This window comes from Roseateles sp. (assembly GCF_046300915.1).
Taxonomy (GTDB): domain Bacteria; phylum Pseudomonadota; class Gammaproteobacteria; order Burkholderiales; family Burkholderiaceae_C; genus Kinneretia.
Genome location: NZ_JBKCLH010000130.1, coordinates 1 through 42,829, shown reverse-complemented (window position 1 = coordinate 42,829; position 42,829 = coordinate 1). Strand labels below are relative to the sequence as shown.

The 42,829-nt window shown below is 65.5% G+C and carries 39 protein-coding genes and 1 pseudogene; 33 read left to right on the top strand and 7 right to left on the bottom strand.

Annotated features, from left to right (window positions below; all coding sequences use genetic code 11):
• From ACK5F2_RS09670 to ACK5F2_RS09655, 4 genes and pseudogenes are all read left to right on the top strand, one after another.
• A pseudogene (locus tag ACK5F2_RS09670) lies at window positions 1-188 on the top strand (amidohydrolase); the annotation flags it as partial.
• A 7-nt stretch (window positions 189-195) separates the two neighbouring features.
• Window positions 196-1,137 (top strand): ABC transporter permease, encoded by a 942-nt coding sequence (locus ACK5F2_RS09665; RefSeq protein ID WP_409864343.1) that lies wholly within the window; start codon window positions 196-198, stop codon window positions 1,135-1,137.
• 12 nt (window positions 1,138-1,149) lie between these two features.
• Window positions 1,150-2,136, top strand: coding sequence for an ABC transporter ATP-binding protein (locus ACK5F2_RS09660; protein WP_409864341.1), 987 nt, complete (start codon window positions 1,150-1,152; stop codon window positions 2,134-2,136).
• A complete protein-coding gene (locus ACK5F2_RS09655) occupies window positions 2,133-3,128 on the top strand; it encodes an ABC transporter ATP-binding protein (RefSeq protein WP_409864340.1) in 996 nt (331 codons plus the stop codon). The genes ACK5F2_RS09660 and ACK5F2_RS09655 overlap by 4 nt, the downstream gene beginning before the upstream one ends.
• 25 nt (window positions 3,129-3,153) lie before the next feature.
• Here ACK5F2_RS09655 and lptM read toward each other — a convergent pair whose 3' ends face one another.
• The gene (gene lptM, locus ACK5F2_RS09650) at window positions 3,154-3,327 is read right to left on the bottom strand and encodes an LPS translocon maturation chaperone LptM (RefSeq protein ID WP_409864339.1); all 174 of its coding nucleotides are present in this window, start codon (window positions 3,325-3,327) and stop codon (window positions 3,154-3,156) included.
• A gap of 12 nt (window positions 3,328-3,339) precedes the next feature.
• Between lptM and cyaY the strand changes: the two genes are divergently transcribed.
• Window positions 3,340-3,693, top strand: a complete 354-nt coding sequence (gene cyaY, locus ACK5F2_RS09645) for an iron donor protein CyaY (RefSeq protein WP_409864337.1) — start codon at window positions 3,340-3,342, stop codon at window positions 3,691-3,693.
• Between the two features lie 68 nt (window positions 3,694-3,761).
• On the opposite strand, the gene ACK5F2_RS09640 is transcribed toward cyaY, so the two are convergent.
• On the bottom strand, window positions 3,762-6,149 hold the full coding sequence (locus ACK5F2_RS09640; RefSeq protein ID WP_409864336.1) for a penicillin-binding protein 1A: 2,388 nt from the start codon (window positions 6,147-6,149) through the stop codon (window positions 3,762-3,764).
• A gap of 287 nt (window positions 6,150-6,436) precedes the next feature.
• Here ACK5F2_RS09640 and ACK5F2_RS09635 point away from each other — a divergent pair, with 287 nt between their 5' ends.
• The 25 genes from ACK5F2_RS09635 (at window position 6,437) to ACK5F2_RS09515 (ending at window position 35,645) form a co-directional block, all read left to right on the top strand.
• Window positions 6,437-7,516: a pilus assembly protein PilM gene (locus ACK5F2_RS09635; protein WP_133603942.1), complete on the top strand. Its 1,080-nt coding sequence runs from the start codon at window positions 6,437-6,439 to the stop codon at window positions 7,514-7,516.
• Window positions 7,513-8,121: a PilN domain-containing protein gene (locus ACK5F2_RS09630; RefSeq protein ID WP_409864335.1), complete on the top strand. Its 609-nt coding sequence runs from the start codon at window positions 7,513-7,515 to the stop codon at window positions 8,119-8,121. The genes ACK5F2_RS09635 and ACK5F2_RS09630 overlap by 4 nt, the downstream gene beginning before the upstream one ends.
• 12 nt (window positions 8,122-8,133) lie before the next feature.
• Window positions 8,134-8,832 carry a type 4a pilus biogenesis protein PilO gene (locus ACK5F2_RS09625; RefSeq protein WP_409847869.1) on the top strand — a complete coding sequence of 233 codons (699 nt, stop codon included), beginning with the start codon at window positions 8,134-8,136 and terminating at the stop codon, window positions 8,830-8,832.
• Window positions 8,829-9,374 carry a pilus assembly protein PilP gene (locus ACK5F2_RS09620; RefSeq protein ID WP_409864334.1) on the top strand — a complete coding sequence of 182 codons (546 nt, stop codon included), beginning with the start codon at window positions 8,829-8,831 and terminating at the stop codon, window positions 9,372-9,374. The genes ACK5F2_RS09625 and ACK5F2_RS09620 overlap by 4 nt, the downstream gene beginning before the upstream one ends.
• Window positions 9,374-11,563: a type IV pilus secretin PilQ gene (pilQ, locus tag ACK5F2_RS09615; RefSeq protein ID WP_409864333.1), complete on the top strand. Its 2,190-nt coding sequence runs from the start codon at window positions 9,374-9,376 to the stop codon at window positions 11,561-11,563. Before ACK5F2_RS09620 ends, pilQ begins: the two co-directional genes overlap by 1 nt.
• A gap of 143 nt (window positions 11,564-11,706) precedes the next feature.
• Complete coding sequence (locus tag ACK5F2_RS09610; protein WP_409864332.1) at window positions 11,707-13,701, top strand: hypothetical protein; 1,995 nt, start codon at window positions 11,707-11,709, stop codon at window positions 13,699-13,701.
• Entirely contained in the window at window positions 13,701-14,300 is a 600-nt protein-coding gene (locus ACK5F2_RS09605) for a shikimate kinase (RefSeq protein ID WP_409864331.1), read from the top strand. Before ACK5F2_RS09610 ends, ACK5F2_RS09605 begins: the two co-directional genes overlap by 1 nt.
• Entirely contained in the window at window positions 14,297-15,415 is a 1,119-nt protein-coding gene (gene aroB / locus ACK5F2_RS09600) for a 3-dehydroquinate synthase (RefSeq protein WP_409864330.1), read from the top strand. The genes ACK5F2_RS09605 and aroB overlap by 4 nt, the downstream gene beginning before the upstream one ends.
• A 19-nt stretch (window positions 15,416-15,434) precedes the next feature.
• Window positions 15,435-16,568 carry a deoxyguanosinetriphosphate triphosphohydrolase gene (locus ACK5F2_RS09595; protein ID WP_409864329.1) on the top strand — a complete coding sequence of 378 codons (1,134 nt, stop codon included), beginning with the start codon at window positions 15,435-15,437 and terminating at the stop codon, window positions 16,566-16,568.
• 69 nt (window positions 16,569-16,637) lie between these two features.
• On the top strand, window positions 16,638-17,327 hold the full coding sequence (locus ACK5F2_RS09590; protein WP_409864328.1) for a transposase: 690 nt from the start codon (window positions 16,638-16,640) through the stop codon (window positions 17,325-17,327).
• 144 nt (window positions 17,328-17,471) lie between these two features.
• On the top strand, window positions 17,472-22,250 hold the full coding sequence (locus ACK5F2_RS09585) for a glutamate synthase-related protein (protein ID WP_409864327.1): 4,779 nt from the start codon (window positions 17,472-17,474) through the stop codon (window positions 22,248-22,250).
• Window positions 22,251-22,276: 26 nt separating this feature from the next.
• Entirely contained in the window at window positions 22,277-23,752 is a 1,476-nt protein-coding gene (locus ACK5F2_RS09580) for a glutamate synthase subunit beta (RefSeq protein ID WP_409864326.1), read from the top strand.
• A gap of 282 nt (window positions 23,753-24,034) precedes the next feature.
• A complete protein-coding gene (locus ACK5F2_RS09575) occupies window positions 24,035-24,505 on the top strand; it encodes a type IV pilin protein (RefSeq protein WP_409864325.1) in 471 nt (156 codons plus the stop codon).
• Window positions 24,506-24,575: 70 nt separating this feature from the next.
• Entirely contained in the window at window positions 24,576-25,151 is a 576-nt protein-coding gene (locus ACK5F2_RS09570) for a GspH/FimT family pseudopilin (RefSeq protein ID WP_409864324.1), read from the top strand.
• A gap of 25 nt (window positions 25,152-25,176) precedes the next feature.
• On the top strand, window positions 25,177-25,584 hold the full coding sequence (locus ACK5F2_RS09565; RefSeq protein ID WP_133603953.1) for a pilus assembly protein PilV: 408 nt from the start codon (window positions 25,177-25,179) through the stop codon (window positions 25,582-25,584).
• 2 nt (window positions 25,585-25,586) lie between these two features.
• Window positions 25,587-26,726, top strand: coding sequence for a PilW family protein (locus ACK5F2_RS09560; protein ID WP_409864323.1), 1,140 nt, complete (start codon window positions 25,587-25,589; stop codon window positions 26,724-26,726).
• A 49-nt stretch (window positions 26,727-26,775) separates the two neighbouring features.
• The gene (locus ACK5F2_RS09555) at window positions 26,776-27,372 is read left to right on the top strand and encodes a pilus assembly protein PilX (RefSeq protein ID WP_409864322.1); all 597 of its coding nucleotides are present in this window, start codon (window positions 26,776-26,778) and stop codon (window positions 27,370-27,372) included.
• Between the two features lie 30 nt (window positions 27,373-27,402).
• On the top strand, window positions 27,403-30,921 hold the full coding sequence (locus ACK5F2_RS09550) for a pilus assembly protein (protein WP_409864321.1): 3,519 nt from the start codon (window positions 27,403-27,405) through the stop codon (window positions 30,919-30,921).
• A gap of 314 nt (window positions 30,922-31,235) precedes the next feature.
• Window positions 31,236-31,586 (top strand): energy transducer TonB, encoded by a 351-nt coding sequence (locus ACK5F2_RS09545; RefSeq protein WP_409864320.1) that lies wholly within the window; start codon window positions 31,236-31,238, stop codon window positions 31,584-31,586.
• Window positions 31,587-31,677: 91 nt separating this feature from the next.
• Window positions 31,678-32,544, top strand: a complete 867-nt coding sequence (locus ACK5F2_RS09540) for an ABC transporter ATP-binding protein (RefSeq protein WP_409864319.1) — start codon at window positions 31,678-31,680, stop codon at window positions 32,542-32,544.
• Window positions 32,541-33,323, top strand: coding sequence for a lipid asymmetry maintenance ABC transporter permease subunit MlaE (gene mlaE, locus ACK5F2_RS09535; RefSeq protein ID WP_409864318.1), 783 nt, complete (start codon window positions 32,541-32,543; stop codon window positions 33,321-33,323). Before ACK5F2_RS09540 ends, mlaE begins: the two co-directional genes overlap by 4 nt.
• Before the next feature lie 13 nt (window positions 33,324-33,336).
• Window positions 33,337-33,813, top strand: coding sequence for an outer membrane lipid asymmetry maintenance protein MlaD (gene mlaD / locus ACK5F2_RS09530; protein ID WP_409864317.1), 477 nt, complete (start codon window positions 33,337-33,339; stop codon window positions 33,811-33,813).
• Window positions 33,810-34,586 carry a VacJ family lipoprotein gene (locus ACK5F2_RS09525; RefSeq protein WP_409864315.1) on the top strand — a complete coding sequence of 259 codons (777 nt, stop codon included), beginning with the start codon at window positions 33,810-33,812 and terminating at the stop codon, window positions 34,584-34,586. Before mlaD ends, ACK5F2_RS09525 begins: the two co-directional genes overlap by 4 nt.
• A 77-nt stretch (window positions 34,587-34,663) precedes the next feature.
• Window positions 34,664-35,308, top strand: a complete 645-nt coding sequence (locus ACK5F2_RS09520) for a phospholipid-binding protein MlaC (RefSeq protein WP_409864314.1) — start codon at window positions 34,664-34,666, stop codon at window positions 35,306-35,308.
• 25 nt (window positions 35,309-35,333) lie between these two features.
• Window positions 35,334-35,645, top strand: coding sequence for a lipid asymmetry maintenance protein MlaB (locus tag ACK5F2_RS09515; protein WP_409864312.1), 312 nt, complete (start codon window positions 35,334-35,336; stop codon window positions 35,643-35,645).
• A 22-nt stretch (window positions 35,646-35,667) separates the two neighbouring features.
• Here the strand turns inward: ACK5F2_RS09515 and ACK5F2_RS09510 are convergent, their stop codons facing one another.
• Window positions 35,668-36,531 (bottom strand): MurR/RpiR family transcriptional regulator, encoded by an 864-nt coding sequence (locus ACK5F2_RS09510; protein ID WP_409864344.1) that lies wholly within the window; start codon window positions 36,529-36,531, stop codon window positions 35,668-35,670.
• Window positions 36,532-36,536: 5 nt separating this feature from the next.
• Entirely contained in the window at window positions 36,537-37,982 is a 1,446-nt protein-coding gene (gene zwf / locus ACK5F2_RS09505; RefSeq protein ID WP_409864311.1) for a glucose-6-phosphate dehydrogenase, read from the bottom strand.
• A gap of 142 nt (window positions 37,983-38,124) precedes the next feature.
• Between zwf and tal the strand changes: the two genes are divergently transcribed.
• From tal to ACK5F2_RS09490, 3 genes are read left to right on the top strand one after another with little or no spacing between them, the layout of a single operon-like run.
• Entirely contained in the window at window positions 38,125-39,075 is a 951-nt protein-coding gene (tal, locus tag ACK5F2_RS09500; protein WP_409864310.1) for a transaldolase, read from the top strand.
• On the top strand, window positions 39,075-40,700 hold the full coding sequence (gene pgi / locus ACK5F2_RS09495; protein ID WP_409864308.1) for a glucose-6-phosphate isomerase: 1,626 nt from the start codon (window positions 39,075-39,077) through the stop codon (window positions 40,698-40,700). The genes tal and pgi overlap by 1 nt, the downstream gene beginning before the upstream one ends.
• A 19-nt stretch (window positions 40,701-40,719) precedes the next feature.
• Window positions 40,720-41,340, top strand: coding sequence for an HAD family hydrolase (locus tag ACK5F2_RS09490; RefSeq protein ID WP_409864306.1), 621 nt, complete (start codon window positions 40,720-40,722; stop codon window positions 41,338-41,340).
• On the opposite strand, the gene ACK5F2_RS09485 is transcribed toward ACK5F2_RS09490, so the two are convergent.
• From ACK5F2_RS09485 to coaE, 3 genes are all read right to left on the bottom strand, one after another.
• On the bottom strand, window positions 41,329-41,544 hold the full coding sequence (locus tag ACK5F2_RS09485) for a DNA gyrase inhibitor YacG (RefSeq protein ID WP_409864304.1): 216 nt from the start codon (window positions 41,542-41,544) through the stop codon (window positions 41,329-41,331). The genes ACK5F2_RS09490 and ACK5F2_RS09485 overlap by 12 nt on opposite strands.
• Window positions 41,541-42,296, bottom strand: coding sequence for a cell division protein ZapD (zapD, locus tag ACK5F2_RS09480; RefSeq protein WP_409864302.1), 756 nt, complete (start codon window positions 42,294-42,296; stop codon window positions 41,541-41,543). Before zapD ends, ACK5F2_RS09485 begins: the two co-directional genes overlap by 4 nt.
• A 93-nt stretch (window positions 42,297-42,389) precedes the next feature.
• Window positions 42,390-42,829 (bottom strand): dephospho-CoA kinase (gene coaE / locus ACK5F2_RS09475; protein WP_409864301.1); only part of this gene is annotated, 440 nt, incomplete at its 5' end.

The following is a 42,829-nucleotide window of genomic DNA, read 5'->3' as shown; positions in this document are numbered from 1 at the left end:
CCTTCATGCTGCAGGTCAAGCCCGGTGCCTATCTGCGCATTGGCCAGGCCGCGGCCGATGGCAGCGGTGCCTGCAGCCTGCACAACCCCCGCTACGACTTCAATGACGAGATCCTGCCCCTGGGCGGCGCGCTACTCGCTGCCCTCGTGGAGCAGGGTCTGCCCCTGACTTCTTCGCTTTCGGAGTGAACCACCCATGAGCAGTTCTCCCGCCCCGGCCGGTGCCGCGCCAGGCGCCCTCAAGCGCTTCTTTGACGGCGATGTCTGGCACTCGTTCTGCAATTCGCCCACCGCCATCATCGCGGCGGTGATCGCCTTCATCTGCATTTTCTGCGCGCTCTTTGCCGAGTTCGTGGCCCCCCACAATCCCTTCGATCTGGCCTCGCTGGAGCTGATGGATGCCCGCCTGCCCCCGGCCTGGATGGACGAGGGCAATGCCAAGTACCTGCTGGGCACCGATGACCAGGGGCGCGACATTCTCTCGGCCCTGATGTATGGCGCCCGCATCTCGCTCTTCGTGGGCCTGGCATCGGTGGCCTTGTCGGTGCTGATCGGTGTGGGCCTGGGCCTGCTGGCCGGCTTTGTGGGCGGCAAGGTGGATGCCTTCATCATGCGCGTCTGCGATGTGATGCTGTCCTTCCCCTCCATCCTGATCGCACTGCTGATCGACGGTGTGGGCCGGGCCATGTTTCCCAACGCGCACGACACCCTGGCCTTTGCGGTGCTGATTCTCGCCATCTCCCTGACCGGCTGGGTGCAGTACGCCCGCACCGTGCGCGGTTCCACCCTGGTGGAGCGCAACAAGGAATATGTGCAGGCCGCGCGCGTGATTGGCGTGAGCCCGCTGCGCATCATGCGCAAGCATGTGCTGCCCAATGTGTTGGGGCCGGTGCTGGTGCTGGCCACCATCCAGGTGGCGGCCGCCATCATCACCGAGGCCACCCTGTCCTTCCTGGGCGTGGGCGTGCCCCCCACCAGTCCTTCGCTGGGCACCCTGATCCGCGTTGGCAATGACTTCCTGTTCTCGGGTGAGTGGTGGATCACCATCTGGCCCGGCGTGATGCTGGTGCTGATCGCCCTGTCGGTGAACCTGCTGGGCGACTGGCTGCGTGATGCCCTGAATCCTCGTCTGCGCTGATTGACTAACGCCATGACTGCACCTCTTCTTCAAGTCCGCAATCTGCGTGTCGAGTTCCCGACCCGGCGCGGCACCCTGCTGGCCCTGGACGACATCAGCTTTGACATCGCGCCGGGCGAGATCCTGGGCGTGGTGGGCGAGTCCGGCGCGGGCAAGTCCCTCACCGGCGCGTCCATCATTGGCCTGCTCGACCCCCCGGGGCGCATTGCCAGCGGCGAGATCCTGCTGGAGGGCCGCCGCATCGACAACCTGCCCTACGAGGAAATGCGCAAGGTCCGCGGCCGCCAGATTGGCGCCGTGTTCCAGGACCCGCTCACCTCGCTGAACCCGCTCTACACCGTGGGGCGTCAGCTGATCGAGACCATCACCACCCATCTGCCGCTGACCGAGGCCCAGGCACGCACCCGCGCCATCGACCTGCTCAAGCAGACCGGCATCCCGGCGGCTGAAGCGCGCATCGACCAGTACCCGCATCAGTTCTCGGGCGGCATGCGCCAGCGCGTGGTGATTGCCCTGGCCCTGGCGGCCGAGCCCAAGCTGATCGTGGCGGACGAGCCCACCACGGCGCTGGACGTGTCCATCCAGGCGCAGATCATTTCCCTGCTCAAGCGCGTGTGCAAGGAGCAGGGGGCGGCCGTGATGCTGGTGACCCACGATATGGGCGTGATCGCCGAGACCTGCGACCGCGTGGCCGTGATGTACGCGGGGCGCGTGGCCGAGATCGGCCCGGTGCACGATGTGATCCACAAGCCGGCGCACCCGTACACGGTGGGTCTGATGGGCTCCATCCCCGCCATGGACGAGGATCGCGAGCGCCTCTTGCAGATCGATGGCGCCATGCCGCGCCTGAACGCCATCCCCACCGGCTGCGCCTACAACCCGCGCTGCCCCAAGGTGTTCGAGCGCTGCCGCGTCGAACGCCCCGAACTGATGCCGGTGGCCGCCACGCGTGCGGCCTGCTGGCTGCATCAAGCCGCCCACAAGGAAGCCGCTGTATGAGCAACGCTTTGGTCGAAGTCCAGGACCTGGCCAAGATCTTCGATGTCTCGCCGCCCTGGTTGAACCGGGTGGTGGAGCGCAAGCCCAAGGCCTTTGTCCATGCCGTGGACGGCGTGAGCTTTTCCATCGAGAAGGGCAAGACCCTGGCCCTGGTGGGCGAGTCGGGCTGTGGCAAGAGCACGGTGGCGCGTCTGCTGGTGGGCTTGTACAAGCCCACTCGTGGCAAGGTGTGCTTTGACGGCACCGATACCGCCCAGACCCTGGCCGGCCCTGGGGGCCAGGCCTTGCGCCGGCGCATGCAGATGATCTTCCAGGATCCCTATGCCTCGCTGAACCCGCGCTGGAAGGTGCAGGACATCATTGCCGAGCCCCTGCGCGAGCATGGCCTGGTCAGCAAGCCCGAGGCCTTGCGCGAGCGCGTGGGCGAGCTGCTGCGCTCGGTGGGCCTCTCACCGGTGGATGCCGAGAAATTCCCGCACCAGTTCTCCGGCGGCCAGCGCCAGCGCATCTCCATCGCCCGCGCCCTGGCCACCCAGCCCGAGTTCCTGGTCTGCGACGAGCCGACCTCGGCCCTGGACGTGTCGGTGCAGGCCCAGGTGCTCAACATCATGAAGGATCTGCAGCGCCAGCAGGGTCTGACCTACCTCTTCATCTCGCACAACCTGGCGGTGGTGCGCCATGTGGCGGATCAGGTGGGCGTGATGTACCTGGGGCGCCTCGTGGAGGTGGCCGACAAGGCCCAGCTCTTCAGCGCGCCGCGCCACCCCTACACGCGCATGCTGCTGGATGCGATTCCCGACATCCATATGACCGGGCGTGCCCGCACCCCGGTGCAGGGTGAGGTGCCCAACCCGCTCAATCCGCCCAGCGGCTGCAGCTTCCATCCGCGCTGCCCGCATGCCAATGCCCGCTGCAAGAGCGAGCGCCCGGCGCTGAGCGAGTTCAAGGGCGTGCGCGTGGCCTGCCACGCGGTTGAGGAAGGACGGATCTGAGTCCGTCCCCGGTCCCGGTGGCCGCCTAGCGCGGTGCCGGGCTGGCCGCGCTGGCCGGCTGGGCGGGGGCGGGCAGCTTGAGCGGCCCCTTCTGGCCGCAGCCGACCAGCAGCACTGGCACCAGGGTCATCAGGGCCAGGCCCAGGGCGCGCTGTGCGCGCGGACCTACACTTGCGGACTTCTTTGTGTTCATCTTCATGCCCGCGAGTTTATGACCGCTCCTGCCGCCACGCCGCTCAGCGATGCCGACTACCACGCCCAGACCCACGCCCTGCTGGCGCGGGTGGAGGCCCAGATCGACGCCTGGCTGGAGGCCGACGTGATCGATATCGACACGCATCGCAGCGGTGGCCTGCTGGAGCTGTCCTTCCCCAATGGCAGCAAGATCGTGCTGAACACCCAGCCGCCCCTGCAGGAGCTGTGGCTGGCGGCGCGCCAGGGCGGCTACCACTTCCGCCATGTGGACGGCCGCTGGCTGGAGCGCGAGGGGCGTGAATTCCTGGCCCTGCTGTCCGAGGCGGCCAGCGCCCAGGCGGGCCGTCCGCTGGCCTTCACGCCAGCCTGAGAGCGCGCTGATCGGCCCAAGAAAAAGCCCCGCGGTGCGGGGCTTGAGGGCGTGGCGCTGAGCGCCGATCAGCGCTTGAAGAGGTCGAGGATGCTCTTCTTTTCCTCGGGGCTGGCCTCCTTGGGCAAGCTTGCCTCGTTGTTCAGGCTGCGCACGCCCTCATTGCCCGAGTACTCGTCGTAGTACCACTCGCCATTGAGCTGGACCACGCCCTCGGGCGCGGCGTACTCGGCCACCGGCACATTGCGCAGGGCGTAGCCCATGTACTCGATCCACACCGGCAGGGACAGGCCGCCGCCCGTCTCACGGCTGCCCAGCTTGCGCGGCTGGTCGTAGCCAATCCAGACCACGGCCACCACCTCGCGCTGGTAACCGGCAAACCAGGCGTCCATGGAGTCGTTGGTGGTGCCGGTCTTGCCGTACAGGTCCGGGCGCTTGAGCGTGGATTGGGCGCGGGCCGCGGTGCCGCTGCGCGTGACCTCTTGCAGCAGCTGGCTCATCAGAAAGGCGTTGCGGGGCTCAATGACCTGCGGGGTGTCCGCGGCGCTGAGTGCGGGTGCTTCGTAGAGCAGCCGGCCCTTGTCGTCGGTCAGCTTGGCAATCAGCCGGGGCGTGAGCAGATGACCGCCGTTGGCGAAGACGGCGTAGCCCTGCGCCATCTGCATGGGGGTCACGGAACCGGCGCCGAGTGCCATGGTCAGATAGGCCGGGTGCTTTTCGGCCTCGAAGCCAAAGCGGCCTACCCAGTCCTGGGCGAAATGTACGCCGGTGGACTGCAGCACCCGGATCGAGACCATGTTCTTGGACTTGGCCAGGGCCTTGCGCAGGGGCATGGGCCCCTCGAAGGTGCCGTCATAGTTCTTGGGCTCCCAGGGCTGGCTGCCCGTGGTGCTGGCATCAAAGAAAAGGGGGGCGTCGTTGACCACCGTGCTGGGCGTGAAACCCTTTTCCAGCGCGGCCGAGTAGATGAAGGGCTTGAAGGCGGAGCCCGGCTGGCGCCAGGCCTGGGTCACATGGTTGAACTTGTTCTTCGCGTAGTCGAAGCCGCCCACCATGGCGCGCACATTGCCGTTGCGCGGGTCCAGCGAGACAAAGGCCCCCTCGACCTCGGGCAGCTGGGTGATGGTCCAGTAGGGCTTGTTGCCCCCGGTCTGCAGCACGCGGATCACGGCGCCCCGGCGGATGCGGGTCTTGGGGTTGCCCTTGTCGCTCAGACCCGAGGTGGCGGGCTTGAGGCCCTCGCCCGTGATCTCGATGCTGTCACCGTTCTGAAGCGCGGCCACCACCTTCTTGGGGTCGGCCGACAGCACCACGGCGGGCAGCAGTTCGTCATTGGCAGGATGGTCGGACAGGGCCTCGGCCACGCGCGCATCCAGGTCGGCGGGGTCGGCGGGCAGGTCCACAAAGGCCTCGGGCCCGCGATAGACCTGGCGGCGCTCGTAGTCCATGATGCCCCGGCGCAGGGCGCGGTAGGCGCTCATCTGCTCGTCGGCGCGTATGGTCAGGTAGACATTGAGGCCGCGGCTGTAGGTGTCTTCGCCATACTGGTTGAAGATCATCTGGCGGGCGAGTTCGGCCACATATTCCGCGTGGGTGGTGTTCTCGCTCATCTGCGGCCGGTAGCGCAGCTTCTGGGCCTTGGCCTCCAGATGCTGTTCCTCGCTGATGAAACCGTTTTCCAGCATGCGGTCGATGATGTGGCGCTGGCGCACCGTGGCCCGGCGCGGATTGCTGATCGGGTTGTAGGCCGAGGGGGCCTTGGGCAGTCCGGCCAGCATGGCGGCCTCTGCAATGCTGATGTCCTTGAGCTGCTTGCCGAAATAGACCTCGCTGGCCGCCGCAAAGCCGTAGGCGCGGTGACCCAGGAAGATCTGGTTCATATAGATTTCCAGAATCTTGTCCTTGGGCAGGGCGTTCTCAATCTTCAGCGCCAGCAGGATCTCGTAGATCTTGCGTACAAAGGTTTTCTCACTGCTCAGGTAGAAATTGCGCGCCACCTGCATGGTGATGGTGGAGGCGCCCTGGCTGCGGGAGTCGCTGACATTGGCCAGCCCGGCGCGGATCACGCCCAGATAGTCCACGCCGCCATGCTGGTAGAAGCGCGCATCCTCGATGGCCAGCACCGCGTCCTTCATGACCTTGGGGATCTCCTGCACCGGCAGGTAGTTGCGGCGCTCCTCGCCAAACTCGCCCAGCAGCGTGCCCTCCGCCGAGAGGACGCGCAGCGGCAGCTTGGGGCGATAGTCGGTCAGACCCTGGATGTCGGGGAGGTTGGGGTAGGCCATGGCCAGACCCAGGCCGACCAGGATCAGCACCGCCGTCACACCGGCGACCGCCAGGCCCAGCAGCCAAGCCAAGCTTCGCCCCAGGAAGCTCAGGGCAGGGTGGGCGGTATGGGAGGGGTGTTCGGACTCAGACGAAGCGCGCTGAGGGGTCTTTTTCTTGGGGTCGCTCATGGGCCTCCGGATGGCTGGCGGCGATTATAGGAAGGCCCACCACCGGATTCGTGGCGAGCGTGAATACGTCACCAGGAGGGCGATCAAGGATTCAAGTCGGGGCAAACAGGCTGTTTTTCCCGGCTTTCAATTCGCGCCCAGCGTGTATGGTTCGCAACGTGGTGTTACCTGCTGTGGCGGGAAAGCCTCGGGCCGTCAAGGGCTTTGCTGCTAGCATTCAAGTAACTTATTAATAGTCATCGGCACTCCTGAAGCGTGTTGGGGCCGGATTTGGGGGAACAAGCGTCATGGGATTTCTTGACGTGCTGTTGGGTCGCAAGCATCCGCCCATGATTGGCCTGGATATCAGTTCGTCCAGCGTCAAGCTGGTGGAGCTGAGCCAGAGTGCCAGCGGCGAGATGGTGCTGGAGCGTTTCGCGTCCGAGCCGTTTGAGCGTGGCTGGATCACGGACGGCCAGATAGAGAAATTTGACGAGGTGGCAGACGCCGTGCGTCGTGTGGTGGCCCGCAGTGGCACCCGCACCCGCGACGCGGTGCTCGCCATGCCCCAGTCCGCTGTGATCACCAAAAAGATCATGCTGCCCGCCGGGCTGCGCGAGGAAGAGCTGGAGATCCAGGTCGAGGCCGAGGCCAACCAGTACATCCCCTTCTCGCTGGACGAGGTGAGTCTGGACTTCTGCGTCATCGGGCCAAGTCCCACCTCGGTCGGTGATGTCGAGGTGCTGATTGCCGCCTCGCGCAAGGACAAGGTGCAGGACCGCCAGGGCCTGGCCGAAGCGGCCGGCCTGCGTCCCGCGGTGCTGGACATCGAGTCGCATGCCTCCCGCATGGCCATGGGTCGACTGATCGCCAACCTGCCCGGCGAGGGCAAGGATGCGCTGGTGGCCCTGTTCGAAATTGGCGCCGACACCACCAGCCTCAAGGTGCTGCGCGATGACGAGATGCTGTACGACCGCGATCAGGCCTTCGGCGGCTCGCAGCTGACCCAGCTGATCTCGCGCCAGTATGGTTTCTCCTTTGAGGAGGCCGAGCAGAAGAAACTGTCCGGTGATTTGCCGGAGGATTTCGAGACCGCGGTGCTCAATCCCTTTGTGGACAGCCTGTCTCAGGAAATCGGGCGTGCCCTGCAGTATTTCTTCACCAGCACCCCGCACCACAAGGTGCACTACGTGATGCTGGCCGGCGGCACGGCGACGCTCAATGGCTTGAAGGAGCGCGTGACCGAGCTCACGGGCTTTGCCTGCATGGTGGCCAATCCCTTTGAGAACATGGCCCTGGGCTCTGCGGTGCGCGAGGCCAAGCTGCGCCGGGAGGCGCCCGCCTACCTGACCGCCTGCGGTTTGGCGATGCGGAGGTTCTTCCAGTGATTCTGATCAACCTGCTTCCCCACCGGGAAGAAAAGCGCAAGCGCCGCAAGCAGGCCTTCTTCGTCGGCATGGGCATGGCGGCCCTGGCGGGCGCGGGCGTCGTGGGCGCGATCTGGATGCTGCTGATTCACCTCACCGATGAGCAGATCGCGCGCAACCAGTATCTGGGCACCGAGATCGCTCGTCTGGAATTGCAGATCAAGGACATTGCCAATCTGCGTTCGGAAATCGAAGCCTTGAAGTCGCGCCAGCGTGCGGTTGAGGATCTGCAGACCGATCGCAACACGCCGGTGCATCTGCTCAACGATCTGGCCCGCCATACGCCCGAGGGCATTTACCTGACCAGCATCCGTCAAGCTGACAAGGTGGTCACGCTCACCGGCATCGCGCAAACCAACGAGCGCGTCTCGGAGCTCCTGCGCAATACCGCCAACAGCTCTGAGTGGCTGGAAAAGCCCGAGCTGGTGGAGATCAAGCTGGCCAATCTGAGCACCAACACACGCGTGCGACAGCGGCTGTTCGAGTTTTCCATGCGTGTTTCGATCAAGGCGCAGCAGCCCGAGGCGCGTGAAGGCGCCGCGAGCGCGCCCAAGAAGCCGACCTGATCCGGATCTGCCATGGCGAGCAAAAAACTCCCCTCTATCAATATCGACCTGAACGCCTTGTTCGAGGACGCGGCCGATCAGTTTCGCGGCCTCAATCCCAACGAGCCGGGGCAATGGCCTTTGCTGCCGCGTCTGGCCGCCTTTGCCGCCGTGGTGGTGGCGGTGGTGGCGGTGGGCTGGTTCCTGCTGCTGTCCGATGTTCAGACCAATCTCGATGCCGAGCGCGGTCGCGAGCCGGCGCTCAAGGAAGACTTCCGCAACAAGCTAGCGCAGGCCATCAACCTGCCCGAGCTGCGCAAGCAGAAGAGCCAGGTCGAGGAATACGTGACCCAGCTCGAGAAGCAGCTGCCCGGCAAGGCCGAGATGGATGCCCTGCTGTCGGACATCAACCAGGCCGGGCTGGGGCGCGGCTTGCAGTTCGAGTTGTTCAGGCCGGGCCAGATCGTGGTCAAGGACTATTACGCCGAGCTGCCGATTGCCCTGCGCGTGTCTGGCAGCTACCACGATGTGGGTGCATTCACGGCCGATGTTTCCAATCTCTCGCGCATCGTGACCCTGCACAACCTGAGCGTGGTGGCACCCACGGGACGCGATGCCGACAGCGGCCATCTGAGCATGGAGGCCACGGCCCGGACCTACCGCTATCTCGATCCCAACGAAGTGGCTGAACAGAAGCGAGCGGCCGCCAAGGCCAAGGGGGCCAAGCCATGAGCGCGCGATCGATGATGAGCCGCCGTGCGCGTCTGGCCTTGTTGGCCCTGCCCCTGGTGCTGACGGCTTGCTCTTCCGAGATGGGAGAGCTTCAGGAGTGGATGGAGCAGCAGCGCCGCGAGGTCCGGCCCTCCATCAAGCCCTTGGTGGCACCTACCAAGTTTCTCCCCGAGGCCTATATGGCCGAACCCTTGGTCGAACCCTTCAGCACCGAGAAGCTCAGTGTCGCCGTACGCCAGGATGCTGGCAAGACGAGCGCCTTGCTCAAGGCCGAGACCAGCCGTCGGCGGGAGCCGCTTGAGGCTTATCCGCTGGACAGCATGCGCATGGTGGGCAGTATCACGCGCCAAGGTCGTCGATACGCCCTGCTGCGCGTGGTGGACCTCTTGCATCAGGTGAAGGTAGGCGACTATATGGGCGAGAACTTTGGTCGTGTGACTCAGATCACCGAGACCGAAGTGAGCTTGCGAGAAGTCGTCCAGGATGCGGCGGGCGAGTGGGTTGAACGTGTCAACACGCTCACGCTGCGGGAGACGGACTGATGAAGAATTTCCAGGAGACCTTCAGCATGAGTCAGTGGCGCCGTCAGGCGGGAAACTTGGCATGGGCCCTTGGCCTGTGCGTCATGATGCCTTTGCAGGCGCTGGCGCAGAACGCCATCCGCGCCATTAATACCGTGCAGCAGGCCGGGGCGGAGGTGGTTCGCATCGAGCTGAGCCAGCCGCTGACCGAGCTGCCGCGTGGCTTCACGGTCCAGACGCCGCCGCGTATCGCGCTGGACCTGCCCGGCGTCAGCAATGCACTCGGGCGCAATCTGGTCGAGATCAACCAGGGCAATCTGCGTTCGGCCAATGTGGCCCAGGCGGGCGAGCGCACGCGCTTGGTGCTCAATCTGCGTCAACCTTCGGGCTACCGTGCCGAGTTGCAGGACAACGCGCTGGTCATCGTGCTGGATGCCGCGCCCGCCATGGCGGCCCCGGCTGCGTCCGCGACGCAAGAGCCGCTGCACTTTGCGCAGAGTCTGAATGCCCAACCCCAGACTTTGCAGGACATCGATTTCCGCCGCGGCAATGACGGGGCCGGACGTGTGATCGTGAACCTGCCCAGCAATCAGGTGGGTGTGGATATCCAGCAGCAGGGCAAGAACCTGGTGGTGGAGTTCCTGCGGTCGCAGGTGCCCGAGCGCCTGCGTCGCAAGCTGGATGTGGCCGATTTCGGTACGCCGGTGCAAAGCATTTCCACCACGCAGAACGGCGAGCGCGTGCGCATGCTGGTGGAGCCCAAGGGCAACTGGGAGCACAGCGCCTATCAGAGCGACAACCAGTTCGTGCTGGAAGTGCGCCCGCAGAAGGTTGACCCCAACAAGCTCACGCAGGGGCCTGGCTACGCCGGCGACAAGCTGAGCCTGAACTTCCAGAACATCGAGGTGCGTGCCCTGCTGCAGGTGATTGCCGACTTCACCAACTTCAATGTGGTGACCAGCGACTCCGTGGTGGGCAGTGTCACGCTGCGCCTGAAAGACGTGCCCTGGGATCAGGCCCTGGACATCATCATGCAGGCCAAGGGCCTGGGCCTGAAGAAGTCTGGCAATGTGCTCTGGATCGCACCCAAGGACGAGTTGGCCGCCAAAGAAAAGCTGGATCTGGAGTCCAAGGCCCAGATCGCCAATCTGGAGCCCATGCGCACCCAGTCCATCCAGCTGAACTACACCCGGGCCGAGGAAGTGGCCAAGGGCCTGACCGGTCAGGCGTCCGGCCAGGGCGGCGGCGGCGGTCAGAACAGTTCTCGCATCCTCTCGCCGCGCGGCAGCCTGATCTACGAGAGCCGCACCAACCAGCTCTTCGTGACCGACATCCCCTCCAAGCTGGAGGAGATCATGGCCATGATCGCCAAGATCGACGTGCCGGTGCGCCAGGTGCTGATCGAGGCGCGCATCGTCGAAGCCGACGACCGCTTCGGTCGTGCGCTGGGCATCAAGCTGGGCGCCCAGGATCTGCGCGGTCTGCAGGGCGGCATTCCCGGCTACAACATCGGTGGCAACAACTACGTGACCATTGGTGGCAACCAGAGCGCCGTGGGTGCGCAGACCAACCAGGGTGTGGCGCAGAACTTCGCCAACAGCAACTTCGTAAATCTGCCGGCCAATGTGTCCTCGGACGCATTCGGCGGTGCGAACGCAGCCAACTTTGCGCTCTCGCTGTTCAGCGCCACGGCCAACCGCTTCCTGAATCTGGAGTTGTCCGCACTTGAGGCCGATGGCAAGGGCAAGATCGTGTCCAGCCCACGCGTCGTCACGGCTGATCAGGTCAAGGCCTTGATCGAGCAGGGCGAGGAACTGCCTTACCAGGTGGCGACCGCCAGCGGCGCCACCTCCATCCAGTTCCGCAAGGCCAACCTCAAGCTCGAGGTCACGCCCCAGATCACGCCCGAGGGCAATGTGATCCTGAACGTGGACGTCAACAAGGACAGCCGCGGCACCCTGACCCCGCAGGGCTATGCCATCAACACCAAGCATGTGCAGACCCAGGTGCTGGTGGAGAACGGCGGCACCGTGGTCATCGGCGGCATCTTCACGCTGACCGAGCGCGACGATGTTTCCAAGGTTCCGGTGATCGGCGACGTCCCCGTGGTGGGTAATCTGTTCAAGAACAAGACCCGCATCTCGAGCAAGACCGAGCTGCTGATCTTCCTCACCCCCAAGGTTGTGACCGAGCGGGTGGTGGCGCGTTGAGCAGCGGCGCTTGCTGAATTGAATTGAGGGAGAGACCGCGCAGCAGCCCACCGGGAGGGCAGCGCGGCACGCAAGGAGTTTTCACGATGAGTGGTTTCTGGAACACAAAGCTTGCTGCCGCCCGCACCGGCGCGGCGCTGGCCTTGGCGGCGCTGCTGAGCGCCTGTGGCGGTGGCGGTGGTGATGCGGGCACGCCGGTGGTGGGGCCCGAGACAGGCGCTGGGGTTGCTGTTGCCGCATTGGCTGTTGCAACCAACGCTGCCACCTTGCCCAATGACGGCACGGCGACCGCAACGATCACGGTGACGGCCCTGGATGCCAAGAATGCGGCGATCAAGGGGGCAACCGTCAGCTTGGCGATCACTCCGGACAGCAGTGGCGTGCCGGGAACCATCAGCCCGGGCTCTGGTGTAACCGACGAGAAGGGCGAGTTGAAGGCCACGCTTGGGATTGGCGATAACAAGACCAAGCGCACCATCACGGTGACGGCCACCTCGGGCAGCGTCAGCAAGACGGCGACGGTCACGGTGGTGGACTCCACCACAGCGCCCCCGGTCGCGGCGGATGCCAGCGTGTCCCTGAGCAAGACCAGTGTCCAGAACACGGGAACCGACTTTGTCGAGGTCACCGTGGCCGCCCTGGATGACGCGCGCAACACCATCGCCAACATGCCGGTCAAGTTCCGCATGGAGGATCCGTCCAACACGGCCTTCGTGGAAACGCCGCCGACGGTGACCGACGCCAAGGGTCAGGCCAAGGCCACGGTGAAGATCGGCAATGACCGCAACAACCGCGTGATCGCCGTGGTGGCCGAGGTGGGCGCGCTGACCCGCAAGGCTTCGTTCAGCGTGACGGGGGCAAAGCTCAGCGCCTCTCCGCGTCAGAACACTCTGACGGTGGGTCAACCCGGCTCCATCGAGTACAGCTTGGTGGACGCAGCTGGCTCTGCCATTAATGACGCGACCATCACCGTGGCCGGGCCCGCAGGTGCGACTGGCAGCGGCAAGACCGTCGATGGGAAGTACGTCTATTCCTATACCGCGGCAGGTGCAGGGCCGACCGTGATCAAGGCCACGGCCGCGGGGGGCGTCAGTGTGGACAGCGTGATCCAGATCGGTGCCGCTGTGTCCGATGTGCCAGCCGGTACGTCGATTGATTCCGCCACCTTCACTGCATCGCCTGTGGTGGTCCGCGTGAATCAGGTTGGCAGCACGGCCAACCGGGCTGAACTGCGTCTGCTCTTCCGTACGGCCAACAATCAGCCCATCCCGAATGTGCGTGTGCGCCTGGGTCTGGGCAGCAATGCCTCGGGCACGGACGGTACGATTTCGACCGGCAATGACCGGGTGATCATCGCCGACGCTCAGGGCGTAGCTACCAGCAGCTTCATCCCCGGACAGCTGTCCAGCCCGACCGGCGGCGTAAAGGTCTTTGCCTGCTTTGGCAAGACGGATGCGGTGGAGCAGATTTCGGCTTGCCCGAACGATCCGAACAATCCCGCGAACAACCGCCTGCGCGAGGTGACCCTCACAGTGGTGCAGGAGGCCGTGTCGGTGTCCATCGGCACGAACGGGACCCTGATCGTCAATCCGAATACCTATGCCCAGGACTTTGTGGCGCTGGTGGTGGACTCGGCCGGCAATCCGCAGCGTGATGTGCAACTGGCGGCGGTGATCGACTTGCCGACATACCAGAAGGGCTTCTGGACACGCCCCGGCAACAAGTGGATTCCGACCTTCACCGCCCAGTGCGCCAATGAGGACAACTCCCTGGGCGGCTACCGCAACAACACGATTGAAGCGGGCGAGGACCTCAACGGTAATGCCCAGCTGGATCCGCGCAAGTCCGATGTCACCGTGACCTTTGTCGGTTCGTCCAAGACCGATGCCAATGGCCAGGCTGTCCTGCGTATTGAGTACGCCCAGAGCACCGGCAGCTGGGTGGAGTACTCCTTGCGGGTCAGCGCGACCACGGTTGTGAGCCCGCCCGCATGGTGGGGGCGTCAGGTCATCTCGGGAGCCCTGTCGGGTGCCGCGCAGTATCTTGAAGTCCCGGCATCGGCAGTGTCCTCCGAGGCCAAGCCGCCCTTCCAGCAGAGCCCCTACGGGCAGATTGCAAGCTGCGCGAATCCGAACTGATGAGCAGCACGCCGGTGGGCCTGAAGCTCACCCTCGTCGCCATGCCCGGCGGTGGCAAGTCCACCGTCGGTCGCCATCTGGCACGGCAGCTCGGTATGCCCTGTCTGGACTCGGACAGCGAGATCGAGAAGCGGATCGGCATGCCGATCCGCGAGTTTTTTGAGCGCGAGGGCGAAGAGGCCTTCCGCGATATCGAGAGCGAGGTCATCGCCGAGTTGCTGGCACGCGAGCAGGACATGGTGCTGGCCACCGGCGGCGGCGCCGTGCTGCGCGAGGCCAATCGCGAGGCCATGAAGGCGCGCTCCACCGTGTTCTATCTGCGCTCCTCACCCGAGGAGCTGTTCCGCCGCCTGCGCCATGACACGCAGCGGCCGCTGCTGCAGGTGCGAGATCCACTCAAGAAGCTGCGCGAGCTCTACGCGCAGCGCGACCCGCTCTACCGCCGTACCGCACACTATGTGCTGGAGACGGGGCGGCCCTCGGTCCATGCCCTGTGCAATATGGTGCTGATGCAGCTGGAGCTGGCCGGTCTGGTCAGCCCGGACAAGGTGGCTGCCACCGTGGGGGCCGAGCCTCAGCCGCGTACACTCGAGGCATGAGCAGTGCTGCCCTTGCGGTCTCCCAAAATGCCCCGGTCGTCCGGGTTCCCATCGCGCTCGAGGAGCGCAGCTACGACATCCTGATCGGATCCGCGCTGCTGGATGAGGCCGCCAGCTGGCAAGACCTGCCCCGCGCCGCAGCCGCCCTGATCGTCAGCAACGAGACCGTCGCACCGCTCTACTTGGAACGCCTGCGCCAGCGTCTGGCTTCGCAGTACGCCCGGGTGGACAGCGTCATCCTGCCCGACGGCGAGCAGCACAAGGACTGGGACTCGCTCAATCGCATTGTGGACCATCTGCTGGGCCAGGCGGCGGATCGCAAGACCGTGCTCTTCGCCCTGGGAGGCGGTGTGATCGGCGATATGACGGGTTTTGCGGCCGCCATCTATATGCGCGGCGTGCCCTTTGTGCAGGTGCCCACCACCTTGCTGGCCCAGGTGGATTCCTCGGTGGGTGGCAAGACCGCGATCAACCATCCGCGCGGCAAGAACATGATCGGGGCCTTCTACCAGCCGGCCCGCGTGATTGCCGATCTGGACACCCTGGACACCTTGCCGCCGCGCGAGCTGGCCGCGGGCTTGGCCGAGGTGATCAAGTACGGCCCGATTGCCGATGCGGCTTTTCTGGACTGGATCGAGACGAATCTGGATGCCCTGCTGGCGCGCGACAAGACGGCCCTGGCCTACGCCGTCAAGCGCAGCTGCGAGATCAAGGCCTGGGTGGTGGGGCAAGACGAGCGCGAGACCGGCTTGCGCGCCATCCTCAACTTCGGCCATACCTTCGGCCATGCCATCGAAACCGGCCTGGGCTATGGCGAGTGGCTGCACGGCGAGGCCGTGGGCTGCGGCATGGTGCTGGCCAGCGACCTTTCGGTGCGCCTGGGCCTGATGCCCCCGGAATTCCTCACACGCATGCGCGGCCTGATCCAGCGCGCCGGCCTGCCGGTGCGGGCGCCGCGCCTGGGTGTGGAGCGCTATCTGGAGCTGATGCGGGTAGACAAGAAAAACGAGGGCGGGGAGATCCGCTTCGTCGTGATCGAGGCCCTGGGCCGGGCCGGCATGCGGGGTGCGCCCGATGCCCTGGTGGCCGAGGTGCTGAACGCCCACTGCGACTGAAGAAAGCCCCACGCTCACGATGCCGCTTGCCCGCTACGCCTGTGACCCCTCTCGCAGCCGCGGCCGGCGTTTCCCCGAGCCGGCCGCGCCCACCCGCAGCGAATACCAGCGCGACCGGGATCGCATCGTGCACAGCACGGCCTTCCGGCGCCTGGTCTACAAGACCCAGGTCTTTCTCAATCACGAGGGTGACCTCTTCCGCACCCGGCTGACGCACTCGCTGGAGGTGGCGCAGCTGGGGCGTTCCATCGGCCGCAGCCTGGGCCTGGACGAGGACCTGATTGAGACCATTGCCCTGGCCCATGATCTGGGTCACACGCCCTTTGGCCACGCCGGCCAGGATGTGCTGGATGACTGCATGAAGGCCCACGGCGGCTTTGAGCACAATCTGCAAAGCCTGCGCGTGGTGGACCAGCTGGAGCAGCGCTACCCGGCCTACGACGGGCTCAACCTCACGTTTGAGAGCCGCGAGGGCATCCTCAAGCATTGCAGCCGCCGCAATGCCGAGCTGCTGGAAGCGGCCGAGCCGAATGGCGTGGCTGCCCGCTTTCTGCGCGGCGAGCAGCCCAGCCTGGAGGCCCAGCTCTGCAATCTGGCCGATGAGGTGGCCTATAACGCGCATGACATCGACGACGGCGTGCGCTCCGGCCTGCTGAGCCTGGAGCAGCTGGAAGCGGCCGTGCCCCTGGTGCAGCGCTATCTGCGCGAGGCCCTGGCCGAATTCCCCACCTTGAAGGGCAAGCGCCTGCTTTTCGAGACCATACGCCGCATGCTCTCGGCCCAGGTCTACGACATCATCGATGCCAGCCGGGCCGAGCTTGAAGCGGCTGCGCCGGCCGATGTACAGGCCGTGCGCAGGGCGGGGCGGCCGCTGCTGCGCTTCTCGACCGAGATGCGCCGCGGCAGCAGCGAGCTCAAGCGCTTTCTCTTTGCCAGCCTCTACCGCCACCCCCAGGTGCAGGAGAAGCGGGCGAGGGCCGAGCAGGTGCTGCGCGAGCTCTTTGCCATCTATCTGGGCGACCCGTCCCAGCTGCCGGCCGACCATGCCGGCCAGGCCGATCTGCCGCGCGCCTGCGCCGACTACATCGCCGGCATGACGGATCGCTTCGCGCTCAAGGAACACCAGCGCCTGACGGGGCTTCAGTTGTTCTGAGGGGCGGTGTTCGCCGCCAGCGCTTCGACCTGTGTAGATAATGGGGTCAGATTGATTTTTTGACCTGCCATGGCCCGCCTACCTCGCCTCGTCGTTCCCGGTCTCCCTCACCACCTGATCCAGCGAGGCCACAACCGCCAGCCCATCGTGCTGGACGACGAGGACCGGCACCAGTTCCTGGCTCTGCTGCGCGAGGCCGCCATCAACCAGCGCGTGGCCATTCATGCCTATGTGCTGATGGACAACCACCTGCACCTGCTGGCCACGCCCGAGACACCCGAGGGCCTGAGCCGCATGATGCAGTCCCTGGGGCGGCGCTATGTGGCTGCCTTCAACCAGCGCCACGGCCGCAGCGGCACGCTCTGGGAGGGGCGCTTTCGCGCCGCGCCGCTGGAGGCCGAACGGCATCTGCTGGCCTGCATGCGCTATATCGAACTCAATCCCCAGCGCGCCGGCTGGCTGATGGAGCCCGGCAGCTATGCCTGGTCCAGCGGCCCCCAGCATCTGGGCCATCGACGCGACCCCTTGATCACCGAGCATCCGCTGTTCTGGGCCTTGGGCAACACCCCCTTCGAGCGTGAGGCGGCCTGGCGGGCCTGGCTGGAGCAGGGCGTGAGCCCCGAGGAGCTGCGGGCCTTGGGTGATTCCGCGCTCAAGGGCTGGCCCCTGGGTTCGCCAGGCTTCTTGCAAGCTTTGGCCGAGGGCTCGGAGCGCCCGGTGGCGCCGCGCCAGCGCGGCCGCCCCCGCAAGCAGGCTTGACTATGTCCCTATTTATTTGAGCCGCTCTGTTGTTGTTGAGTAATTTAATGATCTGACCCTATTTATTAGAACTTGATGCACGGAATGCATCGATCTATGCTCGCGGCATTGCTGTATTGCCAGACCGTAGATTGGAGAAACGCCATGGGCGCACCCACGCAAGCCGAGATGCAAGCCGCCGAGATCCAGGACCTGAGCGCGCATGGTCTTTACAAGCCTTCCAATGAAAAGGACGCCTGTGGCCTGGGCTTTGTGGCCCATATCAAGGGTCAGAAGGCGCACTCCATCGTCCAGCAGGGCCTGAAGATCCTGGAGAACCTGGACCACCGGGGAGCCGTGGGCGCCGATGCGCTGATGGGCGACGGCGCCGGCATCCTGATCCAGATCCCGGATGAGTACTACCGCGCCGAGATGGCCCGGGCCGGGACGGCCCCTGACGGGTCCGTGGGGGTTGAGCTGCCCCCGCCCGGCGAGTACGGCGTAGGCATGATCTTCCTGCCCAAGGAGCATGCCTCCCGCCTGGCCTGCGAGCAGGAGCTGGAGCGCGCGGTCAAGGCCGAGGGCCAGGTCTTGCTGGGCTGGCGCGATGTGCCGGTGGACCGCGAGATGCCCATGTCGCCCACCGTCCGCGAGAAGGAGCCGGTGATCCGCCAGATCTTCATCGGCCGCGGCCCGGACATCATCGTGCCCGATGCCCTGGAGCGTAAGCTCTATGTGATCCGCAAGACGGCTTCCAGCGCCATCCAGGCGCTCAAGCTCACCCACAGCCGTGAGTACTACGTGCCCAGCATGAGCTGCCGCACGGTCATCTACAAGGGCCTGCTGCTGGCCGACCAGGTGGGCAAGTACTACCTGGACCTGGCCGATGAGCGCGTGATCTCGGCCATCGCCCTGGTGCACCAGCGTTTCTCCACCAACACCTTCCCCGAGTGGCCCCTGGCCCACCCCTACCGCATGGTCTGCCACAACGGCGAGATCAACACGGTCAAGGGCAACTTCAACTGGATGCGCGCCCGCGAGGGCGTGATGAAGTCGCCGGTGCTGGGCGAGGACCTCAAGAAGCTCTACCCCATCAGCTTCGAGCACCAGAGCGACACGGCCACCTTCGACAACGCCATCGAGCTGCTGACCATGGCGGGCTACCCCCTGGCCCACGCCGCCATGATGATGATCCCGGAGGCCTGGGAGAACCACGAGCTGATGGATGAGCGCCGCCGCGCCTTCTACGAGTACCACGCGGCCATGATGGAACCCTGGGACGGCCCGGCCGCCATGGCCTTCACCGACGGCCGCCAGGTCTGCGCCGCGCTGGACCGCAATGGTCTGCGCCCGGCGCGCTACTGCATCACCGATGACGACCTGGTGGTGCTGGCCTCGGAGTCCGGCGTGCTGCCCATTCCCGAGAACAAGATCGTCAAGAAGTGGCGCCTGCAGCCGGGCAAGATGTTCCTGATCGATCTGGAGCAGGGCCGCATCGTCGATGACGAGGAGCTGAAGAACCAGTACGCCAACGCGCGCCCCTACCGCCAGTGGATCGAGAACGTGCGCGTCAAGCTCGACGAGATCGAGGTGGCGGACGTCAAGGCGCCGGTCTTCGAGACCCCGCTGCTGGACCGCCAGCAGGCCTTCGGCTTCACGCAGGAAGACATCAAGTTCCTGATGGCGCCCATGGCCGCGAACGGCGAAGAGGGCATCGGCTCCATGGGCAATGACTCGCCCCTGGCCGTGCTCTCCAGCAAGGACAAGCCGCTCTACAACTACTTCAAGCAGCTCTTCGCCCAGGTCACCAACCCGCCGATCGACCCGATCCGCGAGGCCATCGTGATGTCGCTGAACAGCTTCATCGGCCCCAAGCCGAACCTGTTGGACATCAATGCGGTGAACCCGCCCATGCGTCTGGAAGTGACCCAGCCCGTGCTGGACTTCCAGGACATGGCCCGCCTGCGCAGCATCGAGGCCCATACCCACGGCAAGTTCAAGCCCGTCGAGCTGGACATCACCTACCCCCTGGCCTGGGGCCGTGAGGGTGTGGAGGCCCAGCTGGCTTCGCTGTGCGCCTCGGCCGTGGATGCGATCAAGACCGGCCACAACATCCTGATCATCACGGACCGCCATGTGTCGGCCCAGCGCATCGCCATTCCCGCGCTGCTGGCGCTCTCCGCCGTGCACCACCATCTGGTGCGCGAGGGCCTGCGCACCACCGCCGGCCTGGTGGTGGAAACCGGCACCGCGCGCGAGGTGCACCACTTCGCCGTGCTGGCAGGCTTTGGCGCCGAGGCCGTGCACCCCTATCTGGCCCTGGAGACCCTGAGCAGCATGCATGCCGAGCTGCCGGGCAATCTGAGCGCCGAGAAGGCGGTCTACAACTACATCAAGGCCGTGGGCAAGGGCCTGTCGAAGATCATGTCCAAGATGGGCATCTCGACCTATATGTCCTACTGCGGCGCCCAGATCTTCGAAGCCATCGGCCTGAAGGCCGACTTCGTGGAGAAGTACTTCCGCGGCACCCCCACCCAGGTGGGCGGCATCGGCGTGTTCGAGGTGGCCGAGGAAGCCATCCGCATGCACAAGGCTGCCTTTGGCGACGACCCGGTGCTGGAGCACATGCTGGACGCCGGCGGCGAATACGCCTGGCGCGCCCGTGGCGAAGAGCATATGTGGACGCCGGACGCCATCGCCAAGCTGCAGCACAGCGCGCGCTCGGGCAAGTTCGAGACCTATAAGGAATACGCTCAGATCATCAACGACCAGAGCAAGCGTCATATGACCTTGCGCGGCCTGTTCGAGTTCAAGTTCGATCCCAGCAAGGCCATCCCGCTGGACGAGGTCGAGCCTGCGGCCGAGATCGTCAAGCGCTTTGCCACCGGCGCCATGTCCCTGGGCTCCATCTCGACCGAGGCCCATGCCACCCTGGCCGTGGCCATGAATCGCATCGGCGGCAAGAGCAACACGGGTGAGGGCGGCGAAGACCCGGCCCGCTACCGCAACGAGCTCAAGGGCATCAAGATCACGGCCGGCACCAAGGTGTCCGATGTGATCGGCAACAAGGTCATCGCGGTGGACTACGAGCTCAAGGAAGGCGAGTCCCTGCGCTCCAAGATCAAGCAGGTGGCCTCGGGCCGCTTCGGCGTCACGACCGAGTACCTGGTCAGCGCCGACCAGATCCAGATCAAGATGGCCCAGGGTGCCAAGCCCGGTGAGGGCGGCCAGCTGCCCGGTGGCAAGGTCAGCGATTACATCGGCTTCCTGCGCTACTCGGTGCCGGGCGTGGGCCTGATCAGCCCGCCGCCGCACCATGACATCTACTCCATCGAGGATCTGGCCCAGCTGATCCACGACCTGAAGAACGTCAACCAGAAGGCCGACATCTCGGTCAAGCTGGTCTCGGAAGTGGGCGTGGGCACCATCGCCACCGGCGTGGCCAAGGCCAAGGCCGACCACATCGTGATTGCCGGCCATGACGGCGGCACCGGCGCCTCGCCCTGGAGCTCGATCAAGCATTGCGGCACGCCCTGGGAGCTGGGCCTGGCCGAGGCGCAGCAGACCCTGGTGCTGAACCGCCTGCGTGGCCGGGTGCGCGTGCAGGCCGACGGCCAGATGAAGACCGGCCGCGACGTGGTGGTTGGCGCCCTGCTGGGCGCGGACGAGTTCGGCTTCGCCACCGCGCCCCTGGTGGCCGAGGGCTGCATCATGATGCGCAAGTGCCACCTCAACACCTGCCCGGTGGGTGTGGCCACGCAAGACCCGGTTCTGCGCGCCAAGTTCTCGGGCAAGCCCGAGCATGTGGTGAACTACTTCTTCTTCGTGGCCGAGGAAGCGCGCCAGATCATGGCCCAGCTGGGCATCCGCAAGTTCGACGAGCTGATCGGCCGCTCGGACCTGCTGGACACCAAGAAGGGCATCACGCACTGGAAGGCCAAGGGCCTGGACTTCAGCCGTATCTTCCACCGCCCCAGCCTGCCGCCCGAGGTGGCCCGCCTGCACAACGATGTGCAGGAACATGGCCTGGACAAGGCCCTGGACGTGAAGCTGATCGAGAAGTGCCTGCCTGCCTTCGAGAAGGGCGAGAAGGTGCAGTTCATGCAGGAGGTGACGAATGTGCGCCGCACCGTGGGCGCCATGCTCTCCGGCGAGCTGATCCGCCGCAAGCCCGAGGGCCTGCCGGACCACACCATCTTCATCCAGTTCGAGGGCACGGGCGGCCAGAGCTTTGGCGCCTTCCTGGCTCAGGGCATCACCTTCTATCTGATCGGTGATGCCAACGACTACACCGGCAAGGGCCTCTCCGGTGGCCGTGTGGTGGTGCGTCCCTCCATCGACTTCCGCGGCGAGGCCACGCAGAACATCATCGTGGGCAACACGGTGCTGTACGGGGCAACCCGCGGCGAGGCCTTCTTCCGCGGCGTGGCGGGCGAGCGCTTTGCGGTGCGCCTCTCCGGCGCCAAGGCGGTGGTGGAGGGCACGGGCGACCATGGCTGCGAATACATGACCGGCGGCACCGTGGTGGTGCTGGGCAAGACCGGCCGCAACTTCGCCGCCGGCATGAGCGGTGGCGTGGCCTATGTCTATGACGAGGATGGCCAGTTCGCCAAGCGCTGCAACACCAGCATGGTGGCCCTGGACAAGGTGCTGCCCACGGCCGAGCAGGAGGCCACCCAGGACCGCGCCATCTGGCACCACCTGGGCGACCACCAGCCGCTGGCCGACGAGGCCATCCTGAAGAAGATGGTGGAAGACCACCATCGCTGGACCGGCAGCGCCCGCGCCCGCCACATCCTGGACCACTGGGCCGAGTCGCGCGCCAAGTTCGTCAAGGTCTTCCCGCACGAGTACAAGCGCGCCCTGGGCGAGATCAATGCCGCCAAGGAGACCGCTGAAACCATCGCCCAGGCCAAGGCGCCCGCCGCCCCGGTCAAGGCCTGAAGCTGTAGAAGGTAGAGAGAAGCATCATGGGAAAAGTCACCGGCTTCATGGAGTTCGAGCGTCTGGACGAGGGCTATGAGCCCGTCGAGAAGCGCGTCAAGAACTACAAGGAATTCGTCATCGGCCTGAACACCGAGCAGGCCAAGCAGCAGGGTGCGCGCTGCATGGACTGCGGCACGCCCTTCTGCAACAACGGCTGCCCGGTCAACAACATCATTCCGGACTTCAACGACCTGGTGTACCGCGGTCGTGCCGAGGACTGGAAGGCCGCCATTGCGGTGCTGCACAGCACCAACAACTTCCCCGAGTTCACCGGCCGCATCTGCCCCGCCCCCTGCGAGGCGGCCTGCACCCTGAACGTCAATGACGACGCGGTGGGCATCAAGTCCATCGAGCACGACATGATCGACCGCGCCTGGGAAGAGGGCTGGGTCACACCCCGGCCGGCCAAGGCCAAGACCGGCAAGACCGTGGCCGTGGTGGGCTCCGGCCCGGCCGGCCTGGCCGCGGCCCAGCAGCTGGCGCGCGCCGGCCATGCGGTGACGGTGTTCGAGAAGAACGACCGCGTAGGCGGCCTGCTGCGCTACGGCATCCCCGACTTCAAGATGGAGAAGTCGCACATCGACCGCCGCGTGGCGCAGATGGAGGCGGAGGGCGTGGTCTTCCGCACCGGCGTGCTGGTGGCGGACCTGGGCGAGGGCAGCAAGGTCACCAACTGGGCCAAGGAAAGCATCAGCCCCGAAGAGCTCAAGAGCCAGTTCGACGCCGTGCTGCTGGCCGGTGGCGCCGAGGCCAGCCGCGACCTGCCCGTGCCGGGCCGCGATCTGCAGGGCGTGCACTTCGCCATGGAGTTTCTGCCGCAGCAGAACAAGGTCAATGCCGGTGACAAGCTCAAGGGCCAGATCCGCGCCGATGGCAAGCATGTGATCGTGATCGGCGGCGGTGACACCGGCAGCGACTGCGTGGGCACCAGCAACCGCCATGGCGCCAAGAGCGTGACCCAGTTCGAGCTGATGCCCCAGCCGCCGGAAGTTGAGGACCGCCCCCTGACCTGGCCCTACTGGCCCATCAAGCTGCGCACCTCTTCCAGCCATGAGGAGGGCTGCGAGCGCGCCTTCGCCATCGCCACCAAGGAGTTCCTGGGTGAGAAGGGCAAGCTCACCGGCGTCAAGACCGTGAAGGTCGAGTGGAGTGGCGGCAAGATGACGGAAGTGCCCGGCTCCGAGCAGGTGCTCAAGGCCGACCTAGTCTTCCTCGCCATGGGCTTTGTCAGCCCGGTCGCCACCATCCTGGACGCCTTTGGCGTGGCCAAGGACGCGCGCGGCAACGCCAAGGCCACGACCGATTTCACGGGCGGCTACGCCACCAACGTGCCCAAGGTCTTTGCCGCCGGCGATATGCGCCGCGGCCAGAGTCTGGTGGTCTGGGCCATCCGCGAAGGCCGCCAGGCCGCCCGTGCGGTGGACGAGTTCCTGATGGGTGTGAGCGAGCTGCCGCGCTGACGCCGGGCCCCGCCGGGCCTTTCGACTGACAGCGCCGGCCGTGCCAGCGCGCCCAAGCCACCTGCGGGTGGCTTTTTCCATTGCGACGCGTTATCAGGCTCTGTAGCAGCCGCTTACGTATGTGCTTCCGTTCGTCGCCCGCGCCGACGCGCCCGTCGGCACAGGGCTGTGAAATGAGCAATATGCACGCTATGGTGGGTTGTCGATACCGACAATGGAGTCCAAACCGGTTCCGCGTCGCTGCTATCTGCAGTGCCAAGGAGCCATCAACCGGTGCTCTGTATGTCTCAAGCTCAGCGTGTTCTGTCCTCGGCGGCCCGTGGTTTCACCTTGGTGGAGCTCATGATCGTGGTTGCCATCGTGGGGATTCTTGCGGCCGTGGCCCTGCCGGCGTACACGGACTATGTGCGACGTGGCGCTTTGCCCGAGGGTATGTCCCAGCTGGCGGACTACCGCGTGAAGCTGGAGCAGTACTACCAGGACAACCGCAGCTATGGCGCGGCCGCCTGCGCGGATACCGGCGCTGCGCCAAGCTGGAAGAACTTCAGCCCCAACGGCGCCAAGAACTTCAGCTATGGCTGCGCCATCTCGGACAACGGCCAGGGTTTCTTGGTCACGGCCACGGGCAAGACCGGCACTTCGGCGGCCGGTCATGTCTACACCGTCAACCATGCCAACCAGCAGGCGACCACGAGCTTCAAGGGTAGCTCGGTGACCAAGAGCTGCTGGCTGGTGCGCGGCAACGAGTGCTGAGATGTTTGGTCCGGCCTGCCTTGCGAACCAGCCTCGGCGCGGTGCTGCGAAGCGCCCGATCGAGCGTGGCGTGACCCTCATCGAGCTGGTGGTTGTGATGGTGCTGCTGGGGGCCATGGCGGCCATGGCCATGCCCAATGTCATGGTCTGGATTCGCAATACCGAAATCCGCAATGTGGCGACCTCCTTGCAGACTGGCTTGCAGCGGGCCCGTGCCGAGGCCATGCGGCGCAATGAGCTGGTGCGCTTTACCTTGGTCGACCTGGGCTCGTCTGCGGTGATGAGCGACGCCTGCGGCGACAGTGCAAACGGTACGTCCTGGGTGGTCAGCCTCGACGATCCTGATGGCAAGTGCGGCAAAGTCATCTCGGACACGGTGGATCCTCGCATCCTGGATCGGCATGTGACCACCGCCAGCTCGGGCGTTCGCGTGCGCGGCACCAGCGCCGCCGCGGTGGCCGCGGATGAGGTGGTCTTCAATGGCTTTGGGCGCGTGGTCGGGGCAGGTGCCTTGACCGTGATTGATGTGGACAACGAGACCGCAGGGGATGACTACCGTGCCCTGCGCATCATGCTTGGCCCCGGCGGCACGATGCGAATGTGCGAGCCCAAGGTCAGTAGCAAGACCGATCCCCGCGTCTGCTAAGGCGCGGTAGCAGAAGGTGGAAGTCGTGAAGAACAAGACCAGCATTGCAGGCAGATCGGCGCGAGGCTTTGCCATGTTCGAGGCCCTGATTGCGCTGCTGATCTGCGCCATGGGCATTCTGGGTGTGGTGGGCCTGCAGGGCTCCATGACGCGAGCCCAGACGGCCTCTACCTTTCGTGCCGAAGCGTCCTTTCTGGCCCAGCAGCTCATCGGCGAGATGTGGGGTGATATGAACAATCTGGCCACCTACAACACCGCCAGCTGTGGCGCCCGCTGCAAGGCCTGGACGGATCGTGTGGCCGCACGGTTGCCCAAGGGACAGGCCACGGTGGTGGTCACCGCACCCCGCAATGTGTCCATACAGATCCGTTGGACGGCGCCGGGCGAGGGCACCAGCAACTACAGCACGGTCACCGCCGTGGGAGCACCCTGAGCATGGCCCGCATCCACAAGACAAACGCAGCGCGGGCCCCCGCCCGGCGGCTTGCGCGCGGCGTCACGCTGATCGAGCTGATGATCGGCCTGGTGCTGGGCATGGTGGTGGTGCTGGTGGTCGCCCAGGTGCTCTCATTCGCCGAAGGCCAGCGCCGCTCCACCACCGGAGGCTCCGACGCCCAGGTGAACGGGGCGCTGGCGCTCTACACCCTGCAGCGCGAGATCCAGATGGCCGGCTACGGCCTCATCAGCGACCAAGCCGTGCTTGGCTGTCCCATACGGGCTCAGCACACCGCCACCGGTCTGCAGAACTGGGTCCTGGCGCCGGTGATCATCACCGACGGTGCGAACGGTGCCCCAGACACCATCACCGTGATGAGCGCCGACCGCGACGCCAGCAGCACCAACACCACCTTTTTCACCGTGCCCATGGAGGTGTCCCTGGGCCACACGCCCGCGTCCACCTTTTTTACCGTGCGCTCCGCCTTGGGCGTTCAGGCGGGCGATATGGTGATTGCGGTGCCCGTCACCGCCGGTTTCAATGCGGCCACCAACTGGTGCAGTGCGTACCGCGTCACCGGCATTCAGAACACCAACCAGATTGCCCACGCAGCCGCCGATCCCTGGAACGCGGTGGCCCTGGACCCTGCTGGCGGCTATCCAGCCAGTAGCCGTCTCTTGAACGCCGGCAGTCTGTTGCGGCGTACCTTCGCACTTTCTGCGGACGGTCAGACCCTGCAGCAGAGCACGCTGCTGCTCAATAACGGCACCATGCAGAGTCAGGATCTGTTCCCGCAAATCGTCAACCTCCAGGCCTTCTATGGCCGGGATACCAATGGCGACGGCGTGGTGGATACCTATGACAACACCACGCCTGCCAACAACGCGGCTTGGCTTCAGGTGCTTGCGGTACGGCTGGCTTTGGTGGCGCGAAGCGCGGCTTACCAGAAGGACGAGGTGACGAAAGCGCAGCCGCTCTGGGATGTGGGCAGCAGCGTTAATGTCAACGGCTCCGCTGACTGCGGCACGAGCAAGTGCATCACGCTCAAGATCGACGGCGTCGCCGACTGGAAGCACTACCGCTACGCGGTCTATGACGTGATCGTTCCCCTGCGCAACCGACTCTGGCGGAGCAACTGAGATGGCAGGCATGGCATTGACTCGACGCAGTTCCCGTCGGCAGCGCGGCTTGTCCCTGCTGTTCGCCCTCATGGCAATGGTGGTGATCGCGCTGGCCTCGGTGGCCCTGGTGCGCTCCGTCGACACCTCCAGCCTTGTCATCGGCAATCTGGGCTTCAAGCAGGATGCCACGGCCGCTTCTGGTCAGATGACCGAGCAGGCCCTGACTTGGTTGCAGGCGAATGCCGGTGTGTCCCTGCAGCAGGACATGGCCGTTTTCGGCTACTACGCGTCGAGCATGGCTGCCGTCGATGTGACAGGTGCCAATCGTGGCAATGCGGGCCGGGCCCAGGTGCTTTGGAACGGCGGCAATTGCCCAGCCGGTGGCAATTGCTTGCAGGCTTCGGCCGAGCAGGTCTTTGGCGGCAACCGTGCGCGCTACATCATCACCCGCCTGTGCGCCACGGCGGGCAGCCCGGCTGCAGTGAACTGCGCCGTGCCGCCCGGTTCGGCTGCCGTCCCAGGTGGGAACCGGGGGACACCCGGCTACGGCGATTCCGGAAAAATTGAGGGCGTCGTCAACAACAGCGTTTATTACCGGGTGCTTGTGCGGGTGCAGGGGCCACGCGGTACCGTGGCCTACACGGAAACCATTGTCCAGCTGTGACGCGGACGGTTCGCCCAGAGGAGTCTGATCATGATCAAGAACTGGATTCGCCAAGGCCCCTTCATGGGCGCATGGCTGCTGTCATTGCTGTGGCCCCTGGTCTCGGTCCATGCAGCTCCGGCTGACCTAGCGGACCGGCCGCTTGCCTCCACGAACAGCGGCGTACTGGTGCGTAGCAATTTGATGTTCGTGCTGGACGATTCCGGTTCCATGAACTGGAACTATCTGCCCGACGACGCGCCACGCAACAATGTGTGCTTTGGTGCTGCCGACAGCAACTTCGTTTTCTTCAATCCGGATGCGAAGTATCCCCCGCCGCTGTACTCCAACGGCACATCCATGCCCAATGCGAGCTTCTCTTCGGCTTGGAACGACGGCTTTCGCGGCAATGCCAGTGGCACAGTCAATCTGTCCGGTAACAATCCCGAGACGCCTTATGTCTACGGCCCCCAGAAGAGCTACAACCGAACCCAGAGCAGCAGGGTTTGCGGCTCTAGAAACTCCTGGCAATGTGACTTGCCTTCGCCGAACCCCAGTTCGGAAGACAGCTTTAACGGCACGGACACTACGACGACCTTGGTGACCGTGAGTCGCGTGGCGGCACCGGGTTTTTCGCGCTGCAGCACAGCATGGAATAGTTGCGCCCTGCTCACTGTGACCGAGGTGACTGTCACTGCTGGGGCGGCTGGTCAGTTCCTCTGGGCCAAGCGCAAGAGTGGCGCCTCGCCGACGAGTTGCAATGTGGCTGATTTTGATGTGGTGCGTGCCTCATCGAGTCTCAGTGCCGATCAGCAGACGAATTACGCGAACTGGTACTCCTACTACCGCACGCGCATGCTGGCCATGCGCACAGGCGCAGGGAAGGCCTTTGCCAAGATCGACGCCTCACGCTTCCGCGTTGGATTCTCCAAGATCAGCGAGCACGCCAATGGCGGGGCTGACTCGACCGGTTTCCTTAATGTCCGCGACTACGATACTGGTTCGCAGAAGACGGAGTTTTTTACGCGCCTTTATGGAACCGTGGGTTCATCCAACACGCCCCTGCGCCCTGCGCTGGCGCGGGCTGGCCGATACTACGCCAACAAGCTCAGCGGTCAGAGTGACCCGGTTCAGTATTCCTGCCAACGCAACTACACCATCTTGTCCACCGATGGCTACTGGAACCAGGACAGCTCAAGTCCGCTGAATCTGCTTGGCAGCACGGGCGTGGGTAACCCGGACGGCGGGTCTGCCATTGAGCGCCCCATGCGTGATGCGGCCAATAACGGTAGCGGCGTCAGCGACACGCTGGCCGACGTGGCCATGTATTACTACGTCAATGATCTGCGCACTGAGACCTTGGGGAATTGCAGCGGGGCGGTGGCCAATCAGAATGTGTGTGAGAACAACGTCCCGAGTGATAACCAGCGCGACACCAATACTGCGCAGCACATGACGACGTTTACTCTGGGCCTCGGGATCAGTGGTACCTTGGCCTACGACAAGGACTACTTGACCCAGACCGGTGGCGACTTCTTTGCCATCAAGCAGGGGACAAAAAACTGGCCCGATCCGATCGCGAATACCGGCCCCGAGCGCATTGACGACCTCTGGCATGCGGCTGTCAATGGCCGAGGCGTGTACTACAGCGCGAGCAATGCGGATGCAATGGCGGCTTCATTGGTGGATGCCCTGGAGAAGATCGACTCCAAGACGGGCAGCGGCGGCGCCGCAGCGACCAGCACGCTCTCGCTGCAAACCAGCAATGACGCCAATTGGGCCTTCCTCCCGCTGTACACCACAGACAGCTGGACCGGTGATGTCAAGGCCTACAAGCTGCGCGGCGATACCGCCGAACTGGTCAGCCCCAACTCGCCGGTCTGGTCTGCCGCCGATCGGATTGCCTCGCAGACCAGTCGTCGAATCCTCTTCAAGAATGGCAGCAGCCTGAGTGAATTCACCTACGCCAATCTGCCAAGCACAGCCAAAGCCCACTTTGAGGGTGCTTGCGGTAGTGTTCAAAAGCTGAGCCAATGCCCCGAGATTACGGCAGGCGCGCGCGCCGCCATGACGGGTGAGGCCATGGTGAATTACCTGCGGGGCGACAAGAGCCGGGAGATGACCGCCACCAATGTGGATGCCCGGCTATTCCGCAGCCGTGCGGGCCCCTTGGGTGACATCGTGGGCGGTGCGCCGGTGTATGTGGGCAAGCCGCCCTTGAGCTATGGCGAGACGTACAAGGATTTCGCGACCGACAACAGCACACGCCAGGCCGTCCTGTATGTGGCCGCCAACGACGGCATGTTGCATGCACTCAAGGTCAGTGACGACAACACCGGTGGGCAGGAGCTCTGGGCCTACGTGCCTGGCGCTGTCATGAAGGATATGTACCTGCTGGCCGATACCCGCTACGCCTCCAAACACCGCTTTTATGTGGATGGCGCTCCAGTCGTAGGTGACGTTCAGGATGGCACGAGTTGGCGCACCATTCTGGTTGGTGGCCTGGGCAAGGGGGGGCGTGCCTACTATGCGCTGGACGTGACCGACCCGATGAACCCACGCACGCTCTGGGAATACACGGACGACGACCTTGGCTTCAGCTATGGCAACCCGGTCATCACCAAGAACAAGGCCGGTAAGTGGATCGTGGCTTTCACCTCGGGCTACAACAATGTGAGCCCCGGTACCGGCAGGGGCTACCTCTATGTGCTGGACGCCATCACGGGAACTCGCCTGGACAAGATCGAGGCCAAAACCTCGGGCTCAACCTTTGTCGGTGATACCGCAACGCCCAGCAATCTGGGTCGACTCAATGCCTGGGTCGACGACAACAAGGCCAATGTGGCCCAGCGCTTCTATGCGGGCGACATGCTGGGCAATGTCTGGCGCTTTGACTTTGACGACAACTATGGCGCCGCCGGCAAGGAAGCCTTTTTGCTGGCCCAGGTGGGTAGCAATCAGCCCATCACCACCAAGCCGGTGTTGAGCGAGGTCGTGGAGGGCGCCTACCGCTACCAGTTGGTGTCGGTCGCCACCGGGCGCTATCTGGGCTTCAGCGATGTTGGTGATACAGCGGTGCAGTCTGTCTACACCTTCAAGGACAAGCTGGACAACACCTCGCTGGGCGCACTGCGCAGCAATAGTGGCATGGTCAAGCAGACCATCAACAGCGCGCGCAACGGCCTGGACAATCCGAAGGACGTGACTTGGAGCACGCAGACCGGCTGGTATGTGGACTTGAGCATGACTGCCGGGGAGCGCGTCAATGTGGATATGACCCAGCAGCTGAACCAGCTGATGGTCGCCGGCAACATCCCCAACCCGACGGCATGCAATCCGGGCGGTACGGGCTGGCTTTACTTCTTGGACGTGGGCAGTGGTAAACCCCTCGCGAGCTATGGCTACGGCAATATGGTTGTTGGGGGCTCGCTTTTGCAAACGACGACTGGTCAGCTCAGGGGTAATGTTTTGACCTCGGACGGGAAGTTTGCCAACCCCCTGGGAGGCGATCTCGCCAATCTGGCGCCTGGTGCCATGCGCCGCACCTCCTGGCGCGAGCTGGCGAACTGATGGCGGGGGCGCCCGCCCGGGGGGGCGGCGCCCGGCGGCGCAGGGGGCAGGCCTTGGCGGCTTCCGTGGTGGCGGCAGTGCTGCTGCACTGCGCGGTGCTCGCACTGGCAGTGCTTGAGGCGCAAAGCGCCCCGGCTCGCTTGCAGCCCCGGGAGCTCAGCCAAGCCCAGCCCTCGCTGCAGGTGCGCGCCGTGCCGGCGGCTTGGCCCTCAGCTCAGGGGGCTGAGGACCCTGCGGGGTCGGCCCCCCGCCTGGTCTGGCCGGCTCGTTCGGCCGTGCCCGAGCCCGTCAGGTCCGCGCCGACACTGGCTCCCTTGCCCGACCTGCCGCAGGCGCTGCTCACCCCCGAACCTTTCTACCTGCCGCGGGACCTGCTCAGCGTGGGCCCGGCGCCGCAGGAGACGGTGCTTCTGGCTTGGCCGGCGCAGTCACCCCTGCGCGGCAGCTTCCGCGGGGTGTTGCGCCTTTTCATTAACGATGAGGGCCAGGTCCGGCGCGTGGAGGCGGCCGATGCCGAGTTGCCCGAGCCCCTGTTCGAGGCGGCTCGCCAAGCCTTTATGGCGGTGCGCTTCAGTCCGGGGGAGCTGGACGGACGGGCCGTGCGCTCCCTCATCCGCGTGGAGGTCAGCTTCGAGAGCGAGTCTCTACCGCTGGCGCATGAATAGGGCGTGAAACCTGAGCGCAAACGTGCGCTTGGTGTTTCCCCTATGATGTTGGCTTCGTTTCAAGGGGCGCGGCCCTGCATCGCAACGGCTTATGGCCCCACCGATAGTTTCTCCATCTTCCTCGCTTCCATCTTCGCCGACTCCGCCTCTGGTGGAGTTGCGCGATGTCAGCTGCGGCTATGGTGAGCGCCTCATTCTTGAGGGCGTGAACCTCAAGGTGCCGCGCGGCAAGGTGCTGGCCTTGATCGGGACTTCGGGGGGCGGCAAGACCACGGTGCTGCGCCTGCTGGGGCGCCAGCTCAAACCCGTCCGGGGGCAGGTCTTGTTCGACGGTCAGGATCTGGCCGGCCTGGATCAGGGCGGTTTGTATGCGGTGCGGCGTCGCATGGGCATGCTCTTCCAGTTTGGCGCCTTGTTCACTGACCTCTCGGTGTTTGAGAACGTGGCCTTCCCCTTGCGCGAGCACACCAATCTGCCCGAGGCCATGATCCGCGACCTGGTGCTGATGAAGCTCAACGCCGTGGGGCTGCGAGGCGCTCGCGACCTGATGCCCTCGGAGGTGTCGGGCGGCATGGCGCGGCGTGTGGCTCTGGCGCGTGCCATTGCGCTGGACCCGGATCTGGTGCTGTACGACGAGCCTTTTGCGGGCCTGGACCCCATCTCGCTGGGCGTGGCCGCGCGCCTGATTCGCGACCTGAACGATGCGCTGGGCCTGACCAGCATCGTGGTCTCGCATGACCTGCACGAAACCTTTGCCATCGCCGACCAGGTGGCCATGATTGCCAACGGGCGTGTTGTGGCCCAGGGTACGCCGGATGAGTTGCGCCACAGCGAGGATCCACTGGTTCAGCAATTCGTGGGGGCGCAGGCCGATGGTCCGGTGCGTTTTCACCAGGCCGCCTTGCCCGTGAATGAGGATTTTGGCGTGGGCACCCCGCCGAGCCGGGAGCTTGCATGAGCGCCGCGTTTCTGGCTCGCGTGGGCCGTGCACTGCGTCTGGAGTTGGCTGATATCGGCATGGGGGCGCGCCTCTTTGCCCAGATCCTGGCCCGTAGCGGCCAGGCGCTGATGCGTTTCGGTCTGGTGCGTGAGCAGGTCTTCTTCCTGGGCAACCGTTCCCTGTCCATCATCGGGGTGTCGGGCCTTTTCGTCGGCTTTGTGCTGGCGCTTCAGGGCTACTACACCTTGCAGCGCTACGGCTCGGCCGAGGCCGTGGGCCTGCTGGTCGCCTTGAGCCTGGTGCGTGAGTTGGGGCCTGTGGTCACGGCCCTGCTGTTTGCGGGCCGGGCCGGCACCTCGCTGACGGCCGAGATCGGCCTGATGAAGGCCGGTGAGCAGCTCACCGCCATGGAGATGATGGCGGTGGACCCCATCCGCCGCGTGCTGGCGCCGCGCTTTTGGGGCGGCGTGATCGCCATGCCCTTGCTGGCGGCCGTGTTCTCGGCCGTGGGTGTGATTGGTGGCTGGTTGGTGGGCGTGGTCCTGATCGGCATCGACCCCGGTGCTTTCTGGTCCCAGATGCAGGGCGGGGTGGACGTGTTTGCCGATGTGGGCAATGGCGTGATCAAGAGCCTGGTGTTTGGCATCACGGTCAGTTTTGTGGCCCTCTTGCAGGGTTATGCCTGCAAGCCCACGCCCGAGGGCGTGTCTCAAGCCACCACGCGCACCGTGGTGCTGTCTTCTCTGGCGGTGCTGGGCCTGGACTTTGTCCTGACCGCCATGATGTTTTCGATTTGAGGGAGATGAGACGATGCAATCTCGTCACGATGCTTGGGTGGGTTTCTTTGTGCTCCTGGGTGGCGCGGCCCTGCTCTTTCTGGCGCTCAAGGCCGGCAATCTGCTGAGCCTGAATTTCGACGAGACCTATCAGGTCACGGCGCGCTTTGACAATATCGGCGGGCTCAAGCCGCGTGCGGCGGTCAAGAGCGCCGGCGTGGTGATCGGTCGCGTCGAGTCCATCAGCTTTGACGACAAGACCTTCCAGGCCAAGGTCGTGCTGAACCTGCACAAGGACGTGGTGTTCCCCAAGGACAGCTCGGCCAAGATCCTGACGTCCGGTCTGCTGGGCGAGCAGTACATCGGCCTGGAGCCCGGCGCGGACGAGAAGAACCTGGCCGCGGGTGATCGCATCACCCAGACCCAGTCGGCGGTGGTGCTGGAAAACCTGATCGGTCAGTTCATCAATAGCAAGGCGGCCGATATGGGCAGCACGGGAGACACCAAGTGAGCGGCCAGGCCAGCGGCACGGTAGCGCGTGGCTTTGTCGCCTGGCTGCTGGTGGCCCTGGCTCTGAGCCTGAGCGCCTGCGCCAGCGTCAAGGGCCCTGGCTCACCGGGCCAGCGCCAGGACCCCTGGGAGAACTGGAACCGCAAGGTGTTCAATTTCAATGAGCGCCTGGATGAAGCGGTGCTCAAGCCCGTCGCCACGGCTTATAGCGAGATGATCCCCTCGCCGGTGCGCCAGGGCGTGGACAACTTCTTTGGCAACGTCAACGACGCCTGGTCCGCCGTGAACCTGTTCCTGCAGGGGCGCTTCAAGTACGGCGTACAGCAGACCATGCGGGTGGCGGTGAACTCCACCCTGGGCTTTGCCGGCGTGCTGGATATTGCCGGCGAGGCTGGGCTGGAGCGCCGCAGCGAGGACCTGGGCAAGACCTTTGCACGCTGGGGGACGGGTTCGGGTGCCTACATCGTCTGGCCTGTTTTTGGCCCCTCCACGGTGCGCGATTCGATCGCGCTGCCCTTTGACCGCCTGGCCAGCCCGGCCCTGCTGCTGCAGGGTGGAGACAAGCAACTCGCGATCTACGCCTTGCAGAACATCAATGCGCGTTCCAACTTCCTGCGTGCGGGCGAGATGCTGGATGGCATCGCCCTGGACAAATACACCTTCATCCGCGATGCCTATCTGACCAAGCGCCGCACCGTGGAGGAGGACGAAGAAGACGATTACGAGGTTCTGGTGCCCGATGCGCCGCCGGTCAATCCCCAAGCCGACCGGTGAACCGCGCGGCCTGGTGCCGCGTTAGGGCCTTCAGGCGCCTGGCGCCGCCCCATTCCAATTTCATAGAAAGGAAGTTCATGTTTGCATCCAAACGTAGCCTGCTGCGCGGCGTGCTGGCCATCAGCCTGGTGGCATTGAACAGCCTGCCGCTGGCCGCCCGTGCTGCCGACGCCAGCGCACCCGACCTGCTCATCCGCCAGCTCTCGCTGGAGACCATCGAGGCCGTCAAGGCGGACAAGGCCATCCAGGGCGGGGACGTGCAGAAGATCGTGCAACTGGTGGACAGCAAGGTCATGCCGCATGTGAACTTCCAGCGCATGACGGCCTCGGCCGTGGGCCGTTACTGGCGCCAAGCCAGCCCCGAGCAGCAAAAGCGCCTGCAGGACGAGTTCAAGGCCCTCTTGATGCGCACCTATGCCGGCGCTCTGACCCAGGTGAAGGATCAGACCGTGGCCCTCAAGCCCCTGCGTGCCTCGCCGGATGATGCTGAGGTGGTGGTGCGTACCGAGGTGCGTGGCAAGGGCGACCCCATCCAGCTGGATTACCGTCTTGAAAAGTCCGGCGGTGTCTGGCGGATCTACGACGTCAACGTGCTGGGCATCTGGCTGGCGGACCAGTACCGCAACAGCTTTGCCCAGGAGATCGGTGCCAATGGCATTGACGGCCTGATCAAGGCCCTGGCCGAGCGCAATGCCAAGGCCACGGGTGCGGCCAAGTCTTGAAGGCTTGCCCAAGGTGCCGCAGACCATGTTGAAGCTTCCCGGCAGCGTGCTCCTGGGCAACGCTGCCCGCTTGTGGACCCAGCTTGAGGCCAGCCTGCAGGCAGAAGCCGCCCAGGTGCGCAGCGCGGCCGGCAGCCGGCTGCGACTGCAGGCCGGAGGGCTGAGTGAATTTGATTCCTCGGCCCTGACCCTGCTGCTGCAGGCGGCCCGCTTGTGCCGCCGAGAAGGGCTGACGCTGGAAGTGCATGAGCCGCCGGCCAAGCTGCGCGAGCTGGCTCGTGTTTACGGCGTGGCCGAGCTGCTCTGGCCCGAGGCGGTGCAGAGCCAAGCCGCCTGATGGCGGCCCGGCGCCGCCGCGCTTAGCTGGCGTAGCGCTTGCTGCGCAGGTTCCGCTTGATTTCCTGCAGCAGGGGGCGCAGGTTCTGCTGGCCCAGTTGCAGGGCAACGCCCGTGGTCAGGATGTCGACCGCGATCAGGTGCAGCAGGCGCGAGACCATGGGGCTGTAGCGGTCGAAGTCCTCGGGGTGATCCACCGCCAGCAAGACCTGACCCGGCGCCTGCCCCATGGTGGCCAGCGGTGAGCCGCTGGCCGTGATGATGATGGTGGTCGCACCCTTCTTGCGCGCGATCTCGGCGGCGTCCATCAGGTCGCGGCTGCGACCCGAGTTGGAGATGATGACCGCACAGTCGCCCGGGCCCAGCATGGTGGCACTCATCAGCTGCACATGGCCGTCGCTGCACGCGATGGTGTTCACGCCCAGTCGGAAGAATTTGTGCTGGGCGTCCTGGGCCACGATGCCGGAGTTGCCCACGCCGTAGAACTCGATGCGCTTGCCCTGGCGCCCGGCTTCGGTCAGGGCGGCGATGGCGCGCTCAAAAGCATGGCTGGCCGCGTCATTGCGGTAATGCAGCAGGGCGGCCACGGCGTTGTCCACCACCTTGACGATCAGATCGCCGGGCTTGTCGTCCTCGTCCACCGCGCGGTGCACAAAGGGCACGCCCTCGTTCACGCTGCCGGCCAGCTTGAGCTTGAAGTCCGCCAAGCCGTCATAGCCTACCGAGCGGCAAAAGCGCACCACGGTGGGCTTGGACACATGGGCGCGGTCCGCCAGCTCGCTGACCGGCAGATTGGCAAAGGCCCGCGCGTCGGCCAGCAGCAGCTTGGCCACCCGCTGCTCGGCCGGGGGCAGGGCCGGCAAGGCGGCCTTGATGCGCTCCAACATGCTCATCACTGTTCCTCAGCCCAGCTGAAGCCCTCGCGGGCGACCAGGGCGCTGGCGGCGGGCGGGCCCCAGGAGCCGGCGCTGTAGGTGCGGGGGCCGGCGGGGTCCTGGGCCCAGGCGTCGAGGATGGGCTCCACCCAGCGCCAGGCCTGCTCCTGCTCGTCGCTGCGCACGAAGAGGTTCAGGCGCCCGGCGATGGCGTCCAGCAGCAGGCGCTCGTAGGCGCCCACGCGGTCGGCGGCAAAGGCCTTGTCGAAGTCCAGGTCCAGAGACACCGGGGCCAGGGCCTCGCCATGCGCACCGCCCTTGGCGGCCTGCAAGCGCAGCTCCAGACCGTCCTCGGGCTGCAGCTTGATCACCAGCTGGTTGGGCCGGTTGGCACCGGGGAAGATGGGGTGGGGCACGGGGCGGAAGTTCACCACGATCTGGGCGTCGCGCGCCGCCAGGCGTTTGCCGGTGCGCAGATAGAAGGGCACGCCGGCCCAGCGCCAGTTTTGCACCTCGGTGCGCAGGGCCACAAAGGTTTCGGTGCGGCTGTCGGCCGGCACCTTGGCCTCGTCCAGATAACCCACCACGGCCTTGCCGTCCACGGTGCCGGCACGATACTGGCCGCGCACCACATCGCGGGCCACCGAGTCGGGCGTGAAGGGCTTGAGCGCGCGCAGCACCTTGAGCTTCTCGTCGCGGATGGCGTCGGCGTCGTTGGAGCTGGGCGGCTCCATCGCGATCATGGTGAGCAGCTGCAGCGCATGGTTCTGCACCATATCGCGCAGGGCGCCCGTGCCATCGTAGAAGGGGCCGCGGGTGCCCACGCCCAGGCTTTCGGCCAGGGTGATCTGGATGTTGGCAATGCTCTCGCGATGCCACAGCGGCTCGAACAGGGCGTTGCCGAAGCGCAGGGCCATCAGGTTCTGCACCGAGGGCTTGCCCAGGTAGTGGTCGATGCGGAAGGCCTGGCTCTCGCTGAAGACCGAGCGCACCACCTTGTTGATCTGCTGGGCGCTGGCCAGGTCGTGGCCCAGGGGCTTCTCCAGCACCACGCGCACGCGCGGCTCGTTCAGGCCGGCCGCACCCAGCTGCTCGCAGATCTGGGTGAAAAGATGCGGGCTGGTGGCCAGGTAGAGCACCACGGTATCGGCCTGGCGCTCGCCCAGCCATTCCTTCAGGCGCTGGTAGTGCTCGGGCTGGGACAGGTCCATGCGCCGGTAGAAGACCTGGGCGGCAAAGCGCTCGAACTCTTCCTCGCTGGGGCGCTTGGAGCCTTCGACCTCGCGGAAGCGCTCCTTGAGCCATTCGCGGTAGCGCTCGTCGGGCATCTCGTCACGCGCCACCGCCAGAATGCGACCGCCCTCGGGCAGCTTGCCGTGGCGGAAGGCCTGGAACAGGGCCGGCATCAGCTTGCGCCAGGTGAGGTCGCCGGTACCGCCGAAGAAGACAAGATCGAATGACATGCTGCGCGCGCTTCTCTTACGAATGTTTTGTTGATGTAACGAAGTTACCGGATTTATGATGCACGAGTTTCTTGCAGGGGTCAATCCGGGCCGGCGCGGCAGGTTCTAATAAGGACTGTTTTCCCTTCACGTCACGAAGACCATGAACCAGCTCGATCAACTGAAGTCCTACACCACCGTCGTTGCCGACACCGGCAACTTCCTGCAGCTGGCCCAGTTCGCGCCGCGCGACGCGACGACCAATCCCTCGCTGATCCTCAAGGCCGTGCTGCAGCCGGAGTATGCCCCCCTGCTGGCCGAGACCGTGGCGGCTCACAAGGGCCTGGCCCTGGACGAGATCGTGGACCGGGTGCTGGTGCGCTTTGGCCTGGAGATCCTGAAGGTGGTGCCGGGCCGCGTGTCCACCGAGGTGGACGCCCGCCTGTCCTTCGACCGCGCTGCCACCGTGGCCCGCGCTCGCCGCATCATGTCGCTGTACGAGGCCGCGGGCATCCCGCGCGAGCGCGTGCTGATCAAGATCGCCTCCACCTGGGAAGGCATCCAGGCCGCCGCCGAGCTGGAGCGCGAAGGCATACGCTGCAACCTGACCCTGCTCTTCTCCTTCTGCCAGGCCGTTGCCTGCGGTGCCGCCGGCATCCAGCTGATCTCGCCCTTTGTGGGCCGCATCTACGACTGGTACAAGAAGAGCGCCGGCGCGGCCTGGGACGAGGCGGCGAGCGCCGGACTCAATGATCCGGGCGTCAAGTCAGTCACCCAGATCTTCAACTACTACAAGAAGCACGGCATCAAGACCGAGGTCATGGGTGCCAGCTTCCGCAATATCGGCCAGATCCAGGCGCTGGCCGGCTGCGACCTGCTGACCATCAGCCCCGAGCTGCTGGCCCAGCTGCAGGCTTCGGAGGCCGCGCTGCCACGCGCCCTGGACGCCGAGGCCGCACGCGCCGCGGACATTCCCGCGGTGGCCTACGACGAAGCGGGCTTCCGCTTTGCCCTCAACCAGGATGCCATGGCCACCGAGAAGCTGGCCGAGGGCATCCGCCTGTTTGCCGTGGATGCCGGCAAGCTGGACCAGCTGATCGAAAAGAGTCTTTGATGCTGTATTCGCGTTGTGACCAGAGCCCGGCCTGGGCTGCGCTGCAGGCGCATTACCAGGGCGGCGGCCGCGACTTCGACCTGCGCCAGGCCTTTGCGCAGGACGCCGGGCGCTTTGCCGTCTGGTCCTTCGAGGCGCCCGAGGTCTTTGCCGACCTGTCCAAGAACCGCATCGATGCGCCCACCCTGCAGCTGCTGCTGCAGCTGGCGCGCGACTGCGGTCTGGAGTCACAACGCGATGCCATGTTCAAGGGCGAGCCCATCAACCACACCGAGGACCGCGCCGTGCTGCACACGGCCCTGCGCGCCCCGGCGGGGCAGGGCCTGTTCAGCGACGAGGTCCAGCAGTCGCTCACGCGCATGCTGGACTTTGCCGAGAGCGTGCGCGACGTGGCCGCCAGCGGCATCCGCGATGTGGTGCATATCGGCATCGGCGGCAGCGATCTGGGGCCGGCCATGGTGGTGCAGGCCCTGGCGGCCTACACCCAGATGGGCCAGCGCCTGCACTTTGTCTCCAATGTGGACGGCCACGACCTGGCCGCCGTGCTGCCGGGCTTGCGGCCCGAGAGCACGCTCTTTGTGATTGCCTCCAAGACCTTCACCACCCAGGAAACCCTGGCCAATGCCCAGGCCGCCAAGGCCTGGTTCCTGGCCGCAGGCGGCACGGATGTGGCCCGCCACTTCGTCGCCACCAGCAGCAACACGCAGGCGGCGGGCGCCTTCGGCATCACCACCAGCTTCGGTTTCTGGGACTGGGTGGGTGGCCGCTACTCGCTGTGGTCGGTGATCGGTCTGCCGATTGCCATCGCCATCGGTGCGGCCAACTTCCGGGCCCTGCTGGATGGCGCCCATGCGATGGACGAGCATTTCCGCCGCACGCCGCTGGAGCGCAATCTGCCGGTGCTGCAGGGCCTGATCGACCTCTGGTATCGCAACTTCCATGGCTTTGGCAGCCGCTCCGTGGCGCCCTACCACCAGGGTCTGCGCCGCCTGCCGGCTTATTTGCAGCAGCTGGAGATGGAGAGCAATGGCAAGGGTGTGGACCGTGAGGGTCAGGCCTTGAGCTATGCCACCAGCCCGGTGGTCTGGGGCGAGGCCGGTACCAACGGCCAGCACGCCTACTTCCAGATGCTGCACCAGGGCACGGATGTGGTGCCGGTGGAATTCATCGCGGTGAAGGCCCCGCAGCATGGGGCGCCCGCCGGCAGCGAGCTGGCGGCCCTGCTGCAGGACCAGCACCAGAAGCTGCTGGCCAACTGCCTGGCCCAGTCCCAGGCCCTGATGGAGGGCAAGACCGTGGAGCAGGCCCTGAAGGAGCAGGCGCCCACGGCCTCCAAGCGGCTGAGTCCCCTGGCCGTGGCGCGGCACCGCAGCTTCCCCGGCAACCGGCCCAGCAGCACCCTGGTGCTGGAGGCGCTGACGCCGCGCGCGCTCGGCGCCCTGATCGCGCTGTACGAGCACCGCGTCTTCGTCACGGGCGCGCTCTGGGGCATCAACAGCTTCGACCAGTGGGGTGTGGAGCTGGGCAAGGCCTTGTGCAACCGCCTGCTGCCGCGCCTGGCCAGCGGCGATGCCACGGGCCTGGACGCGTCCACGGCCGGCTTGCTGGCTCGCCTGCGCGCCTGAACTCGCTTTCCTGACGGCGATGAATATTGTTTTCGACTTCGGCGGCGTGCTGTTCCGCTGGCACCCGCCGAGCTTTCTGGCCCGGGTCTGGCCGCACCGCGTGCCGGATGCCGAGGCGGGCCAGGCCGTGGCGGCCCAGTTCTTCCAGCATTACGCGGGTGACTGGGGCGCCTTCGACCAGGGTCTGATCGGGGCCGACGAGGTGATCGCCCGCATTGCCAGGCGCACCGGCTGGCCGGCCGCCGAGGTGGCCCAGGTGGTGGGTGCGGTGGCGGATGAGCTGCAACTGCTCACACCCACGGCCGAGCTGATCCAGGACCTCAAGGCAGCGGGTCACCGGCTCTTCTACCTGTCGAACATGCCCGAGCCCTATGCCGACCATCTGGAGCGCAGCCATCCGCTGCAGCAGTGGTTCGACAAGGGTGTGTTCTCCGGCCGGGTCAAGCAGTCCAAGCCGGGGGCGGAGATCTACCGCATCGCCATCGAGCGCTTTGGCGTGGCGCCCGAGAGCTGCCTGTTCCTGGATGATCACCCGGCCAATATCGAGGCGGCCCGTGCGGCCGGCTGGCAGGCCCTGCACTTCACGACGGCCGATGCCGTGCGCCCTCAGTTGCGAGAACGCGGCCTGCTAGGGCTGTAGATCGGAATCTTCGGTCGGTGGCGCGGCCTGCACGCGGAAGCTCTCGCTGGCCCAGGCGCCCAGGTCGATCTGGCGGCAGCGCTCGCTGCAGAAGGGACGCCACATATTGCTGGGCGCGAACACGCTGTCCCCGCCGCAGGTGGGGCAGGGCACGATGCGTGGCGGCCTGTCTGCGCCGCCCGTGACGGGTTTCATCTCGCTCATGCGCACAGCGTCAGCTCAAAGCTGGCGTCCTGCTGGGCAGGCTTGAGGCGGCCTTCCTCGTCTTGCCGCATCAGGCGTATGGACACCATCAGGCGGTGACCGCTGATCTCGGGAATCAGGCCCAGGCTGGGGTCCAGGCGCATGCGAAGCAATTGGTAGGTCTTGCCGGAGGGCAGGCTTTGCTGGAAGTGCCCGCCCTGGGCCGCTACCTTGTGGGGCGAGCCGGAGTCGCGCAGCAGGCCCAGCAGCACCTGCAGGGCCTCGGCCATGGGCATCAGGCACTGGGTCCACTGCATCAGGTCCTTGCGGCGGCGCACCGGCAGCAGCTGCTGCCAGCTGTAGTAGGCCGGCAGGTCGAATTCGCAGGTGCCACCCGGGATGCTGATGCGGCTGCGTATGCTCATCAGCCACTCATTGGCCGTCAGCGAATGACCGGCCTTGCCGCTGAGTGCATTGAGACCGCTGAAGGCGTGGTCGATGCGGCGTATCACCTCGTCCAGCGCTTCCTCCGCAATGGCCGGGTTGCCGCGGTAGCTGTTGAGCTGGGCCTTGTGGCGCTCCAGCTCCTTGAGCAGATCGGACTTGAGATCGGCGCGCGAGGCCACGTCCATGATCTCGAAGAGCGTGACCAGGGCAAAGTGATGGTCCAGCGGCGTCTCGCGGGCGATCAGCTGGCCCAGGCGATCGAAGAGATGCTCCAGCCGCAGCATCGTGCGGATGCTTTCGTTGAACGGGTATTCGTAGAGGACCAAGGGGGCCATTCCTTGCATGCCGGCTGACAGTGCCGCGCTTGGGGCCGATTGTTTCACAAGCTGCTGCCGATATCGGCGGCGCGTGCGCCGTGATCAGCGCTGCCTGAGACCCCAGTGCTGCATGAGGGCCAGGACTTGCCCCCGCAGGGCGGCCAGGTCCAGACCCTCGTTGTGGATCAGCACATCGGCCGCGGCGCGGCGCTGCGTCCGGCTGGCCTGTTTGCGCAGCACGGCCTCCACGCCTTCGCGGGTCCAGCCCGATCGTGCCATTACGCGCTGGATCTGGGTCTCGGGCTCGCAGTCCACCACCAGCACCCGGTCCACGCGTGCGCGCCAGCGGCCCGACTCCACCAGCAGGGGTACATCGAAGACCAGCAGGGCATGGTCGGCCGCCGCCTGATGAGCCTGGCGCTCGGTCTCGGCACCGATCATGGGATGCAGGATGGCCTCCAGCCGCAGCAGGGCGGCAGGGTCCGCAAAGACGGCGTTGCGCATGGCAGCTCGGTCCAGACCCCCATCGGCCGCGACCAGGG

Coding starts and splice junctions, on each gene's coding strand:
- ACK5F2_RS09580 (WP_409864326.1), top strand. CDS start 22,277: ATGGGAAAAGTCACCGGCTTCATGGAGTTCGAGCGTCTGGACGAGGGC.
- ACK5F2_RS09540 (WP_409864319.1), top strand. CDS start 31,678: ATGGCCCCACCGATAGTTTCTCCATCTTCCTCGCTTCCATCTTCGCCG.
- ACK5F2_RS09490 (WP_409864306.1), top strand. CDS start 40,720: ATGAATATTGTTTTCGACTTCGGCGGCGTGCTGTTCCGCTGGCACCCG.
- ACK5F2_RS09520 (WP_409864314.1), top strand. CDS start 34,664: ATGTTTGCATCCAAACGTAGCCTGCTGCGCGGCGTGCTGGCCATCAGC.
- ACK5F2_RS09665 (WP_409864343.1), top strand. CDS start 196: ATGAGCAGTTCTCCCGCCCCGGCCGGTGCCGCGCCAGGCGCCCTCAAG.
- ACK5F2_RS09635 (WP_133603942.1), top strand. CDS start 6,437: ATGGGATTTCTTGACGTGCTGTTGGGTCGCAAGCATCCGCCCATGATT.
- ACK5F2_RS09620 (WP_409864334.1), top strand. CDS start 8,829: ATGAGCGCGCGATCGATGATGAGCCGCCGTGCGCGTCTGGCCTTGTTG.
- ACK5F2_RS09585 (WP_409864327.1), top strand. CDS start 17,472: ATGGGCGCACCCACGCAAGCCGAGATGCAAGCCGCCGAGATCCAGGAC.
- ACK5F2_RS09485 (WP_409864304.1), bottom strand. CDS start 41,544: ATGAGCGAGATGAAACCCGTCACGGGCGGCGCAGACAGGCCGCCACGC.
- pgi (WP_409864308.1), top strand. CDS start 39,075: ATGCTGTATTCGCGTTGTGACCAGAGCCCGGCCTGGGCTGCGCTGCAG.
- pilQ (WP_409864333.1), top strand. CDS start 9,374: ATGAAGAATTTCCAGGAGACCTTCAGCATGAGTCAGTGGCGCCGTCAG.
- mlaD (WP_409864317.1), top strand. CDS start 33,337: ATGCAATCTCGTCACGATGCTTGGGTGGGTTTCTTTGTGCTCCTGGGT.
- ACK5F2_RS09575 (WP_409864325.1), top strand. CDS start 24,035: ATGTCTCAAGCTCAGCGTGTTCTGTCCTCGGCGGCCCGTGGTTTCACC.
- mlaE (WP_409864318.1), top strand. CDS start 32,541: ATGAGCGCCGCGTTTCTGGCTCGCGTGGGCCGTGCACTGCGTCTGGAG.
- ACK5F2_RS09550 (WP_409864321.1), top strand. CDS start 27,403: ATGATCAAGAACTGGATTCGCCAAGGCCCCTTCATGGGCGCATGGCTG.
- ACK5F2_RS09640 (WP_409864336.1), bottom strand. CDS start 6,149: ATGAGCGACCCCAAGAAAAAGACCCCTCAGCGCGCTTCGTCTGAGTCC.
- ACK5F2_RS09660 (WP_409864341.1), top strand. CDS start 1,150: ATGACTGCACCTCTTCTTCAAGTCCGCAATCTGCGTGTCGAGTTCCCG.
- ACK5F2_RS09625 (WP_409847869.1), top strand. CDS start 8,134: ATGGCGAGCAAAAAACTCCCCTCTATCAATATCGACCTGAACGCCTTG.
- lptM (WP_409864339.1), bottom strand. CDS start 3,327: ATGAAGATGAACACAAAGAAGTCCGCAAGTGTAGGTCCGCGCGCACAG.
- zwf (WP_409864311.1), bottom strand. CDS start 37,982: ATGTCATTCGATCTTGTCTTCTTCGGCGGTACCGGCGACCTCACCTGG.
- ACK5F2_RS09560 (WP_409864323.1), top strand. CDS start 25,587: ATGGCCCGCATCCACAAGACAAACGCAGCGCGGGCCCCCGCCCGGCGG.
- ACK5F2_RS09605 (WP_409864331.1), top strand. CDS start 13,701: ATGAGCAGCACGCCGGTGGGCCTGAAGCTCACCCTCGTCGCCATGCCC.
- cyaY (WP_409864337.1), top strand. CDS start 3,340: ATGACCGCTCCTGCCGCCACGCCGCTCAGCGATGCCGACTACCACGCC.
- ACK5F2_RS09590 (WP_409864328.1), top strand. CDS start 16,638: ATGGCCCGCCTACCTCGCCTCGTCGTTCCCGGTCTCCCTCACCACCTG.
- ACK5F2_RS09595 (WP_409864329.1), top strand. CDS start 15,435: ATGCCGCTTGCCCGCTACGCCTGTGACCCCTCTCGCAGCCGCGGCCGG.
- aroB (WP_409864330.1), top strand. CDS start 14,297: ATGAGCAGTGCTGCCCTTGCGGTCTCCCAAAATGCCCCGGTCGTCCGG.
- ACK5F2_RS09515 (WP_409864312.1), top strand. CDS start 35,334: ATGTTGAAGCTTCCCGGCAGCGTGCTCCTGGGCAACGCTGCCCGCTTG.
- ACK5F2_RS09510 (WP_409864344.1), bottom strand. CDS start 36,531: ATGTTGGAGCGCATCAAGGCCGCCTTGCCGGCCCTGCCCCCGGCCGAG.
- tal (WP_409864310.1), top strand. CDS start 38,125: ATGAACCAGCTCGATCAACTGAAGTCCTACACCACCGTCGTTGCCGAC.
- ACK5F2_RS09655 (WP_409864340.1), top strand. CDS start 2,133: ATGAGCAACGCTTTGGTCGAAGTCCAGGACCTGGCCAAGATCTTCGAT.